This window comes from Sediminitomix flava (assembly GCF_003149185.1).
GTDB lineage: Bacteria > Bacteroidota > Bacteroidia > Cytophagales > Flammeovirgaceae > Sediminitomix > Sediminitomix flava.
The window spans coordinates 1,153,429-1,211,099 of sequence record NZ_QGDO01000001.1; the positions used below are offsets into that span (position 1 = coordinate 1,153,429).

The following is a 57,671-nucleotide window of genomic DNA, read 5'->3' on the forward strand; positions in this document are numbered from 1 at the left end:
GTCTCGGAGGGAACTCTTTAAAGGTCTCCAAGAACTTCGCTACGTTTTGTTGAGAAGGAACAAACATAAACATATGATCTGCCCACCATTTATCATAACCAATTGATTCTTCCATTGCTCTTTCAAATGGATCACGTCTTAAATTAATCACCAATGGAGCTCTCAATGTAGTCAGTGGTTTTCTCCATACATCTAGTCCATGTACTTCTTGAAGTGAGAACATAATTTTCCAATCATCTGTACGAACTGCTGACAGTGATCCTCCATCTGTAAAGTAGAAGAATTCATGACGAGGGCCACTTACTTCTTTTCCTTCAAAATAGGGTAAGAAATTATAGCCATCAAGATGAACTTTGAAGTGTGAATCTCCTGCTTGATGTCCTTCTTTCAACTTTTCTTTGATATCAGCATCACCTGCAGCAGCCATAAGTGTAGGCACCCAATCTTCCAAAGAAATGATTTCGTTTGAAACTTGTCCACCTTTGATTTTGGCAGGCCACTTCACCATCATAGGTGCTCTGAAACCACCTTCCCAAGTTGTGTTTTTCTCTCCTTTAAAAGGAATTGTTCCTCCATCAGGCCATGTACAAACTTCTGCGCCATTATCAGTTGCATAGATCACTATGGTATTTTCTTCGATTCCAAGCTCTTCCAATTGTTTCAGAAGTTGCCCGACATGACCATCATGTTCTACCATTCCATCGGCATAAACTCCCTGTCCTGTCACCCCTTCCGATTCAGGTTTTAGGTGTGTCCAAACGTGCATACGAGAGGTATTAACCCACGTGAAGAATGGTTTATCTTCTTTTACAGCCTTTTCAATAAAGTTTTGAGCATAACTCATTACTTCATCGTCAATGGTCTCCATTCTCTTTTTCGTTAATGGTCCTGTATCTTTTACTGGACCGTCGGCTGTTGCATGAATGACACCACGAGGACCAAACTGTTCTCTGAAACCTGGATCATTCGGATAGTCGGGATTTTCGGGCTCTTCCTCCGCATTCAGGTGATAAAGGTTTCCGTAGAACTCATCAAAACCATGGTTTGTAGGCAAGAATTCATCTTTATCTCCCAAATGATTTTTGCCAAATTGTCCTGTAGTATATCCTAGAGGCTTCAGCAATTCTGCCAATGTTGGGTCTTCATTTCTCAATCCCAAATCAGCTCCCGGCATTCCTACTTTAGTAAGCCCTGTTCTGATTGGACTTTGTCCTGTAATAAATGCCGAACGACCAGCTGTAGATGATTGCTGTGCATAAGCATCTGTGAAACGAATACCATCTGCCGCTATGCGATCAATGTTAGGTGTTTTGTAGCCCATCATTCCATCGTTGTAGGCACTGATGTTGAACCAACCGACATCATCTCCCATGATGACAAGAATGTTAGGTTTCTGATTTTTGTTTGCTTCAGGCTTTCCTCCATCTTCTGCTTCTGAAGGTAAAGCTGCTCCGAGTAAAGCAGTTCCCAAGCCCAATCCTTTTAGTAAGTCTTTAGAATCCATGTTAATTATTGATTGATCTATTAGGTTAATTTATATCAGTCTAAGGGAAGACTGTAAAGTCTTTTTGTTTCTGACTTCTTTGCAAAGGTGAGGATTCTTAAATGGCTTTTATTTAAAACTTACGCCATAAAATTATATATTTCTGCCAAACATAAATGATGAGACTTTTTAGTGATCATATTGCTTTAAGCTAGACATGTATTTTCGAGGAGTCTGTTTGAAGTATTTTTTAAAACTTGATGAAAAATGGCTTGTACTCGAAAAACCAAGTGTAGTCGAAATATCCATTAAAGAATATGTTCCAGCCCTCATCATCTCCACAGACTTTTCCATCCGTACCTTCTGAAAATACTCGGATGCTCCTACTCCAAAAGTTTGCTTAAAAAGACGTTGAAATTTTCGTAAACTCATGTTTGCTCGTTCAGCTAAATCCGAAACTACAGGAGGTGTTTCTGTACTTTCATGAATCATTTGCTTGATTCTAAATAAAGCTTGAAGATCATCTGAATTAATGACTTGAAAGTTTTTTTCATTAATGATTCGCTTATAAAACATCTGAATATTCAAAGACATCATCTGTAAAGCCAATCCTTTGAGCATCATATCAGCCCATGCTTCTTTCCTACCTAACAAAGATAAAACTCGCTGACTCAAGTCTTCAAGTTCAATGGTCAGAGATTCAAAAATCAAGATAAACTCATTCTCATCTATAAAGTGAAGCCATTTTTCTAAAGACTGAGTTTTCTCCATATTATTGACGATTGACTTAGAAAGGTAAAAAGTAAGCCATTGAAATTTTCCTTTTTGCAAATCGCCATAAACATGCTTTCCCCCAGACCAAAAAACTACACCTGCAGGCATTTTAACTCCATTAAAATCATATAATCCTTCTTCATTTCCTTTCAAGAAAACATTGAACTTCACTTGATCAATTTTCTCCGTATTTGTCCTCACTATTTTGAGTTTCTTCTTTACTTCAATCGAGCTAATTACCACTGAAAGCTCTCTCTGTAAATAGATCTCATAGATTGTCCCTTTACCGTAATTGGTATCAAAACTAAGCTGTCCTAATTCTTGGTTATAAACCGCGCCTGTTACTTTTTCATATTGCTCAACCTGTTCAGACAATAAGCCATCAGGCAATTCAATTATTTCGATTTCTTCCATAATCAATAAGTACACCCGTATCAATACGGATAACATACATAGCAAATAAAAGCTCTTCGAAATGAACGTATATTCTGAAAATGAAAATGCCTTTCCATTGTATACAACGAAAAGGCACAATTCATAAACCGAAAAATATATATTTTATTTATTCTTCATCTTTTCTAATTCGCTCAAATGGAATTGATGAAAATATTCTTTAGAGTTCTGAAAACTATTACCTTGTTCAAAATTATATTTCATATGATTTAAATCTGAACTCACTCTAGCATTGGAGTTCGTATTTATAAAAGCTACATACCTTTGAGAATTTCTATAGGTATATTCACCAAGTGAGATTCCGTTTTCTTCATACTTCATTACACCATAAGAACTAAACTCTGTTATATTAGATTTCAACTCCGCAAATAATGGTTCTTTTTGAAGTAAATCACCCGATAATTCAAGGTTAAAGTTAGAGAAATCATCTTCAGGTGTTATTCCTGAAATCGTAAGATTAAACCTCTTAGTATGTTTATCTGTTATTGCCTCTCTCAAATTTGATGAAAGAGACAAAACACTATAATCATCTCCAATCACATTGAGATCAATGCCCCCAAAAGGCCCTGCATTCTTCAAAATATCCACACTTCCCTTCCATAAACTTCTTTCTGTTATTGGTTTGCCATAAGTGTAAGATATAGAGGAATAACTTGGCTCTTTTGTACTGTAAGAAGAAGAACCTAAGTTCGACTCATATACTGATGCATCAGCTAGATTATGAGGGATATACCATCTATATTCTTTATTTGTAAAATCACCATTGATAAAATGCTCTTCAAGGCTAAAGAAAAGATCTGTTGGATACATACCTGTATTCTCGTACATTAATGATACTACACCTGGACTATCAAATACCATATAATTATTTTTAGTTTCGAACTCAGACAAGTCAACAGTTATCAAATCATCTTTTTGAGCTTCCAAATAAATAGATATTCTTTCTGAAGAATACCTCAAACGACTGTATAAAACAAATCTCATTGTTTCTGGGAGTGGTTCTCCTGCGTAGGCATAAACATCAGCTTTATACCCATCATAAGTGTGTCTTTCATTTTCTACCCAATAACGATAATCGCTCTCTTCTAACTTTAGTTGACTGTATTCATAACTATCATCAAAAGGAACTTCTATTTGAGCTACTAATTCTTTAGTTGGATTTAATTCATCAGGGTCCCAGACATTAAATTTCCATATTATATCATTTTTTGTATCTAAATAATTCAACCTAAGAAATAAGTTTTCATTCTTATACTCTCCCCAATCATGTTTACTATGTTCTGATGTAACAAAAAGTATTCGATCCCCTTTATAATCTTCTGGTATATAGAGGTGCTGAACTGTATTATCTTTTAAACCAATCACCTCTGATAATTGCTCTCCGTTCTCATTTGTTAACCAATACCAATATGAAGTAGATGTGTACCCCTCACCGACCTCCAATGTAAAGGCTATATTATCAATCATAAGTTCAGACTCTACAACATAACTTTCACTTGCTGTTTTAAGTGTCGCTATAAGTTTTTGTACCCCATCGTCAAATTCTTTAGAGTCAAAACTGATCATAAATGGCGCTGTTGATGAGGTTCCAATTTCTTTGCCATCAATCGAATAGCTTACTTCAGTTACAGCTGATAAATTCTCTACTTTATCAAGATCACCTAATTGAATTTCTGTATTTCCTCTAGCGAAATCGGGAAGTACCAAAGACGGTAATTGCTCTAAAGTAGTGTCTATATTAGACTCTAAATCTTCTTCACAAGAAGTGAATAAAGGGAGCAATACAATAAGACTTAAAAATAGACGTATTTTCATTTCAAAAAATATTGTTTAATCAAAAACAAATTAATAAAAAAAAGCACTGAATATAACATTATTCAGTGCCTAAATTTTAGATATTAACTCTCTTACTATTCTTCAAGCATTTGCTTCAATATCATGAAATGAACTCTGTTCGGGCCTTCCAACTCTTTTGCTATGGCTTTATCTGCTCGTTCAACCGCTTGGTATGCCGCTACCCTCAACAGCCTGTCAACATAATTCACTTTGGATGCACTACCTCTTGACAAAGCTTCTTCAGGACTAAACGCTGATTTTTGTTTTTTGTCCTTATTCAAAGTTACACCTACGGTCATGTTTTTGAGGTTATGAATATATGCTTGCTGAAGGATCATTTCCATTTCTGTCAACTTTCCTTTTTTATCATTTAAACTCCAAACCAATTCGCCCAAATCAAGGACATACTCATCTGCAGTATATTCATTTCCATTAGCTTGCATACGTTGGTATATGTAGCCGCTCATCATCTCATCCAAGATATCTGTATTAAACTTATACCAATCTTTACGCTGATCGCCTAAACGTTTTTCTACCTCTGGATTGACCAACCATTCATTTGAAGTGATTTCTGTAAACAACCAAGTTAAGGCTTCTTGTTGCTTTTTCTTCGTTACAGGAGTTCTCAAGGCTTTTTCTTCACCTTCCACACCTAAGTAAGTATAAGCTCCGCCCAAATACGAAATATTGTGGTGTAAATATCTTTTATACTGTTTTATCAGTGCTTTATTGATTCGATCCAAATACTTATAATCATGCCCTTCTTCTACTGTCCAGTCAATGATATTTGACATGATATAACGAGTATTCTTCACGCCGTACGTTCCTGCTTTCACACCGTCATCGCCAAGAGCTTCAGCTTGAGACGCTGGGTCATCAGAGATGCCCATTGCAAATTGTGGTGTAAAACGATAACGAGGGTCATTCGCTTTTTCCAAAATCCATTGATTCAAAGTGTCATACTCATCTTCTGGTGTTTGAATACCTTCAATCAATTGATATCCCCATTTTAGTGCATACATATCGTAAACACCAATTTTAGGAGGAGTGAAAGACACGCCTTTATCGCCTGGTTGTGCAATATAATTGAAACGAGCGTAATCCATGATGGATGGTGTAGTACCATACTTCTGTGTAAATTCAGCATCTCTCAAAGATTCTACAGGATAAGCGTAAGATGCTCTCATGTTGTGCTGAAATCCAAGATTATGCCCTATCTCATGTGCTGCTGCATAACGGATTAGTCGCCCAAGTAATTCGTCTTCATATACTTTCGCCCTAGCCCTTTCGTCTACAGCCGAAGTTTGTACCAAATACCAATCGTGCAATTTCTGAATTACATTGTGAAACCAAATAACCTGACTACGAATCACTTCACCTGTACGGGGATCAACCCAACGAGGCCCTGCCGCATTGATTGTATTTGTAGTCACATATCTGAACACGTTGTGTTGCAAGTCATTCGGATTGAAGGTAGGATCATCTTTTGGAAAGTCTTTCGCGATAACCGCATTTTTGAAACCAATAGCTTCAAAAGCTACTTGCCAATCTTCAATACCTTGTTTTATATGTTTTGCCCAACGATCTGGAAAACCATTATCTACATAAAAAACAATTGGCTTTTGAGGTTCTACTAATTCACCTCTGAAATATTTTTCTCTGTCCTGTGGTTTAGGCTCCACTCTAAAACGACTAATATTCTTATAACTTCCAATGACATCACCATTGTCAGCTATCGTTTTTCCGCTTGTGCTAAAATAATTCAAACGGCGGTCATAACGACGAGCCATCATTGGTTCTGGCAAAAGTAAAATCGAACGATTAATCTTAGCTCTGAAAGGAGTCGTTTTCGTAGTGTAGTTAAAGAAATGTTGAACTTCAATGTTATTCTCAAAAACTAATACTTGATCAAGACCAGAACTTTTAGCATCTAGTTTACCTGGTTTCCCTTTGCTAGCAAATGGTGTAATTAATTCAATTTCTTTGGAGAAGAAATCTGTTACATCAATAACTGCAGAAGTTTTGTTTTCGTCAAAAGCTAAAATTGGGAAGGTCTGATAAACAGGTAGCAAACTTTGACGAGCTAATGCATTCTTGATATTGCTATCATCTTGCAGTTCATAATGATTTGGGTCTACCAACAGGTATACATTTTTTTCATTTCTTCTAAAACGACATAACAAGGGGTTACGACGCATCTCTCCAGCAAAGGCTTTTGATGGGTCACTGACTTCTGCTACTCTAGCTGCCATCAGCATTTCTTTATCCAAAAGCTGATCTGGAATCTCAAAGTATAATTTATCGTCTTTTTGATGTACTGTAAACATCCCTTTCTGAGAAGTGACATTTGCATCTATAATTTCTTGGTAAGTTTTGATTGATTGGGCTTTTGCAAAGCTCAATGAAAATAGGGAAAGCAAAAGCATCCCTAAAAATTGTTTGTTAGTTATCATTAATGAAGAATTAAGAGTATGAAGAAACTACTCAAAGGATAGGTAAAAGTTCAGAGTAACTCTTTTGAGAATTACTCTGAACATCATTAATAGGTAATTTATTTATTCGGTATATATTTAAATACTTGCTTTACAGTATTACCACCATTTTTTGTGATAAATCCAGTATCCTCACAAACCATCGTAACTGTTACGATAACTTCTTTCGTATTTAAATCATATGTACCTTCACCTGTAACTTTTACTACTATTTCTTCTACATTATCAGATTTAGTAATATCTCCTTGAGTCTGCATTGAATCATCATACCAGAAGTATTTAGCGCCATTTGGGTTATTTTCTTTTGATTTCCAATCAACCCCATCTTTAGCTTTATACATGATAAAGTCTTGCTCTGCTACAATTACTTTTCCAGATGCAGCTTCTTTTTCTAACTGTACAAAACGAATAAAACCATCTGTATCTGGCCCTACATTTTGATAGCTAACTAGATCGTCAAATAGTTTATTGACTCCAAAGATATTTCCTACATGGTTTTCGTAACGATAGTTATCTTCTGTATGACCCCAGCCTTCTCCTTTAAGAAAGATATGTCTGTAACTACCCCAAAGGTTGGCATCTGCCTCATTTACTTTCACATATGGATAGATTGTACGAGTACCAAAAGAACCATCTTCTTTTTGATAGTATTGCTTTACTTGATAAACATCATCATTATCTATATAAAGTACTCTTCCATCAGCATCTTTTTCACCTGTCATGAAATAACCATATAAGTTAGCTGAAGATAACCAAGCACCTGAAAAATCTACCTTAGGGTCAATGATATTTACATCAAACGTATTTTTCTCTGTAGATACCGCATAATCTGTCACTGTTGGCTCTGCCAATTTTACATTGATAAATTTATCAATATCAAGAATGCCTGTATTTTTAATAACAACTTTAAAAGTCGCATTAAGCTCTCCTGCTGTTAATATTACTCCATTTGATACTACTCCTTCTAAAGTATAATCTGTATCTAAAACAGCATCTCCTACAAAATCAAGTGCAATGACAACATCATTGGCTAGTGCTTCTGTAATACCTAATTCAACTGTAATCTCCTCTTCCAAATAAGCATTTGAAACTCTTGACGCTTCAATAAACTGAACTACTGGAGCATCGGCTGCAGGAGCTTCATTGTCAAGAATTGTAACTGCGCAACTATTTTTCTCTGCGACTAATTCATATTCGCTTGCAGTCGCTAATGTTATTATCAATTCTTTGTTCCCTTCAATCAATCCAACATTGATAGGATTCACAAAAATAACTGCTTCATTTGAACCACCTTCAAAAATAACTGTCTTTGGCTCAATTTCTTTAAAGTTAACGCCTTCTTCAGCTGTTCCGCTTAATGTAAATGGAACTTCCAAACCTGTGCTTGGTACTTGATCTACCATTACTTTCAATGCCAAAGCCGATGTAGCGTTTTCTGCGATTTCAGAAGTTGTAAGTTCAAAACTAACTTTTGGCAATACGATTTCATCATCTTCTTTACAGCCTACAAATACCAACGCAATAGCTAGTAAGCTCAAAAAGTATTGTGTTACTTTTCTCATTTTGTTTGTTGTTTCAGTTGTTACTCTATTAATATCCTTCGTTTTGTTCCATATTGACATTAGGCTCAATGGCATAATCAGGAATTGGTAAGATTTGCTTATAGTCTCCTGCAGATACTGTCTGATTTAGAGCTCCATTAAAATCAGTCCTCATCACTTCTCTCCCTGTTCGGATGATGTCATAATAGGCATGACCTTCCAATGCCAATTCTCGCCTTCTCTCCTTATAAATTTCTTCAATCAGTGCTTGCCCCGATAGTTTGATATCTTCTGCATCTGGATTTGCTCTCTTTCTTAGAATATTCAGATCACTACGTGCAGTGACATAATCTCCCATCATCACTGCAGCTTCTGCTCTGTTGAGGTAAACTTCACTCAAACGAATCCCTCTTACGAAGTTTTCAAACATATCTTTTGAATGAAATTTCAAGCAAATTGTGTCTTCACTTGTATTAAGGGCATAAAGTTCTTTGCGAATATCACCTTCGTTGAAAAGCTCGATTAGATCTTTAGTTACCGCAAATTCATTTCCTCCATCATTACTTTTCCCAATAAGCATAGACATTTCTTCAGCTTGGGTTCCATTCATATCTACAACCCAAAGATCTTCAGTTGATAATTGATATCTCTCCGTCCATGACAATAGGTAGTTTTGATGATTGGCTAAACTAAACTCTGAGCTAGAAATCAATTCACTGGAAACATCTACTACTGAATTCCAGTCTTCTTGATATAAATAAACTCTAGACAAAAATGCTTGAGCAGCCGCTTTATTCAGCCAGGACTTTGTATAAGTACCCGATCTGTTTATCGTCATCAACGTAATTGCTTCTTCCAAATCTTTGACTATTTGATCATAGGTTTGGTATAACCTTGCCCTTTTCGGTTGCTCAAAAACATCAGGTGTTTTTTCTAAGGTTACAATACCTAAATGCTGTGCATTTGCAGAAAAAGAATAAGGCTGAGCGTACAATTTACTTATCTCCAAATGAGCAATCGCACGTATCGTTAAAGCCTCTCCTAAGATTTGATTACGTTCAGCTTCACTTCCATCTTGTACTAAATGAATATAATTGATGATATTATTGACTCTATTCATCAAGTCATAGCCTGTTCGATAACTCAAAAACATTCGGTCGTCTTGGCTATCATCTTCAATATGGTCAAATTCGTAGGCTGCTCTCCATGCATTTTTTTGAGCAGAACTAATTCTTTTGCCATATTTGATTTCTCCCCCCTTCAGTGCAGGATACAAAATTGTATTTCGTCGGTAAAAGTAACTGTCCGCCAATAACTGATAAGCACTAGTCAGAGCCATAGTAGCTCCTTCCATATCTTCAAACACATCATCTTTAGGAATCGATGTTTCCGAACTTCTATTCAAAAAGCTATCACAAGATGTCAGTAGGGTACTAAATGTTAGAAGTATGAATACTAATTTATTTTTCATGACAATCATTAAATTAGAAGCTTGCTTTTAGACCAAATGTGAAAGAACGGGCTTCGGGAAAAGCATAACGGTATTCTTTTAAGCCATTACGACCTTCTTCCGACTTTTCTTTGTACCAATACCCCAAATTGACAACCTCTCCAGTCAGTTTCAAGGCTGACATTCCAATCTTACTACAGATTTTAGAAGGGAAATTATAACCTAAACTAATACTATGAAGCTTGATATGCGTTCTGTCGTACATAAACCTCGTACTATACTTTGAGTTATAAGTAGATAGCGTAGGTTTTGGTACATTAGTTATATCTCCTGGTTCCTGCCAACGGTCTAATTGATTCACAGATTGATTACGAACATTAATTTGCTTTCCATCTGAGTTGTCATAGACATATTCATAAGGTAAAATAAGCTCTCCACCTATTTCGTAAGTAAGCTTCACTCCTAGTTGAAAGTTTTTATAGAAAAATGTGTTCATCCATCCACCATAAGCATCAGGGTTGCTCTTCCCGATAACTTGGCGGTTCTCAATATCATTTGCAGTTTTTCCATCTTCTGAAATGCTTCCATCAGCTAAAATCCACTGAGGAGCTCCCGTCTGAGGGTTTACGCCATGATACACAGAACCTAAAAAGCTGGATACATCTTTCCCTACAAAAAGACCATTTGCATAGTAAGTAGACTCCGTAAAGTAATCTTTACTATTCGCTAGTTTTGTAATTTCGTTCTTATTGGTCGCAATATTGAAATTTGAATTCCAATGGAAACCATCCGCAATTTCAATATGATTTGCACCCAAGGTAAGTTCCACCCCTTGGTTAATCATGTCTGCAGTATTTACTGACACAGAGCTAAAACCAGCCTCAGGAATAGCTGCCATGCTTGAAATTGCATCTCTGATATAGTCATGATAATATTCTACAGTGACATTGAATTTTTTGAATCCCATATCAACAGCAAGATTTGACTTATACCTGTTTTCCCATCCTAAATCGGGATTTGGAGAAGTAGAAGGAGTTAAACCGATACTTCCGTTATAACCAGATGAATTATAAGAATACAAACCTTGTGAGGCATAACTACCAATTCTAGAGTTTCCTGTTTTACCATAAGAACCTCTTAATTTCAGCAAACTAAATGGTGAGTTTGCCATAAATGCTTCATTCGAAATAACCCAAGAAGCACCAAAAGATGTAAAAATATCGGCAGAGTAATCTCCACCAAACATACTTGAAGCATCTTGTCGAACACTTACAGCAAAGTTGTATCGGCTATCATATGTATAATCCAAACGACCAAAAGTACTGATACTACCCTCTGAATGTTGTGTACCAGAAACTGAGGTATTCTCATTTGGTCCCAAACCCGGAATAGTGACTTTTTCCGTAGCTAAATTACTTTCTTGTGCTCTCAGACCCGATAATTCTCTATTCTCAATCTGGAACCCAATTGAACTAGAAATAATGTGCTTGTCTGCAAACTTCTTATCATAACTCAATTGAGATACATTAATCCACTTTACATTATTCTCTCTATAATCTGTAATGTAACCTCCCCTACTATATCCTTTTCCATTTTCTTTAGAGGCAAAAGTGTAAGACTGCTTGTGATACACATCCATCCCTAGCATATTACTTACTGTCAGTCCATCAATAATATTATAACCAACCTTCAAGCTTCCATTTGTTAAATAGTTTTTATTCCACTGACTATTCTGATGTAAACCAGCTACAGGGTTCAATTGCCTATCAAAAGGGGCTGAATTATTGAATGAGCCATCTTCGTTGTAGGGAGAAAGAAAAGGGAAAAATGGATATGCTGAATATGGAACTACTTCTTTGTTCTGGTAACTAAATCCCATATTGAAATCGACAAACGATTTTTCAGAAGGTTTTATATTTAAAGACATACGTGTTGTAAATCTTTGTGCCAGATTCCCTTGAGTAATCGTTTCGTAATCTCCATAAGTGGTAGAAATACGGTAATTTATATTTTCCACTCCTCCTGAAAGAGACAAGTTAGTTTGTGTACTTACAGCTTGTTGTAATAAAATATCACGCCAGTTTGTATCTACATATTTATCAGGATTATAACCTAGTCTGTACAATTCTTCGTAAGCTCTTGCTTCTGTATACCCAGAGTTCGTATAAGTATCAATAAAAAGTTCAACATACTGATCTGTACTCAGCATTTCTACTTGGTTAATCGCATTTGAAATACTCACTGTTTGAGAAAAGTCTACTTTCATTTTACCTTTTCTACCTTTTTTAGTGGTAATTAAAACAACACCGTTAGAAGCATTCGAACCATAAATAGCAGCTGCTGTTGCATCTTTAAGTACTGTAATACTTTCAATATCATCTGGGTTAATCATAGAAAGTACACTGATTTTAGAATCTCCAAACTGATTTGCTGAACTTGGCTCATAGATATCGTACATAGGTACTCCATCTAGAATATAAAGCGGTTCTGAAGAAGCTACAATATCACTATTTGTTACTGCAGAAAGTGAACCTTGTCCACGAATTTTTATACTTACAGGAGCACCAATATCTCCACTTTCTTTCTGAACCTGCACCCCTGCCACTACACCTTCTAGCAATTGGTCAGCACTCTGCGTTGTAATTTCCATTCGCAGGTCTTCAGCTTCTACTTTACTGACACTACCTACAATAGATTCTTTGGTCTTTTCATTGCCATAACCTACTACAATTACTTCTTCGAGCATTTCTTCATCCTGCTCCAAACTCGCGTTTACGACAGTCTGATTCCCGACCGCAATCGCTTTTGTTTTCATGCCTATGTATGAAAACAAGAGTTCGACTTGGTCTTTGCTAGAAATTGAAATTTTATAAGTGCCGTCAAAATCAGTGATTGTACCTTGCCTACTTCCTTTTACCAATACCGTAGCTCCAATCAAGGGTTCTTCGGTCTGAGCATTTGTCACCTTTCCAGAAATCGTAACTGTCTGTCCAAAACCTTCAACAGGAGATAAGATTATCAGTAAAAAAAAGGCAAAAAGGATACTGTGAGAGTTTAAAATTCGACTCTCAGAAGTTTGTTTCTCTGTAAAAATCATTCTCCTCTATGCGTCTTGTAGTGTTTTCTTCTTTTTCAGCTTTTGCTTTTTGTTTCGCTTAATCTTTAGCTTTTTTAGCCAAATGATTATCCCTGTAATCGGGAATGAAGTAGCGATCAAACAAGTGATAAAATAAATCCACTTACTAAAAGATCCGGCGAAAGAACCTAAGTGCAAAGGCTTAATTTGGTTGGCGATCTTTTCACCAAAAGTAAAGTCTTTAAAAAGTTGTTGGTTGAGTATTTCTCCAGTTTCAGAATGAATTTCATATACATTTTCTGCGTATGGCATCCACTCATAACCTTCTGCTTGTTGGGTAACACTTATCGCTCCTGATCTGGTACGAGGGTAACTAATGTATGTACCGTGCTCGTGATCTATAACTAAGCCGGCCTTTTCCATGGCTGCCTCTGGTGACAATAAGCGTTTTGATTTATCTCGTTCAATTTTTGCAGGTCTAAATGGAGCTTGTCCAAACTTTGCACCCATAATCGGCTCAACAGCATCTCTATACCAACCAAAGGACCAGAACAAACCTGTAAAAGCCATCAAAAGACAAAGTGGTAAAGTATAGAAACCAAGTGTATTATGGAGGTCATAATTCAGTCTGTAGGCACTTCCATTCCATTTTACCTTTAAGCCATGTTTTAGTTGTTTCCATCTTTTGGGCCACCATAAAATAAGTCCTGTAAGAGAAATTATAATGAAAATGACCGTAGACCAACCAACGATATGTCTTCCTAGAATAATATCTTTTTTCTCTCCGTATCGAACATCTTGCAACAATAACCAACGGTGAAGTTGTGTCATTGTACGGAAGAAATCGTCTATTTTAGGGTTCCCCTCTGACAACACTGTTCCATCATAAGGGTTTATTCGGAGTACTTTCCCGAATCTTTGCCCTTTTTCAGGTCTTAGTTCATACTCATATGGTTTATCATCTTCTGCTGGAACATAGATCGATTTAACGCCTTTCTTTTCTGCTTTCTGAACTTGCCAAGCAACTTTGTTGATAGACAAAAATTCCTTATTCGCAGGAACTTCTACATGCCATCCATCATTCAGAAAATGTCTGATTTCTAATCGGAATGTAAGTATCGTTCCTGTCAAACAGACAATAAAAAGAACTAAGCCACTCGCTACTCCTAACCAAAGATGGATTTCACCCATCATGCTTTTGAACTTACTTTTTGCCAATTTTAAATTATTTAACCCCTTATTTAGATTGATTATAAATACGAATTTATAAAGTATCGTCTAAAGTATTTAAAAGCACATGTTAATAAATGTAATGAGTTTGAATTATTAAAATTAAAAAACTCATTAAGGGTTGATTAAGAGTATTTAAGAAGTGGGAATTTATAAATGGTAAATGTATAAAAAGCATTAATTCAAAAAAGCCCTATTCAGCAGTCACTGAATAGGGCGAGGTATTATTCAACTATGATGGTGTATCCTTAGTTTCTTGGAGCATTTTGGGCTGCTTGAGTCAATATTTTCTGAAGCTTCATTGACTGATAACTAATTCCTGCAGCATTCAAACTTTGCCCTTCTTGGAAAGGATGTCCTGGAATAGTTTGGAAGAACTCTCCTATTTTTTGCTTTACAGGAACAAATAGCCACATATTATCGGCATACCAACGTAAATACATAGAAGATTCGTGAACTGCCTTCTCGTAAGGATCAGCTTTTAAGTGTACCAATTGGGGCCAGTTTGTGATTGTTCTTACTCCAGTAGCAATATTACCTTCATAAGATGCAAAATTCACTTTCCAGTCATTCCAACGTACAGCATTTAGCTCTCCTGCCTGTGTGAAGTAGTAGATTGTTTCACGAGGTCCTTCCGTAGCTTCACCTTTGAAATATGGTAAGAAGTTATGCCCATCTAAATGAACTCTCCATTCTTTTCCATTAAACTCACGTCCTTCTTTAAGGTCTTCTACAATATTATCTTCTCCAATTGCTGCCATTAAAGTAGGTATCCAGTCTTCGTGAGACATGATTTCATTGATTTTTGTACCTGGCTCAATAACACCTGGCCATCTTACCAATGCAGGTACACGGAATCCACCTTCCCAAGTTGTACCTTTTTCTCCGTGGAATGGTGTAATACCTCCATCAGGCCATGTTACGGTCTCGGCTCCGTTGTCTGTAGAGTAGATTACAATTGTATTGTCATCAATTCCAAGCTCTTCTAATTGATCTAAGATCATTCCTACATGATCATCATGCTCTACCATTCCATCAGGGTAAATACCAATACCAGTACGTCCTTTTGCTTCTTCTTTCAAGCGAGTCCAAACGTGCATACGCGTTGTATTCATCCACAAGAAAAATGGTTGTTCTGCTTTCGCATTCTTCTCTACAAAACCCATTGCTTCAGAAAGAAACTCTTCATCTGCTGTTTCCATACGCTTTCTCGTCATTGGTCCTGTATCTTTTACAGGTCCATCTGCAGATGCTCTGATTACTCCTCTTGGTCCAAATTCTTCACGGAACTCTGGGTCTTTCGGATAGTAATACGTTTCAGGCTCTTCCTCAGCATTCAAGTGGTAAAGATTACCGAAGAACTCATCAAAACCATGATTTGTAGGAAGGTGTTTATCTTGGTCACCCAAGTGGTTTTTACCCATTTGAGCTGTTGCATAATCATATTCTTTCAAAAGATCGGCTAGTGTTGGTGCCCAATCAGGAATACCATGATCAGAACCAGGCATACCGATTGTCAAAAGGCCTGTACGAAACGGGTGTTGTCCTGTGATGAAAGACGCTCGTCCAGCAGTAGACGATTGTTGTCCGTAGTAGTCTGTGAACATCGCTCCTTCTTTTGCCAAACGATCAATATTTGGAGTTTGGTAGCCCATAATACCATGATTGTAAGCAGAAATGTTATGTACACCAATGTCATCTCCCCAAATCACAAGAATGTTAGGACGTTCGTTCTTTTTAGCCTCTGGTTTACCACCGTCTTCTGCCACTGAAGGAAGGGCCGCCCCTATAAGTGCAGAGCCTAATCCTAAGCCTTTTAATAAATCTTTTGAAGTCATATTGATTGATAATAAATTAGGTTAATGTATTTAGTCCTTTTCATTTACAAGCATATCAGGATTGAATACATTACAAATGTCTATTTTTTCAATCTTGATGACTTTCAAAAAAACGACTCTGATTTATAAAAAAGCGTTTTTTACCTAAAGTCTTGAATCAGCATTTTGAAATCTTTCGGGGGAACTCCATGATACTTTTTGAAGGATGATGAAAAATGACTCAAACTAGAATAGCCCAACTGATCAGCTATTTCTGAGAAATTGAATGTAGAATTTTGGAGTAATCGCAATGCTTCTTCCTGTCTATACACATTCAAATACCCAAACACAGTCAATCCAAATACTTGTTTAAAAAGACGCTGAAGTTTTCTGATGTTCATTCCCGATTCTTTCGAAAGCGCCTCTATGGTTGGAGGATTGTCTACGGATTGTTCTAGAATCGATTTCACTTTAAAAAGAGCTTCCATCGTTTCGGAGTCTACCAATTGTATTCCTTTTTCAATTAATACTCTTTCATAAAATAGTTTACCCGCTTTTACAAAGAGATCCAAAGCAATTCCTTTTACCTCATAAAAAAACAAATACGGTCTTTCTGAAAGTAATTGTTGAATCTGTAAAACTCTTTTTTTCAAAGGCGCTCTAAGCTGTTCAAAAAATAAGACTAGTTCTTGTTCATTAAAATAACTCTGCAAAAGCTCGGCGGCTTCGCTTGGGTATGCTTCCTTCAGAATTTTTTGTGTAAACTGAAAAACCATCCAATTGGCTTTTCCTTGAGGGATAATATAAGTTTCTTTTTGCTTTCCTAAAATCAGACCTATACCCGAGTTATACGATGCCCCATTGATATTTATGTCACGATTTGATTCTAATTCAAGTAAAAAGTTAATCCGAATCGCATCTCTATTTTCATTTTCAGAACGTCTTAGAATAGCGGTTTCTTTAAATTCTGTTTCATAAAAACTGACTGAAACTTCATCTGAAATTGAGGTACTAAAAATTTTGCCTTTCAAAAGCTCATTATCAAAATGCAATTCATTCTTGCAGTATGTACCTCCAAGTACTTGTTTATATTTCTCAACATCATCTATTAATCCGTCTTCTGGTAGTTCTAATATTGGATATTGAGTCTCTTTCATCTTGTCAAAATCAAGTAAATTTCAATTTATTTATCTGCTTTCAAGTACGTGTAAAGTCCAAATAGAGAGTATCAGGCCACTTTACTTTTTGTTAATGTATCCTTTCATTCATCCGTATTCTAACCAATTTTCTATTCCTTCGCTTCACAATAACAAACAAAAATTCAGACAATCAGATTTACATGTTAATCGCATTCCTTACTTTTTGGATCAGCTCTTTGATAGCACCAAAAACATTTCCACCCATCGAATTCAAAAGTATTTCTAAGAGTTTTCAGAAAAATATAGCTGATCGAGAAAAGATACTCACCGCCGATAGTCTACTTATAGATTATGAAAATTTTTGGCTGCAGTCTACTAAAAAAAGTGATCTTCAGATTCAACAAATTATCGAATCTAACCAAGATATTTTTATCAGTGAAGAAGAGCTAGAAAAACACTTTGATCTAATTGATTCGGAATTTGAAGCAAGGAAAACAAAACGCATTGAGAATCATCTACAGCTCCTTCAAATCTTAGATGAAGACGAATGGTCTGCCATTAGCGAAGAATTATTAACTTATTCTCCAAAGGGATTAAAAAGATTAGATAAATATATTTCAGGTCAGCAAAGTACGATAGATCAAAAAACGAAAAAGCTCAATGCTACTGTTGAAAAACTAGTCGAAAATCAGTCTCATAAGGAAGAAATCCTTAAATATATTTCTCGTTTTAACCGCACGACAAAACGCTTAATTGCAATGCAAAAACTGACCGATGAGCAATTGGCTACTTATAAAAAATATGATGTAACCAAGGAAGAATTAATGTCATTGGATACAGATTATACTACGGCTTTACAACATTCGGAATATACTTTCCTAAAATTGAGATGGGTCATTTCTACAAAATGTCCTCCAGATACATGGCAAAAGATTACTCAAGAAATCTCTAAACTTCTTGAAAGTAGTCTATAAGCTATTTGAAATCTATATGAAAAGGCATCGAATATTCTAATGATAATCGATGCCTTTTTTAATTATCTAACACTCATTTTGAATCTATAAATACTAAAAATCAACAAACTACTATTTCCAAATATTAAGACTGAAGCGATAACAATAGTTAAAGTTGTACGTCTAACACCTTCCGATGATTGCGTCTTAATTTTTTCATCTTACTTTTGCCGCACCAAAATCTGAAACACACCAAAAACCACTATTTATCAGTGTTTTACGATTTTTATTTTAGTTCATTTTTAGCCCTAATTTTTGATTAAAAAAATCAATTAATAATTATAGAAATGTCAACAGGTTCAGTAAAAATACCTAAAGCTAATCTGGATAGTAAAAGTACTTTCAGAAAGCAGTTTTACCGTTTTGCTTTACCATCGGCATTAGGAATGCTGGTCAACTCTCTTTACGTAGTAGCAGATGGAATCTTCATTGCCAGAGGAATTGGTACGGAAGCAATTGCAGCTATTAATGTAGGATATCCTGTGATTAACCTTCTAGCTGCTATGGGTCTCATGTTTGGAGTAGGCGGAGCAACATTTGTAGCCCTAAATCCTGATGATCAAATCAAGAAAAATAGAATTTTCACCTATACGCTACTGCTAAACCTTGTCGTATATAGTGTTATAAGTGGTATAGTCTTTTTGTTTCCAGACCAAATTATGTATGCATTTGGTGCAACAGACCGACTACTTCCACTAGTAAAGGATTACTTGTATCCATGTTTACTTGCTGCATTTTTTCTGATGATTTCATTTTCATTAAATGCTTTCGTGAGAAATGATAATGCACCTAAAAAAGCCATGTATTCACTGATCATAGGTGCTGTTACCAACGTAATTCTGGACTATATCTTTATTTTCAAGCTACATATGGGAATTGAGGGAGGTGCTTTTGCCACTGCAATTGCTCAAGTGGTTTCAGCATTGTATTTAGCGAGTCATTTCTTCAATTCATCTTTCAAATTGGATTTGAAAATCAAGCAAATTGACTGGGACTCTATTTACAAAATCAGTAGTCTAGGTTTCTCATCTTTTATCCTAGAAGCTGCTGTAATGGTAATTACAGTTCTGGTCAATTTAGCACTCATTAAATCTGAAGGTGAAACAGGTGTTGCTGCATTTGGAATTATTGCTTACATATTTGTGATTCCTCGTATGTTTTTCATTGGGCTTGCTCAAGGAATTCAACCACTTGTGAGTAATTATTTTGGTCAAAAAGAATATAAAAGTGTTATCGAGGTATATCGTTTCGGCCAGAAAGTGGCTCTAACTCTCACACTTGTGGTTCTTCTACTGACATTCTTATATGCAGAATACATTGTAAGTGTCTTCACAGGAGAAGAGGCTATCATTCCTTACACTGCCAATGGACTGTTTTTGTACACTAGTGCAGTTGTTTTTGTAGGAGCCAATTTTATGAATATCTCATATCTACAAGCTATGAACAGAGCTAATTTGGCTAATACCATTTCAATTTGCAGAGGAATTGTATTTATGGCAATCAGTATTTCTGTACTTCCTAAGTTTTGGGGAGTAAACGGAATTTGGTTGGCACTTCCACTCGCTGATGTACTCACATTCTTACTGACCATTACCTTATTTAAAGCATTAAAAATTAATGATAAGCTCGTTCAACCAATCGTTGAAGCAGCGAGTATTCATATTCCTCAGACTGATCTTGAGCCAATCCAAATCCCGAGACCGTCTAGAGCATCATAGAATTTTCTAAGTTTCCTTTTTATATCTTTCTATCCTGATTCAATAAAAAAGAGACGTGCTTTTGCACGTCTCTCACTTTTTAAAGGCTTTTTATCTTATTGCTGAATCAAACGGAATGTTCCATCATCTTGAAACTCCAAAGGTACTTCTGGGAAATCAGTCGCTGTAAGAGCTTTGATTTCTTTAAGTGCTCTATTGCTTGGGTCAATCTTAGGAATTCCTTCTCCAATCTGACGAGTAGAAATGACTTTTCCTTCTATAAATTTTCCTTCAGGAGTTACTTCCAATTTTATGATAGGTGCTATTCCTTTGCTTCCCGATAGGTTAAACCTTCCGTAAGTACAGAAATTCCCTAAACTATAAGCTATAAATCTATCTTTATAAACGTCTACACCTCTAGTAACATGAGGTCCATGTCCAAATACAATATCTGCTCCTGCATCAATCATTCGATGAGAAAATTCGTAGACATTACCTCTATTCTCTCCTAAAAAGATTTCCCTTTTCTTCGTTACATGTTGGTATTTACTCCCTTCTGCTCCTCCATGAAAAGAGACGATAACAATATCAGCTTCTGCTGCTAATTCTTTTACAATTTGCTCCGCCCTCGCTTCTTGATTAATACTTACTGTTCCTGTATTGGGTGAAAAAGCAGCAAAACCATAACGAATTCCATCAAATTCAAAGAATGTTTTAGGATATTCCAACAAACCTGCAAAATATAAATCCTCTCCTTTCAATGCGTTTGCTGTACGTTGCTTTCCTGTACGTCCAAAATCATTCACATGATTGTTGGCTACGCTCATCACATCAAAACCACTTTCTGTCAAATACTTCACATACCTTTCAGGCATTTTGAAAGCATAACAATTCTTCGGGTTGCTACAATTCTTGATTTCACCTTCTTCATCACAGAATGTTCCTTCCAAGTTTCCAAAAGTGATATCAGCATCTTTCAAATATGGCTGAACATCTTTCATGATATCTTTTCCATCGTTTGGCGGTAGATATGACTCATCGGGATAATAAGTACCCATCATGATATCTCCAACCCCTACAATTTTTATGGTTTGCGTACTTTCTTGTGCTTTCACACCAAATGAAACCGCCATTAAAAGAATATTCCAAAGAATGATGTTCTTCATAAATAATATGCCTTGATAAACTCAGTTGATATTCGACGAAGATAAGGAAGAAGATCGTAAACTGACAAAATTGACTACAGATGTAAAAGAAAAAGCCACCATTTTCTAAGAAATAGTGGCTTTCGTCAAACTCAATTCAAAAGAGCTACTGTAAGACAATACGTTTTACTTGGCTATTTTCTGAGAGCGTTTTAAGTAGGTAAATTCCTTTTGGAAGATGCTCTAAATTTAGAGAAACTGTCTCTGAATTAGGAAGAACACTTTTTTCTAACACTAATTGTCCTTTGGTATTATAAAGAGCAAAATGGAATTCTTTCCCAATACAAATCACACTTCCACTTAAAGATACTGTTCCTGTACTTGGGTTCGGACCGATAATTAACTCTAGACTAGGTGTATAAAAATCATCTGAAGAAGTAATCGGACTTCCTGTAGCATCTATACTTATTGATGGCTTTGAATACCCAGATGTGTTTACCGCAAATACTTGATAATAATATTCTTCTGCTCTTTCTAAAAAATCTGAATCTACAAACACACCTTCTGCTCTATCCATAAAAGTAAGATACCTCACTTCTTCAGTATTAAATCTTTTTCTTACCACTAGATAACCTGTATCCTCATCTGTCTCTCCATTATTTGACCATAGAATTGTACGCTCATTTCGCTCATCCACTCGAACCTCCAATGAAATATCAGCCAATGGCACACCCTTACCTAATGTTTTACGCCTAGGACTATTTTCTAAGACGGTAAACATTCGCTCTTTTTGGTCTAGCGTAAACATACTCATACATACGTCTAAAGAATAATCCATGAAATTCATGAACATATCTGGCAAATCATCATCATCACAACGGTCTGGACCTGGAAATGCACAAGGTGAACCGATATCCAAATTTGAAGACGATTGAGAAGGCGTATCTTCACAAAAATCATCATTTTCTGGCTCACAATTTGAGTTATCACTATACCCCCAAATATGATGCAAACCTAGATAATGTCCTACTTCATGTGAAGCGGTATGACCGTATTCAAAATCTTCATACAAATCAAATCTGTCTCCGTATGAAGTGAAGTTTGAGCCCAGTGCTAGATAACTCATTACTAAGCCATCTCGAAATTGACTTCCAAAAACATGGTTTACATTATCAATATCGTCAATTGATGTACCTGTCGGGTAAAAAGCATAACCCAAATCTGAGTTGTTGAATCGAGCGACAAATACATTCAAGTACTTTTCAGTATCCCAAATTATTTGAGGAATCAAGACTTGATCTAAAGAATTAAAAGACCAACTACTCTGATCACTCAAAACCCTATTGATACCTAATTCATCTAAAGGATTACCGTTCGGGTCAAAAGCGGCAGGAACAAATTCAATCGGAATAGTCGTGGCTACGTCCTTGAAAACATCGGGTATATTTTCAGCCTCTGCAGTTCTCAAATGAAAATCTTCATTCATTGCTTCCAGCTGAGAATAAACTTGATCATCCCTTATATTCGTACCAATTCCTTCTACTTCTCCATTATGGATAATATGAAATATTACTTGTAATCGGAGTGGATTACTTGACGTAATTGATTCTGATTGTGTCCTAAAAGAACTCCTAACAGCAATTTTATTTACTGTTACCCACCTGTCAAAAAAAGACATACTTTTCATATGAAAGTCCGCTCTTTTCGCTAAATCTCTTTCATAGGTCACACAACGATGATCGGCATGTTGAGCTTCAGCTAAAAAAGAAATTGAAAAAAGAGTATAACCCCATAAAAGAGTTAGTAAAAAACTACTTGAGATTTTCATTGTAAGTTGTGATGAGTATTTAAATTTTATACGATTGTACCTTGACAACTTGAGCCTGCTCCAGCAGTACAACCAAAACAATGACGATTCACTTGAATCGTTCTTTGTGTTAATTTGTCTACAGAAAAATCTTTGATGTGCTCTGGTGCTTTTTCACTGACTTTCATTTCCAACATCTGATTGAAATCACAATCGTATAGATAGCCATCCCAACTCACCGATATCGTGTTTTTACACATCACACCATTTACGGCTGCAGGATTGAAAGCCTCAATCAATGTATTCAGATATTCTTCATACTTATTTTTCTGTATCAAGAAATCTAAGAAACGACTAATCGGAAGGTTGGTGATTGTAAATAATTGATTAAAACTGATTCCAAAGTTTTCCATCAATTCTCTTTTATAATCCCTTTCCAAGCCTTCTTGTGAACCTGGTAAAGAAGCACCTCCTGGGTTATACACCAAATGCAATTCAAAATCAGAACCTTCCTTTCCATACCCCAAAGCATTCAAGGTTTTTAAAGCATCTATTGATCTTTTGAAAACACCATCGCCACGTTGCTTATCTGTATTTGACTCTGTGTAACAAGGTAATGAGGATATAACTGTCACCCCCATTTCTTTAAAGAAGCTCGGATAAGTTTTGTACTTATTATTCGCATTTAAAATTGTCAAATTACTTCTGACAATAACTTCCTTACCCAATTTTCGGATTTCCTCTACAAACCATAAAAAGTGAGGGTTCATTTCTGGAGCACCACCAGTCAAGTCTACTGTCTGAATGGTTGAGTCCTTCAAAGCTGCCAAACAAAACTCCATCGTTTCTTTGGTCATAATTTCCTCACGATCAGGTCCTGCATCAACATGACAATGTTCGCAAACCTGATTACACATTTTTCCCAAGTTGATTTGAAGAATTTCTATTTCTCCACTTAGAAAATCTGAATGTCCATGTGTTTTTAGTGTTTCAGAAAAAAAAGGAAGTGCTTTTTCCTGAAAATTGATATCTGCTGAAAGTAATTCTTTTTGGTATTCTGTTTTTGCTAAGATATGCGCTCTTGATTGCAATGATTTGACGGTCATTTCCTCAATTGATTAGTTGGTTAGTATAAAGTTCTGTAAAAGCCAATAGCTCATAGGCATACTTCGGAAGTTCAAAATTTATGTATTGTAAATAGATAAATATGAGGACTCAAATGTTTCTTAGAAAAGTACCGAAGAATGCCGCTTTTTACAAAATACAGAAAATGGCTGAATTTCCACTCATTTTCTTGTTTCAAATCTGAAGAAATGGCATTTCTTCTTATATTTGCGAAACTTCAATAGTGAACCAGATGAAATACAAAAGAATCCTTCTAAAGTTAAGCGGAGAAGCTTTAATGGGCGAGCAGCAATTCGGTATCGACCCGAGCAGATTACAACAATATGCAACGGAGATTAAGAAAGCTGTAGATCAGGGATTGGAGATAGCAATTGTAATTGGTGGTGGTAACATTTTCAGAGGTATCCAAGCCGAAAGCTCTGGTATTGACAGAGTACAAGGAGACCACATGGGAATGTTGGCAACATTGATCAACGGGATGGCCTTGCAAAGTGCCTTAGAGAAAAACGGCATGTACACTCGTTTGATGTCAGGTATCTCAGTAGACCAAGTTTGTGAACCTTACATCCGTCGTAGAGCTGTCAGACACCTTGAAAAAGGGCGTATTGTTATTTTTGGTGCGGGTACTGGTAACCCATATTTCACTACCGACTCTGCGGCTAGTTTAAGAGCAATTGAAATTGATGCCGACGTAGTATTGAAAGGTACTCGTGTAGACGGTATTTATACTGCCGATCCAGAGAAGGATCCTACAGCAGAGAAAATTGACAAGATTAGCTTTGACGAAGTATTGGCAAAACGTTTCAAGGTTATGGACTTGACCGCCTTTACTCTTTGTCGTGAAAACAAGCTTCCAATCGTTATTTTTGACATGAACAAGCCTGACAACCTAAATAACCTTATCAAAGGTGAAGGCGTTGGTACTTTAGTTTCTTAATTCTTAGAATCATTGTACATTTGGGCGATTCAAGATCACACCAGTATATTTTAGATACTAGATTTTTATTTTCAACCTTTTAGAAATAATGGAAGAAGAAATTCAATTATATTTGTCAGACGCTGAAGAAAGCATGGAAAAAGCCATTTCACACACAAAAAGTGAATTGGTTAAAATCAGAGCAGGAAAAGCTTCTCCTGCAATGTTGGACGGTATCACAGTAGATTACTACGGTACACCTTCTCCGATTGGAAACGTTGCTTCAGTGAACACTCCAGACGCTCGTACGATTATAGTTAAGCCTTGGGAAAAGCCAATGGTAGCTATCATCGACAAAGCGATCCGTGATTCTGACCTAGGTATCAATCCTCAAAACGATGGTGAGCAAATCATCCTTAGCGTTCCTCCATTAACAGAAGAGCGTCGTAGAGACTTGATGAAAAAGGTGAAAGAAGAAACTGAAAACGGTAAAATTTCAGTAAGAAACGTACGTAAAGACGCGAACTCGAACTTGAAGAAATTGTTGAAAGAAGGTGCTTCTGAAGATGCTGTAAAAGGTGCTGAAGACGAAGTACAAGAGTTGACAAACAAGTTCGTTAAAGTTATTGACGATCTTTATGCTAAAAAAGAAGTAGAAGTAATGACTGTATAAGCAGCCTTTACTTTTCTTATACAAACCTCTTTGGTATCACTACTGAAGAGGTTTTTTTATACCCTAAAACTCTCTACTGAAAAAATATTACATTTTTTTTCAAAAAAAGCAGTACACTTTTTCACCAGTCCCCTTTACCGAATTAGATAAGCTCAAAAAACAGATTCTCAATTGCTACTCTACCTTAGTCGGAAGTAAGAATCTCAAAGAGCACAAAAGGTATAACTAGACTATTTTTGATGATGAAAAATACTATTAAGAAAACTATTGCTGTCTTTTCATTTCTGACATTAATCGGATTTACAGCTCAAGCGCAATCAACCGTAAAAAGACAGGCTAACCAAACTGCCCGAATCGCAGAAGGTGTGGCTAGTGGAGAGCTCACTAAAAAAGAAACTCGACAACTGAAAAAACAACAAAGAAATATTCAGAGAACCAAAAAAGCTGCAAAAGCTGATGGTGTTGTTACTGCAAGAGAAAAAGCAGTAATCCAAAGAAAACAAAATGCAGCTAGCAAAAACATCAACCGAAAAAAAACGAATGCTGCAGATAGAAATTAAAAGCTAAAAATAGATGAAAAATAGATGGACACTGAGCCTTCCTAACTTTTAGGAAGGTTCTTTTTTTAATCCCCCCCTTCTATTCTATTAAACTCATTTGGAGAATTAGACTTTTGCTCTCATTATTGTGAAATAATAAACTAAATAAAATTCTTCATTTACTATAAGTCCACTTATGAAAAAGTTTTTTGGCCTCTGTCTTACCCTTTTTAGTCTATTTACAATTTTAGCTTTAATCTATTCTTTTTATGTTTTTTATAAAAACTCTGCCCTTTTTACTGAGTTGAATCTGTCAACTTTTCAAATTATAGGTATCTGTTTAGTTGTAGCTTTTTTCATACTTCTATCAGTAGCAGGTATTATTCATGGTATTCGACTCTTAACAAGAAATGAATCAACTACAGTAAAAAGTGAATTTAACCACGAACTCAACATCGAGTTTAAAGGAAAACTGAATTATGCTGATTATAGAAACTTGATTTTGAGAAAGACTTTAAATAAACCAATCTTCTTAGTTACTCCTTTCGCTATGTTTTTTCTTATACTGTTAGTAAGTAGTAACACCTTGAACAATCTTTCTGAACTCGAACATTTAGTAAGTTCTCTTGTCATTACTTTATTAGCCATTGTGCTACTCTCTTCAATGACAATAAAACAGATAAGAAGAACATTTTATACGAATAAGATTTTTCAGGAAGAAATTCAATATACCCTTACTAACCAATCGATAGATATGAAAGGTGACACATTTGAATCTGTCATCAATTGGGAGAGATTTATTCAAATAAGTGAAGACAAGAATTATATTTTACTCTATCAAGATCACATAATTGCTACCTTCCTTGATAAAAAAATGTTTTCTTCAGACGAACTAATTCTTTTCCGCTCATTTCTAGATTCATTAGGGTTAAAACATAAATCATAAATTTTATAGCTTAAAAAACGAAAGAAATGAGTTTCCTAAAAGCTGAATGGCGAAAGCTCGCCTTTGCAAACTATGTCATTGACAAAGAAATACTTCAAAAGTACGTTCCTGTAGGCACTGAGATTGATACTTGGGAAGGTAAATGTTATGTGAGCCTTGTTGGTTTTATGTTTGTCAACACGAGAGTTTTAGGTTTAAAAATCCCTTTTCATGTCAACTTTGAAGAAGTAAACTTAAGATTCTATGTGAAAAGGAAAGAAGGCAATTCTTACAAAAGAGGTGTTGTATTTATCAAAGAGATTGTACCTAAACCCGCCATTACTTTCGTTGCGAATACACTCTACAAAGAAAAATATGAGACAATGCCAATGAGGCATCTTTGGGCTGAAAAAGACGAAAACAGGCAGATCGAATACCATTGGAAACATAAAACCAAATGGAACTCTTTCAAATTAAAAACAGCCCTTGAATCTGTTGAGATTTCTGAAGGAAGTGAAACCGAATTTATTACAGAACACTACTGGGGCTACGCAAAAGCATCTGAATCTTTCAGTAACGAATATGAAGTAACTCATCCAAAATGGAAATGCTATCCTATTCAAGAATATCAAATTGATGTAGACTTTGGTGCTTTATACGGAAATGAATTTAGCATTCTAAATGACTTAGAACCGACCTCAGTCATGCTCGCAGAAGGTTCTGAAATTACAGTCGAAAACAAGCGAAGAATATCTTTTTAAGCATGATTCTTCACAAAAAACTCTTAAAAAATACTATAAATCGGCCTTTGTCAATAATAACTCCTAATATATAAATCAATTTCTCTTAAAAATCAGTCTATATGTAGGTAAATGAAAAGAGTGTAACTCTTAAAAACAAAAACTAACAAATAACGAAGGGTAATAGAGTAGTATGAAAAAGCGAGTGAGGTATACCAATTTTATTATTGATTCATCATTTTTCTTTCTAATAGCAGCAGTCACGTTTTTCTTTCTGAAAGACCGTTTTGAGTTTGAGCAGATTAAATACATACTTTTTGTATTGTACTTTATCTACTTTATCACGCTAGAGTCTACAGTTGGACAAACGATCGGAAAAATGGTGACCAAAACTAAAATTGTGGATGCCAAGAGCAAATCTAAACCTAAGTTCTATCAAGTCTTGATGCGTACAGCCCTTAGGTTTATACCCATGAACTTTGTTTCATTCTTGATTTCTTCAAATGGAATTCACGATAGGGTATCTCAAACTACCCTAATCAAATTATAACCTAAGTCCATATTATCATGAAAGGTAAAAATGAATTTCAGTTTCTTATCATTGGAGTTTACCTCCCGATCTTTTTGGTTTTCCTGTTTTTCTTCTTGACAGGGTATAAATTCAAAAATGATTCAAATAGCATAAAAAAGTGCTATTCTAGCTCCTTTCATGGTACCGTAACCAAGAAGTATGAAAAAAGGGAAAAATTCAGAAAGAAGACCTATATCGAACTTTCAGATGGCAGTGTTCTTCAAGTATTCAAATACCGAAGAACGTTCAATAACAAAGGACTAAATAAACACGCTGTGGTTGGAGATTCTATTTCAAAAAATGCTGAAGATTTAAGCGCATACGTCTATCCTTCATCAGATAAAAATAACTCTCATGGAGATTCTATAGAAGTCTGTTATTGCGAAGAGAATATTCAATAATAAGTTTATAGAAGTTTCAATATTTACCATAGTATTTTCAAAAGTACCATTCTTGCAAAAGCTGATAAGCTAATTTTGATGGACATTTCTTAGCTATCTTAATCAATTGAAACTATGACATTCAAACAGCTTCTTTTCACAGATGATTCAAAAACGACCATCATCATTCGTTTAATGGTAGGACTTGTCTTTTTCTCTGAAGGAATTCAAAAGTTCTTGTACCCCTCAATTCGTGGAGCTGGAAGGTTTGAAAAAATTGGCTTACCTTCTCCTGAGTTTCTAGGTTCTTTGGTGGGTGGATTTGAAGTTTTGGCTGGCGGGTTTATTCTATTTGGTCTATTTACTAGATTCTCTAGTTTGATCACATTCACTATTATGAGTATTGCCATCATTACAACAAAGCTTCCTATTCTTGAAAATGATGGAATTTGGAAAATGCTCCATGACAGTAGAACAGATTGGGCAATGTTTACTGGAAGCCTTTTCTTGATCTTTAGAGGGGGAGGAATGTGGTCCTTTGATCGTAAACTACTTCGTAAAATGTAATCAAAGTAGTGTTCACGGTTTACTTCCGCTAGAAAATAAACCGTGAAATCAATTAGTTTTCCATCATGATATCAAGAATCGTTTTATCGGTACTTTTCATCCCTACTTGAGCCAAAGTTCCTACATTCTTGATCGTGTTTTCCACGCTGTTACTGATAATTCCATCCTCTCCTTGCAATACACTTCCCATTTGAGCTAGCATTGCCCCATCAAAAGCCGCATAAACTCCTGATGCAATTTTAGTTGCACAAGAAGCCTTTGCGCCATCACAAATTACTCCCGACACATTTCCTAAAGTATTGGTAATAGCATGCTTCACATTTTCAACGGTTCCTCCTTCCAAAAATGTCAATGCTCCACTTACAGCAGCCGAAGCCGTCATTACGCCACAGTAAGCTGAAAGTCTCCCTACATTTGTTTTAATATGTACTGTTGAAAGATGAGAAACAAACAATGCTCTATACATTGCCTCTTTTCCTAAACCTTGATCAACACAATATTTGATGATTGGCAATGAGGCTGCCATCCCTTGATTTCCACTACCACTTGTTGTCATTACGGGCATCGCACTTCCTCCCATTCTTGCATCACTTCCTGCTGCCGTAAAACTTGCCGATCGGTTTCTTTGATCATCGCCGTACAATCCTTTTTCTATATTTTTTTGAATGGCAGCACCAATATTTACTCCATATTTAGCTGTCAATCCTTCTCCTGCAATCTTTGAATTGTACTGAAATACTTTTTCGAAAATCGGAGCAATTTTCTCAATGTCTAAATTCTTTGCAAGCGAGTATATTTTGTCGATACTCAGAATACTTCGATCAATCAAAGAAGAGTTGAAATCATCGTCATTGCATGGCCTGTCAATAATCACTTCCCCGTTCTTAATGACTTTTGTGATGTTGGTATGCGTATGTTTTATCTCAACACTGACACTTTCATTTTCAGCTTTTGCCTCAATAAGAATATAGAGTGACATATTATTTTCTGCAACTTGGAGCGAAACACTTTCGGCAGAAAGGAAAGACGTAACTTCTTTCATATTCTCTGTGGTCACATTGCTGATCACCATCAAATCAGCTGCGGCATTTCCAAAAAGTGCCCCCATAGCTCCAGCCACTTTTATCCCGACTTTTCCACCACTATTCGGTACTACTACACTTTTGGCATTTTTGAGAATATTCCCAGATACTTTAATAACTAATTTTTCTGGACTCTTGCCTAAAAACTGTACCGCTTGAGCAGCTGCATACGCTATGGCAATTGGTTCTGTACATCCTTCGGCTGGAACAATCTCTTCTTCCATTATTTTGAGAATAAGCTTCTCTTCTTTCTGATTAACCATATTCATTTCTCTAAAAAAATTACTACCTCCTTTTACAATAGTTAACAGCTACAAGTTAATGATAGAATTTATGTAAGCACTTAAATAAATTTAAATACTGATCTATTTTTCCAAATATTCTCAAATAACAAAGTGTGCAGTCTGTATTTGAACGAATACTCAAATTCCAAGAGGAAACTTTAACCTTCATATTTTGGTAATCCCCCTATAAAAGTGATTACTTAACTACGAAATTCACCCTCTAAAAAATAGCATAAAATGACTGAATTAGATTTACTGATAGACCTACATAAAAATACAGACCGTCAAGGCCCTGGCAGTGAAAACGATACTTTAAAAGCCCTAGACTTTATTCCTATCTCAGGAAATAAAGACTTGGTCGTTGCCGACATCGGTTGTGGCTCAGGTGGACAAAGCATTACATTAGCACAAAATATAGATGCTCAAATAACCGCCGTAGACTTATTCCCTCAGTTTTTAGATGAGCTAAATAAAAATGCACAAAGACTGGGACTTCAAGAGAAAATTACTACACTTGAAAAATCTATGGATGACCTCCCTTTTGAGAAAGAGTCAATAGATATCATTTGGTCTGAAGGAGCTATTTATAATATGGGCTTTGAAAAGGGTATAAAAAAGTGGAAAGAATACTTAAAACCTCAAGGTTACCTTGCTGTCAGTGAGATTACATGGATCACCTCGAATAGACCTAAAGAAGTAGATGAATTTTGGAATGAGGCATACCCCGAAATTGATATAGCTTCGAATAAAATCAAAATTCTAGAAGAGAATGGTTATAACCTTGTAGGATACTTTTACTTAGAGGAAGATAGCTGGATTAAGAATTACTATAAACTCTTAGAAGATAAATTTGATAGCTTTTTAACTGAACATAAACATTCTGAAACGGCTCAGAATGTCGTAGAAAATTATAAAAGTGAGATTGAACTATACCGTAAGTTCAAAGCATATTATAGCTACGGATTCTACGTTGCTAGAAAGGAATAAATACATCTCAGTTTTGAAAAAAATCAAGCTCCAAGTCATTCATTTGATTTGGAGTTTTTCATTCGATAAACTCATAAATCTATTATTAAATCTTAACGAGCTAAATGATTTACACCACAGCTTGTTTAGAGGCTAGAACTTATATTTGCTTTTAGTGGGTATTAAACCTAATTGCCCCATACCTAATTTTACTAATTTAATTAACCTAATTTATGAACAAGTTATACAGCAAGCTCGCCTTACTGTCTGTACTATTTGTACTTTTCAGTTGTGAGGATGAAAACGAACAAAGCTCTACACCTCCAAAAGACAATGACAGAAGCTTCGATATTGAACACATTTCCGAACAAATAGCTGTAAGAGTAATTCAAAAAGTGGATAACACAATAGACGAAGATAGCCTTACTCAGAAACTTCTTCCGCTCATGGAAAGAATCGATGACTTCCCAAGTGACACCCTTGCAGATAAAACCACTGAAGTAATTCTAAATACCATTGATTCCACAAAGCTATATAATCAGTTATATCCTTTATGGATAAAATTCCAAGAGCTAGACTCAAATCAACTTCTACAAGTTACAGTTCCTGTAGTTTCTTTTATTGAAGAAAAATGGATAAATGAAGAAAACTTTACGAAGGTATTCCTACCAATTACTCAGAAAATTGATGAAACTCCTCTCAGAAATATGAGTGATTTAGCCAAAGAAGCAACAGCTAAAATCACAGTAATCGTCAACCAAGTCAATACTACATTTCCAAGTTTAGGTCTAGCTCCTAATTATGAACAGATAGAATCTATCATCAATGCATCCTTAGTGACTGCAAAACCAGTTATTAGTTCTAAAGGGGCTGAAGTTGTGGCTAATGAATTGGCAGTTATCGTTATCAATCAATTCTTTAGTCATGAACAATTGACACAAACTTTCTACACTATACTTGAAACGCTTCAACAAAAAGATGGAAATACTTTTATAGGCTTTATCGCAAATTGGGTTGATATAAATCTTGATCATTTTGAATCAGAAATATCCACGCTCCTATCAGCATTGATTGAAGCTATTGATCCCAATGCAAGCGCAGAAAAAATTGCAAGCTCAATTATCAATCTCATTGACGATAAACTCACGGAAGAATTGGTTTATCAAATCGTCTATGATTTCCTATCTGAGATCGGACAAGAATAATGACATGTTCATCTCAGACAATGTGAAAGGAATTCTATTGATAATTGTTCATATCATTTTCCTGAAATGAAGTAATACATCATAATACCATAAAAGCTCATTCTTTGCTTTAAATGGCGAATCGAATGAGCTTTTTACTATTACTTTCAGATGTAAGTTTTAGCCTTATTTCTACAATTTGAAAATCCATTACTTTTTAAATTTATTTAATGGAAAAAAGGCCAGCTGAAGATAAAGTCAACTTTTGGACTAAGCTTATTGACCCCAAGAATATTTATACCATAGAACAAAAACTCCTTATCATCATTTGTTTTGGGGCTGCTATGGGGTGCTCTTCCTATATGTTGGTTGAAATCCCATTCTTTACTTTTTCTCTTGACACTTTATACAAAATTTGGCTACCAATCAGTTATGCCTATATAACTTATCTAGCCCGATACAAAGGAAAATTTGTTGTTCCCTTTATTCTACTTCCACTTAATACCTTAAGCTTCGCAATTTATACTTGGTTTACGGAAGGTGGCCCCACGGGTATTTCTCCCATGATGTTTTTCAACTCGGTGGTAGTTTTCTCACAAGTTGTAAAACCTAAACGCTACCCAATTGTAGCAGCACTTTATATTTTAGTTACTGTATTTCTTACTTTAGACTACATTGATTATCAATCGATAAATTTCATTGCTTTAGAACTCAAAGAAAAACATCGAATTGTATTAATGATTGCAGCAACACCATTTATTGGATTTACAACTTCTGCATTTCGTTCAAGCCTAGAAGATCATCGGAAAAAAATATCTGTACAAAACCAAAGCTTAAAAGAGAGCACACAGAAATACCAAGACCTCGTAGAGTCTATTCAAGACAATGTCTTTTTAGCCACATTAGACCAAAATAGAAGGTTTACTTACCTTAGCCCTTCTGTCAAACATATTCTTGGCTACGAACAAGACGAGCTTCATTCTTTTGATGATATTTTAATTGAAAAATTCGTTTTTGGTGGATTAAATTTCAAAAGTGAAGTTGAGGTAAAAGGTAAAAATGGTCAACAACTTTTTTTAAATATTCGAATCTATAAACACATTCATGAGAATAAACTGATCGGCTATGAATGTGTCGTCCAAGATGTCACTTCTAGAGTAATTCACGAAAGGAGTTACGAGAAAACAATTAAAGAACAAAAAGAACTTAACGAGCTGAAATCTAAGTTTCTTTCAATGGTCACTCACCAATTTCGAACACCGCTTTCAGTCATTCAAACCTCTGTTGATCTTATCCGAATAAGGGTACGAAAACTGGCTATTCAAAATCTAAATATTGACAAAAATACCAATCAAATCTACCAAGCTTTAGAGCAGTTGATCAACTTGATGGATAACCTACTCACACTTAATAAAATTGAAGCAAATAAAATCAAGTTCTCGCCATCGGTCATTGACTTTCCAGAACTTGTGGAAAAAATTATTGGTCAATATAAACTTATTCAAACCAATGGACAGCAAGTAGAATTGAAAATAGAAGGTGAACCCAAACCCGTTTTGATGGATGAAAAACTCATGGAAAATGTGGTATCTAATCTCATCTCAAATGCTTTGAAATACTCAAAAGGAAAGCAAAACCCTATCTCAGAAATAATGTATGATGAGGATCAATTAGTATTCAAAGTAACAGACTATGGCATTGGTATTTCTGAGTCCGATATTCCAAACCTTTTTCAACCGTTTTTCAGAGCCAATAACACAGACCATATCAAAGGAACAGGAGTAGGTTTATCGGTGGTCAAAGAATTTGTAGATATCCACCATGGAGATATTCAAGTAGAAAGTGAAATGAATAAGCAAACGACTTTTACCCTTAAATTTCCATACTTGGAGGGGCAGAAGAATTAGATTTCTATTTATCCATAAATAAGACTATTGCTTAGAATCATTGTTAATAGTTAAATTATTATCTTGTGATAGGTATATTATTTTTTCAATTCATTATAACCTCAACACTTTTTCATATGAGATTTTTAGTTTTAGTATTTCTTCTTACTTCATTCATAAACTATGTAAAGGCTCAAGATTATATTGATTTTGATTATCATCGTGATTATCAAAATATTCTTAAAGAGTCTAAGGTTGATTCATCATCCATTAATTTCACCTCTCTTTTCAATCGATTTTTAAAAGGTGATTCAACTTTGACTAATTATGAAATGATAGCCATGCAAATTGGATACACTGATAACGAAAACTATTGGCCCTATCAAGATATTATGCCAGAAAGAGAAGTTTGGAGTTTAAATGAAGCAGGTAAATATAAAGAGGCAATTAAGACTTGTGAGCAAATTCTATTAAGTAATCCATTCAATATTCTTGCAAACCGAGAAAAAAGTTATGCATTCAAAAAATTAAACCAAGCTGATAGTGCATCCATTTACTTTGACCGTTTTGACAAAATTGTTACTAGCTACCTTTCAACAGGAAATGGAACATCATATGAAAACTCTATTTTCGTAATGTCTCCTGCTGACGGACAATGGATAATCAAACTAGCTTTCCAAAGTGGTATTTGTTATATGGGATCAGGTAGAGATGAACAAGGTTATTTTCATGATATCTTAGGTCTTAAAATGGAAGAAGATTCTGACGATTGTATAAACCTTTACTTTAATATAGCTCATGCTTCAAAAAGAATGTTTGGACCAGAGATGAGTGAAGATCTTGAATCTCTGATAGAAGAAGAGACAACTGAAGACAAAAAAATTAAAAAGAGAAAAAGAAGAAAAAACAGAAAGAAGAAAAACTCCTAGGGTTCGCTATAAAAAAAGGCAACACATTTCTGTGTTGCCTTTTTCATTTGCAATGCTCTCACATATAACTATTGTAAGAGATCTTGCTTCAATTTATCTTTCAACTCTGATTGACCTTCATATGCTTCAACCTTTTTAGCGTATAACTCTGAAGAAGATTTATCACCTGTATTCCAACAAGCCCTTGCTAAAAGATAATTAGCAAAATGCTCATTTTCACCACTAAGATTTTTAAGTTTCCCCACAGATTTTATAACTGATTTACACTGCCCTATCAGTAACTTATTGTAAATTTTTAGAAGCGCAAAATGATTCATTTTATCTTCATCTTTTGCTTTTTTTGCAATCTTCATCCCTTTCGAGAAGAACTGGTTACTTTGAGTTAAAAAAGAGCGTTGTCCCGTACTTTTTAAAGTACTTATTTTTTCAGCATATGCAGAACCTACACTCTCTATAGCTGAAAGACTTTTTTCATTATCGAAATAAGATGTTAGGGCTACGTTTATGTTCGTTACATCATTTGGGTAAGACTTCAACAAACTTTCCATCTGGCCAACAGTTCTATAACCTGTTGTATTATGAAGTTTTTCCCCCCAGGCATTTAAGATCAATATTTCTGGAATCGCCTTGACAGAATATCTTGAGGCTACAGTAGCACTTCTATCAATATCAACTTTAATTGCAATAAAATTAGCACTCACAGCTTCCACCTTTTCGTCAGACCACACCTCTCTATCCATCAATTTGCAAGGCCCACACCAATCTGCGTAGAAATCTACAATCACAAGCTTATTCTGAGCTTGCGCTAACTTTAAACCAGTCTCAAAAGAATGTACCCATTTCACAGAAGCTTGGGAAGCTAAGGATACACATAATAAAGCAGTAACAATAAGAAGTTTTCTAAACATTTTAAAAGAAAGTTATATTAAAAAATCACACAAAAAGTTACAATATAAACGTAATAAACAATTGTTAAAATACAAAATTTGAAATTAAATATTCAACTGATTTAAAGACTGTTACACCCAACCCATCACATTACCCTAGACACATAAATAAACTCTACATCTAAAAAAGGCAACACATTTCTGTGTTGCCTTATCTATTTCAATACTGAATAATTAGTTCAATAATTCATTATCCGATTGCTCTGAGAATTGCTTCAAGACTTCCTTAATTCCGCCCAAGTTTTCGGCAAACTCAGCCAAATAAAGAAGGGCTTGTGCCATTTGTTGATCTCCTCCGCCAATGCCTTTCAGCTTATTATTCTTGCGAAATGTATCACAGATTTCATCCCAACGAACAGCTTCTGTTTCAGAGATTCGATCTGTCATGGATTTGAATTTTAAAAGATTGGATTCAGCTCCTTTGGTCAAGGTCTGAGATTCTCCTTCGTAATGTGAAAGGATTAAATCTTCCAATTCTTTCTCATTCATAATCGGCATAACTTTCTCGACCATCTTGTTCATATTACGGTAAGAACCTTGCAATTTGAACGATGGCTCTGTTCGATAAGCATCTTCTTGAGCTGCCGAACGAACGTATTCTTGGTTTACTCGAAGTACGGTTTCTTGAATGCGAATCATCTTCTCCAACACCGAAAGACTTTCGTTCATTTCTTCATTGGAAATATTGCTTTCAAACTCCGCTCCTTCTCGATCTCCAGTTCGTGCAATCTTGATGAGTGTGTACAAATCTTTCTTACTTCTTGAAGTCAATTTCGACAAGACAGGATTTGAAGTTAGAGAGTTTTCGATATACGAAAGCTCAAAGGCTTCACTCGAATCACCGATAATTTCACCCAAGTTATAAGTATCTGCACGGTTGGCAAGCATATCTGGAATCTGGAATTTCGAGCCACTTTCCGTATAAGGGTTACCCGCCATTACGACACAGACTTTCTTTCCTCTGAAGTCATACGTTTTCGTTTCTCCTTTGTAAACCCCTTCAATTTTTCGTTGGGCATCACAAAGGGAAATGAATTTCTGCAAAAACTCAGGATTACAGTGCTGAATATCGTCTAGATAAATCATTACATTGTCTCCCATCTCAAAGGAAAGATTGAGTTTTTCCAACTCTTCCTTCGCTGTTGCATTTGGGGCTTCCGCAGGATCTACCGACGTCACTTGATGCCCAATGGCTGGACCATTTATTTTCATAAAAATCAATCCCAATCGGCTTGCCACATACTCCATCAAAGTTGTTTTACCATAACCCGGAGGAGAAACAAGAAGCAAAAGTCCCATACGGTCTACACGCTTTTCTTGCCCTGCCGCACCGATTTGTTTTGCCATATTATCTCCCATTAGTGGAAGATAGACCTCATCAATCAGTTTGTTTCTCACGAAAGAAGCCATCACTTTTGGCTTAAAGGATTCTAGTTTTACTTTCTTTTTGAAAGCTTCTAGAATAGATTTCTTTCGCTCTTTGAGTTCTTCAAACTGCTGAACAGTGACTTGCTGATATTTGGTCAACTTCGAGATAAACGCATGATAATCTAACAGGTATTTCCCTTCAGAAATCAAAGCGTGATCTCCAGCCATTCCTTCTAATGTAAAACGTGTAGAAGCTTGCGCTACTGATTTTACCGTAGCATTAGAAATCAGCAGATAAGCCGTTTCTGTAATAGCTGATTGGAAATTCGCTTGTTCATCTTCTGACAAAGATTTTAGAAATGCCTTCAACCATGCCTTCTGCAATTCGATTTGCTCCGCAATGCGGTCTTTTTGCATCGCTTTGGTTGTATCTGTATAAGCTTTTCTTTTCCCTATTCCATCCAACTGACGAAGGAATTGCTTTTGTAATTCCCCTGCTGCAAAAGACACAGGGAATTCTTTTCCTTCTTCAATTAGATCAAATAAGAAGCGGGCTGCCTGACGACTGTTGGCTTCATTCAATAAATGGAAAGATTGGTTAAAAGAAAGAATTAGGCTTTCCAAGTCTCGAAGTAATTCTTCATGCTCATCGGTTTTATCGAAAACTTGAAGAATCAAACCCATACCTTTGATACGGTTTGACCATGTATCTTGCTCTGCTCTACCTAAACTATTCCAGAAGATTTGTGCTAACGTACGGTCATCGGCACTGTAACGAAGTAATGCTGCTCGGTGCTGAATGTCTACCAAAGAAGCTGCGATCAGACTTGCATCGACATCGTGCACTCCTTTTACATAACCTTCTTGATATCGGCTACTCATAAACTCCTGCAACAAGGCATTTCGTTCTTTGGTCTCCATATCCATAAAGGCATTTTCAGAGATATTCAGTTTACCTGCATTCAGTTCTTCTACAAACTGATACGCCAAGTATTCTGCTCTGTACACTTCATGGTTTTCAGAAACCACAGACTGATGCCATACAGGTCTACAAGATTCTAAAGATTCGTCTTCAATTTTCTCATAGAAATTTGTACCCGACATATGATACCAAAGTGCATCGTCCTTGAAGACAATACTTGCTTCTAAGCTTTGCGTATTGACGGTAAACTGATGCTTTCCAAATTTGATCACATTGTCACCACCCACAAATAACTCTTGACGGTCTCTGAGTTGACGGACAGCATCCTCCTTGATTGTTTTTAGCTTACTTTCAAGGTCATCTGCTTTGGTCGATTCCTCAATATCGGAAAGCTGCTGTACAATATCTCTGACCTTATCCACCATCATATCTGAGGCGAAATAGGCATTGATATCATTGATCTCTTTAAAACCTTTTGCCTTTCGGTCTACGCCTTTCAAAATACGATCGGCAGCAGACATCAAAGACATCGCACGTTTATTACGAGCTTCTTGAAGCTGTGTCTTTTTTCCTTCAAAAGCATTTGCCACTTCGTCTCGTTTCTCAACCAATTCGATCAAGAACTCATCGAAGTCTGCAAATTTCCCTTCAAGCTCTTCAAGTTGAACCATGAGTTTGGTCAAGTATTCCTCACAGCGTTCGGGCGTATCACTCACGTCCAAATAATTGGAAACCGCTTGAGAAATCAACTTGAGTTGTGCTTGGAATTCCGCTTTCGCTTCAGTGCCTAAAAGGTCTTTTCGTTTCGCTTTTTGCTTGGCTTTTACATTATTTAGCTTCGCAAAAATATCTGAAACGTTATCAATAATCTGTGTAGTGTGTGTGGCATCGTCAATTTTGAGGTTAGAAACCACATCAATCAACAACTCCAAATCTGCGGAAGTCTGATCGAGAAATTCTCCAACTTCATCCACATCTACTACTTTTGTGGCTTCTTCTAACTTTTGAATGGCATCTGTCACCCTATTTTCATAAGGTGCAAGCGCATCGTCACGAAGTAAAAACTCCACACATCGCCTTGAGAGTTTTTCTACATAATCTGCAATTTGCGTCTCGAAAGCTTCGATCTGTTCCTCATCCACATAACGAATATCTTTGAGAGAAATCAATTCTCCACGCATCGCTCGCAGTTCGGTCAGATCATCAACAAACTCATCTACTCTTTCGTGTACTCTTCTGTCAATTGTTCGGAGTAATGCCGTTGCTTTTTCAGAAGATTCCTCCATGCGCTCTTTAGCATGTTTACGCATACGAGTCACCTTCTCAAATTCCTCAATCGCAGAATTTGCACTATCCTTGATGCTTTGTAGTGGTTCTTGCAAATTGAGTGCTTCTTCTTCAGCCAACCAATAATAGTTGTCCAAAGTAACAGAAGCATCACGAAGTAAATCGGAATACAAACCGTTGTAAGCATCTCCTTTTTGCGTGAGCAAAATAATCGCTCTACAATCGGACATGGCACGTACAATCTCCTTATTTCCTATTTTGAAAAGACGGCTATCTTTTTGGGCGGCATCATCGGCATTATCAGGATGAACGTAAGGTGTTTTCCAAATCTGAAGTCCGTGATTTTTCTTGGCTTCTTCATCGGTTTTGAAATACACCAATTCTCCATTTTTGAAGAAAGAATAACCATGACAAGTCACAGGTGTTTCAACCCTTCTTTCAATGACATTGTATGAAAGCAAGATATATTCACCAGTAACAGGTTCATAGAATACATACATAGTGTCTTCCCCGTTTGGAGAAACAATTCTTTTCTCAAAATGAAGATGTTCTAAGCCACTTTCAAACTCCTTGTAATCTCCTGTCTGAAGATAGTATCCATTTGAGAAAATGATTCCTTGATCTTCAGGAAGAAGTACACAGGCATCAGCAATCGCATCAATACGACGTGCTTCTTTTAGCTTATCGTTATAGACAATGTATCGCCATTTTTTCTCTTGATACGGACGAATTTTGAGAATAATCAAATTCCCCATATCTGCATAAAGGATTTCGCCATCATCCAACGATTGATCGGCTACTTCTACCTCTTCTGCATAAATTCCTTCGCCTGTTTCAGTATTATCTTCAATTTTTACGGTCAGATCACCTCCAACAGTTTCTACAAAAAGTCTGTTTTTGATGGAAACATGTGGGTGTTTTCCCATTCTATGATCTTCACGACTTACTCTACTCCAAGAGAATTCGTGCTGATCGGCTTGTTTAAGCTCACTTTCCGCATTGTTTCGAACATATTTCAGTCCTCCACCATCTACAATTTCCCATTTGAAAGCCTTGATATCTTTGATATTCTGACTCACACGGAAAATCATATACAGATTTGGTCCTTGCACCAAAAACTGCGAAAAGTAAGTATCCTTATAGTATTTGTATAATTCTTTGAAATGCTGTTCGAAAGCCTTGTCTGCTACCAATGATTGCCCATTGGCATGAAAGCTATGATCTTCCTTTCGGAAAGTGAACGTACTGAATACATCTGAAATCTGAATATCGGTACGCAAACCCAAATGTACATTGTAACCGAAGATAAAATGCTCTCCCACAGGTACCATATCTCTTGCAATACAGTTGTTTTCTGTCGTGATACGATCTGTGGCTAAGAGTTGGGTTTCAATAGCTCCAAAAACTTTCTTTCGGGTCTCATTCAATTGCTCGAGCCTCGTGCGAAGATCCTCGCCCTGAGTCTGAAGTCTTTTACGAATGATTTCGTAGGTTCCTGTTTCGAGCATTGTCGTATTTTTTGAATTGAAAAATATATATCACTATTCTTAGAGTTAGCGAAGCGATCTAAGAATCTATTCACGAGATAAAGCTTTATAAAAAAATTTCTGCGTTTTGAGTCTGAAGACTCTTGCTTTATTCATGAATTTGAAGATCACTTCGTTAACTCTTCAAATAGTCTAATCAGGTTTTACTTTTGATTAAAGAACAAAATCAGTCACACCCATTTTCTCTGCTACTTTCATAGCATTTGAAAGGATGCCTTTTGATTTGTCATCAGTACTCATGTCAGACAACTTGTTCAATGCTGCTGCAACGCTCAAGTTTTTCAAGTCTTCTGGGTTTACTCCCAACTGATCAATTACTGATTTGATATTTTCAATCACATTGCTTCCGTTACCGTTTACTGTTCCCATCAAGTCTTGAGAAAGTTGTTTTACGGTATCACTGTTATCGATGAATTTCTCAATCGAACGTCCTTTAGCAATAGAGTTCACCATCTTATCGAAGAACATTGACTCACCACCAACGATATCGATATTCGAATGCTTAAGCCCTTCGCTCATTACTGAAGCCTGTGCAGTTGCAATATCTTTTTGTGTATCGATATTTGCCAAAGCAACCTCTTTGTCTACGTTCAATTGTAGTTTGAAACGCTCCATTGATCTTGACTCTTCGTCCATTGCTTTCAGTGCATTTGCTTCTGCCTCGATACGTTGCGCTTCCACCAATGCTTTCTTCTCCATGATCGCAGCCTCTGCCATTCCTTGCTTCTCGATAGCCACAGATTTAGCTTCCATACCTTCTGCCTCAGCAATCATCTGAGATTTTGTAACCTCAGCTACTGCTTCTCCTTTCTTAATTTCAAGATCAGCATCTACTTCACCTAGTTTTCTGTTTGCTTCCGATTGAGAATCTGCTTTCAGTTTTACTGCTTCCGATTCTGCTTTCGCTTCTTCTAGAATAACTTCTGCTTTCGCCAATCCTTCTGCTTTCGTAGCTGTTGCTTTTGCTTCCAGTACTTGCGCTTCCGCCATACCTGTTGCAGCAATCTCTGCAGAAGTTGCATCTGCCAATACTTTCTTCGCTTCAGCACTTTGTGTAGCCGTTTCGAATTCTGCTTGCGCCTCAATTCTACGCTTTTCAGCAATCAACTTCGCAGACTCTTTATCTGCTTCCGCTTGCTTCAACTGACCAATCAAGCCTGATTCTGCTTTTTGCTCAGCCTCTTTGATTGCCACTGCTTTCTGACGTTCAGCCTCAGCATATGCTTGCGTATCTTTGATTTTTTCTTCTTCAGAAACTACCGCTTTTTGAACTGCTACACGCTCACGGATTACTTCTTGAATATTTCTTCTTTCTTCTTCTAGTGATTTCTCTTTTTCAATACGAGCTAACTCAACTACTCTTTCTCTTTCGTTTTCAGCTAGCTGACGCTCACGCTCAATTCTCTCGTTTTCAAGAACTTCTGTACGTTCTCTGTTTTTCTCCGCAACAAGAATCTGACGGTCTTTATTTTTCTCGACTACTTCAAGCTCTTCCTGTACTTTCAAGCGAGCTTCTTCCGATTTCTTACGCTCTTCCTGACGAGTAACTTCAGCCAAAGACTCTTCTTGTGCTCTGACAATTGCAATTTCTCTTCTTTGCTTCTCTTCCGCCTCTGCTTGCTGACGCTCCAAAGCCAAAACAACTTCTTTTGCTTCAACATCTTGTTTGGTCAATAGCTTTTTCTCCTCATTACGAATGTGGTTGGCTTGAATTTTTTGAGCAGAAGTAAGATCCGTAATCTTACGGATACCTTCAGAATCCAAGATATTATCTGGGTCAAGGTGCTCTACTTCTGTTTGCTCCAAGTAATCAATCGCACAGTCATCCAAGATATAACCATTCAAATCTGTACCGATTACGTCAATTACTTCACGCTTGAATTCTTCACGAGCGTTGTACAAATCAGCAAAATCGAATTTCTTACCTACTGTTTTCAATGCTTCAGAGAATTTAGCTTCAAAAAGAGTCATTAAAGACCCTTGATCTGAAGCACGCTCACAACCAATAGTTTGGGCTACTTGCGCAACATCTTTCACATCGTTATTTACCCTAACGAAAAAGGCTACACGGATATCTGCTCTTAGGTTGTCTTTGCAGATCAGTCCTTGCTTTGCTTCTCTTGAAATTTCAATTGTTTTCAATGAAATGTCCATGATTTCAGCCTTATGGACCACAGGCACTACAAAAATACCTTGGAAATTCACTTTCAAACCTTGCATACCTGTACGTACTAAGGCTTTTCCTTGAGGTACTTTTTTGTAGAATTGTAAGATAATTAACACTAAACCTAATAATACCGCAGAGATGATCCCTACTAGCATCAAAGAAGCTTGTAATTCCATTTGTTATAATTTTTAGACTAAGGTTATTAAAGAATGTATTTTATAAAAAAATGATATTGGTATTCAAAGATTAATACGGCTCAACGATAAAGGCCTTTTTGTTTTCGTCATAATCAATGACTAAAGCATCGGAGCCCTTTTTCAAGGTTTTTCCTTCACCCGTAACGGCATAAATTTTCTGATGATAACTTCCTGTTTGCACTTCTACCTGGCCTTTTTTATCGCCTCTAACTTCCAGAATGACCGTACATTTGTTCCCGATCACATTGGTATCTTCTTCCATTTTTAGTTGATTGAAAAATTTACTCAACGGAAAAACGATAATTTTTGTAAAGGTCAGACCAATCAAAAATACAGGCACAAAAAGTAAAGCTGCAACAGTCCATGACGTATTCTCCAAATAGTGATTCCCTAACACAGAACCTACCCACATAAAGGCAAAAAGAAAGGTCAGAATAGCCATAAGTGGCACTTGCCCGATATGGAAAAATTGCAATATCTGAACAAATGCACTTGGAGCAGATGCAGTGGTTTGAGCTTCTGCTTTCACCTCAACTTCAAGCTCTGCCTCGGCTTCAATCTCCACACCACTTACACCACCTTCCATATCAACATCTGCCTCTACATCAGCATCCATATCAACGTCAAATGCATCGATATCGAAAATACCGAGAAAAGTCAGCATCCAATAAAGAAGTGAAAAAGCCACTAAAATAGTGTACGGTAAATTAATTGGTTGTAGTGCTTCGATCAGAAATTCCATAGTGTAGTTGTTGGTTTTAATTTCTTAAAAAATCACAAAAATTATATACGATAAAAAATATTAAAAGTTGGAAAAGCAATTAAATAAATTCTCAATTGATATAAAATTAAGTGCTCAGATATCATTCTTCAAATCCTTAATATTATATCTTGAAGAATTAAAGCATTCAAATTTTTGCTTATATCAATGAATTAGAAAAACTCAAAAGAGTTCTCGTCCCATTTTTCAAAAAACAGTTAGAAACCGATACTAAAAAAGGTTTTGAATCGATGAATCAAAAGTTGAAAGAAATTTCCGAACGTTTATAAAAAAGAATAGGCTTACAAGATGATTGTAAGCCTATTTTTGTTTATCTATTTTAAGATTTATTCATTAGCCAAATCCCAAATATTAAGGTAGCTCAACTTTGTGATTTCAGCAGCTTTATCCATCATTATTTTATCTGAATGATCTGAAACTTGGTGATAGTCTTCATGTCCGCCAGTGTGATACCAGAAATACGGGATTCCTTCCTTATCAAAGTTTACATTATCTGAACCTCCTGCTTCACCCATTTTAGTTTTACCGTCAAACATCTCTAAATTAATGTTGAAATCAGCTATATTTCTCTCATTCTTATCCCAAATAGAAGCCATTTCGGCTGTATAAATAAAGCTTACTTGGTTGTCTTTACTATGCCAGTCACCTCGTCTTCCAATCATGTCAAAATTGAGATAAACATTGATATTTTCTTTTTGCTCATAAGTTCTCAGAAAATGTTTAGAACCGTGTAAACCTTTCTCTTCGGCTGTCCAAGAAGCAAAAAGAATGGTTTTCTTCGGTTTTACACCTGTTGCTTTTGCAGCTTTCGCAATTCCTAGAATAGCAGCCACACCAGAAGCATTATCATCTGCGCCATTCCAAACATAACCATCTCGTTTTCCTAAATGATCATAGTGTGCACCTACCATTACAACAGAATCAGGTTCTTCCTCACCTGTAATTTTAGCCAATACATTTCGAACTCGTTTACGTTCTACTTCAGAATTTGCTTTAAAAGCTGCTTTCTCGGCTTTCAACGTAATTTGTGAAGCTTTTCCAGATTGCAGTGCATTATGATAAGTCTCCAAATCTTTTTGATCTAAAAGCGAAGCCATCAAATACGCACCACCCATAAATACAGGTGCAATTTTGCTGACTTTATTGATCGGGCTGTAAAGTTGGGTCTCATAGAAAGAGGAAAGAGGCTCATCACCTTCGTAGTATTTTCTGTTATCTCTGAATGGAAAGTTTGAAGATTGTTTAGGCAGTGCAGAATTCGGATCAATCTCTATAACAGCCAAAGCTCCCATTTCTTCAGCTAATTTTGATTTTAACAGATGAAGTTGCTTTGCTGGCAATTCTTTAAATGATTTTCCTAATTCACCTTTCGTAGGCGCTCCTTTCAAACGAACCCAAATTTTTCCTTTGACAGATTGTTTAGCAAAGTCATCATAGTTCAATGAATCAACGGCTAAACCATAGCCTACAAAAACCAAATCTCCTTTACCTTTAATGCTTGTTGGAGCTGCTTTTACTTCAAAATCGGTATGGTAAGCAAAACTATATTCTTGTCCTGCAGAGGTGATGGATAAGGATTGTTTTTTAGCAGCCTTGTACTCCAACACATCAAAAGATTGGAAAAAGGTTGGCTTTCCGTTTATGATATCGCCAGCGGGTTCTAAACCCATAAATTCAAAAAGACTTGCAATATATTCGGCAGCTCTGTAGGCTCCTGGTCTTCCAGCTTCTCGCCCTTCCATCCAGTCAGATGCAAGGTGAGTGAGTGTAGAATTAATTGTGGCTTCATCAATTGCTGCAAGTCCTTTTTCTTTAGGTGTTTGTGCATGTGCGTTGGTAATTGTGAAGCAAGTGAAAATGAAGAGAAGTTTGTAAATAGTTTTCATTGTAATCGATTGCATTGGTTGTTTTGACAAAAATCGCCAATTCAATTGCAAGCATCTCCTAATCTGTCGTTAATAAACACTAAGCTTTTTCACCCCAAAACATTCGATAGAGTTTTATTGATAAAGCCTATATTTGTCTTCACACTAAGCCTTACTTCTCTGTTGATAAAGCAAACTTCATATTCGCCGAGTTTTCCCCTAAATCAATTTGTAGATACCATTTGGTATGCTAACGCAACTTCTTTTGAAGTTCAGTCAAAGCACTATGCACCATTATTTACAGAATTGATTTTCAATTATGGTGATCAATTTGAAGTTGAGGGGCAACATGTAGATAACTTGAAAACAGCAAATGAACATCTTATTCTTTCTGGGCTGAAAACACAACCTTTCCAAACCAAAGTAACAGGCAAATACAATAGTGTTGGTCTAATTCTAAAACCTTATTGTTACGGTATTCTTGCACATAAACTTGGGACAAACGAATTGGATGAACTATCTGATAAGCTTCAGTACGAATTTTTTGAGAAAGAATTTGTAGACTTTCAAGTCATTGAACAGCATATTATGTTGTTGTTTAAAGACGAAAGCATTGACCCCGTCCTGAATCACTTCGAGAACTATTTTTCAAATCATTTTATAGAAAAAGGAAGTTTAGCCACCTTCAACTCAAGTATTTCTCTTTCTCAAAAAAGTTTTATTCAGAAGTTTAAAAAGCATTATTTACTTACTCCTACCAATTATCTGAAGCTAAAAAGAGTCAATCATGCCATTCAACTGTTGGAAAATTCTCAATCTTCAAAACTTATTGAGGTAGGGCTAGATGCAGGCTTTTACGATCAGTCTCATTTCATCAAACTTTTTAAACAATTTAGTGGCTATACTCCTAAAGACTTTCTCAAAAATCAGAAGGTAAATTCTGTACAATTTTTATAATTTTTACTTTTCTACTTTTGTGAAAGCACTAAAAAGTAAAAGATGATGGAAAAGAGAAATGTGGTGTATATCGCCAAAAGTTTGGATGGTTATATCGCTGATAAAGACGGCGGATTAGATTGGTTACACACAATTCCGAATCCAGATAATTCAGATATGGGATTTATGGATTTCATTTCGCAAATAGATGCGCTTGTAATGGGGCGAAATACTTTTGAAGTTGTTTGTGGCTTTGGAGGAGAATGGCCTTATCCATGTCCTGTATTTGTGATTAGTAATTCTTTGCAAGAAATTCCAGAAGCTTATAAAGCTAAGGCAGAACTCGTAAAAGGAAGTGTTTCTGAAGTTTTAGCACATATTCATTCTAAAGGACATTCTAAGCTTTATATCGATGGAGGGAAAACAATACAGAGTTTTCTAAAAGAAGATTTGATTGATGATCTGATTATTTCTACCATTCCTGTTTTACTTGGAGGAGGAGCGTCATTATTTGGAGAACTGCCACAGACTTTAGCTTTTGAACACGTCGATTCAAAAGTGCTTTTGGGACAGATTACTCAAGATCATTACAAGAGAAAAAGAGATTAAATCATACACTTTTACCATTAGAGAAAGACTAGAATATTCAGTCCAATGATTGATACTTTAGTCTTTCTTACTTTTCTATTGATGACATTTTTTGAACAGAGAAGTGTTATTATGTAACATGCACGGTAAAATTAACTATGATCGGAAAGATTTTTTGATGGGACCATATGTACCCGAAGAATTGACTGGGAGTTCCTCATACCTTGATGTCGTTTCTTGGAATATCAGAGATTTTACAAAATTTGATGCAGAACGCATCGGACTTGTCGCCTCTATTATTCAAGAAATACAAGCTGATATTTTTGTCTTTCAAGAAGTTAATCCTGTTGCTTTAGATCCTGTTATCGAACTTCTTTCAAAAGCTGAAATTGGGCATTATCAAGTTGAATACGGCGATTCGGGTGAAAACCTTAGACTAGCCCTGATGTACAATATCAATAAAATCAGTCTGCTCACACCTACGGAAGAACTTTTCAAAGACGAAAATCTAACTACTGAAAATGGTATTGCTGTTTTCCCAAGATTACCTCTCAAAGGCTACTTCAAAGCTCGATTGAAAAGAAAAGATGCGATTAACTTTGAGCTTGTGGGTATCCATTTAAAGTCGCAACGAGGCAAATCAAAAGGTGTTCACCAACGTAAAATGGCAGCCGAACGCTTATCTGAATGGGCTCTGAATGAAGCTAAAGACGAAGACGTATTGATTATTGGCGATTGGAATGCGAGTTACGAGAAAAGAGAATGGGACTGTTTGAAAGAACTCGAATCTAAAGGTCGATTACGACTCGGAAGTATAAATTATCTTACAGAAAACAGTCATCTCTACAAAAAAGACGGCGACCGTTTAGATTTTGCAGTACTCACTTCTGAATTAGGAAAAGCATTGGCTTCAAAAGCTAGAGTTATCCGATGGAATGATTTGGATAATGAACTTTCAAAACAACAAGCCAAACAAAAAATCAGTGACCACTTCCCCATTCTAATTCGTTTTTTCTGGATTGATTCAGACCGCTAACCCCAACAAACATCAATAACTCCATTTCAGACGCCAAAACACTAATCCTCCAAATTCTCCACTTGGAGCAAAAACAGAACCTTCGGGGCCTCCAAATAATTGAGCGGTAAGCAGTAATTCTAAATTATCGGTTAAAGAAATTGTTTCTTGTGGCCCAATGTACCACGAACCATCAGAATTTATCAATCCACTGACTCCCGAAGTAAACAAGGGTGTGACTTGCATGGAAGCACCCAACAATTGGGAGTAATGAGTATATGTTAAGGTTTTGGCTGTAACTGGAGCGATCAAGAACCCACCATTCAATCCTTCCAAACCAGAGATATCAATTGGATTGGTATTAAAGATACTCTCTGCCATCAAATTTAAGGTATTGGGGAATGTATAATCCGCTGAAAGAACCGCTATAAAAGTTGGCGTTTCATCTCCTTTATAAGGATGAAAATAAGTCATTTCACCTTTAAAACTTGCCCCTTTAATCTCACCAGACCAACCCGCACCAACTACTAAGTCAGTAAATGATTTCCCTGCCAAAGCTTGAAAATCGTATTCCCATTTATTGAATCGGAAAAGCCCTGCCATGGTTATCTCATCAAAGTCATCGGAAATAGAAGAGGCAAATTCTATGGAAGACGTTTCGCCTAAATATTGACGGATTAAAACCGCATCTGTTCCTGCTCTTTCTTCATAATCGAAATCAAAATAAGCATAAGCATTAAAAATATCATTGGGATTCCACGCACTCGCTATTCCCCAATTGATACGCTGTCTACCTACTCGAACTTGCGTACTTCCATTTTCCCAATTCAAATACAATCGGTCAAGTGTTGTATTGATAAGATAAGAATCACCTTTTCCCCATGTCCATGACATATTGATCAACCCTTGGTCGGGAATGTACAATCGCTCATACAAATCGGGGGTAAAAGCATTGATTGTTTCCCCATAAAACATTCGATTTCGAGCACTTGCAGTAAAAGTCAATTGATTTGAAATCGTCCATTCCAGATTCATGCGGTTATGAATCAAGTTGTCTGTTAGCCACTGCCCATCTTCAAGCATAGCCCCCGATGGCAAAGGCGTATTACTCAAATCAGAAATATTAACCGTCTGAAGGTATTTCAAATAGCCCCCGAATTGAAGTTTCTTTGGTTCATCGAAGCTGTACATATCTGCATAATCATCTTCTTGTGCAAAGACAGAAGTGATATTTAGAATGCTTAGCCCGATGAAGATTAGGTATAGTTTTTTAGTCATTTGTTAGGTATAAAATATGATGCTTGAACTCCCCCCTTAATCCACTCCAAGAAGGGGGAAAAGGGGAGTGTCATTCTATTTTTCAGAACTCACTTCTCTTCTAATATCATCTTTAATCTGCCCATCTTCAAATACAATTACTCGATGCGCCTTGTCAATCACACGCTGATCATGTGTAGAAAAAATAAAGGTAGTATGCTCACCTTGATTGAGTCTTTCCATAATATCTAAAAGGTCGGCTGTAGATTTTGAATCTAGATTGGCTGTCGGTTCATCGGCTAATACAAACTTTGGTTTTGAGGCCAAAGCTCTTGCTACTGCTACTCTTTGCTGCTGCCCTCCAGAAAGTTTGGTTGGTCTTTTATGTAGTTGATCTGCTAAACCAACCGATGCAAGAAGGCTTGTCGCACGTTCTTCACATTCTTTTTTACTACGCCCTTGAAGTTGCATGATGAACTCTACATTCTCTTTGGCTGTGAGTACAGGAAGTAAGCTATAATCTTGAAAAACAAAACCAATATGATCTCTTCGGAAAGCTATCAATTCGGAAGCAGACAACTTAGATATATCTTTTCCATCAATTAAAATTTGTCCACTTGTCGGATTGTCCAAACCTCCGATCAGATTCAGCATTGTTGTTTTACCCGAACCTGAAGGCCCTACAATTGCAGTAAATTCACCTTGCTTGAATTCAATGCTTACTTCATTGACTGCTTTTACAGGAATGGTATCTGGATTATATATTTTATTGAGTTGATTTATTTTTATGATACTCATGGTTGTTCTGTTTTGAATGGTAAATGAATTAGTGTGTTCGGATAGCTTCTACAGGCTTTAGTTTTATTGCTTTAATTGCTGGATAAATAGCCGAAATCAATGCTGTAGCGATAATGGCTAGCGTAATTCCAAAAATAGTTTCTGGACTTAAAGACGGCCTTACAATCGTATCAAAACCAAAACTTGCCATTCCTTCACCAAAAATACTGAGGTCTATTCCTGTATAATGGAAATAGCTTGTACTCAATAGTCCTAAACCAAGACCAATCAGTCCGCCAATTCCTGTAAGAAAAAGCGTTTCTAAAATCACCATTTTTACGATTCTGATCTTCTTCATTCCCACAGCCATGAGCGTTCCTATTTCCCTTGTTCGTTCGAAAACGGCCATGAGCATGGTGTTCATAATTCCGAAAGTAACGCCCATCATAAAAATCATAATAATGATTGCGTTGGTGAAACCCATAGATTCTGCAAAAACGGCTAGTTCGGGCTGTGCTTCTTTCCATGTTTCTACCAAATCATCAGAAGAAACAAAATGCTCAATTTTAGCTTTCATGGCAGGAACTTGCTTCATGTCTTTCAGCATGATCGCTATTTCATGAATGCCATCCACTTTAAGTAATTCTTCCAAATCATGTTGTCTGACAAAAACATTTCCTTCATCAAACGCTTGAGATGCCGTTTGAAAAATCCCGACTACTTTGAATTGCATCCCGACAAGTTCGTTGTCTTTATCTTGCATGGTCAGAATTAACTTTGAGCGAATTTTCAGCTTTAATTTATCGGCCAATCTTTTACTAATCACTACTGGCTTTTGCCTTCTTCGCATTTTTGTATCGAAGTAGTCTCCATCAATAATATTTTCAGCTATTCCAGAAAAATTTCGTTCTGTTTCTGTATTCACGCCATTGATTTGTACACCTAAACTATTGTGTGCTGAAGCTGCTACTCCTGTTGAAATCACTCTCTCAGATATAGCAACAACTTCTTCTTGCTGTTTGAGTTTTTCGATCAACGGATCCGCATCTTTTATCTGATATTTGATTTCTTTCGACTGTAAAAAAGTCTTCTGATGAATCTGAATATGTGCAGAACTGTTTTTGATGCCATTCAGAATTGACTGTTGCATCATCCCTTCAATAAAGGCTATACCGAGTGCGGTTAAGGTTATACCAACGGCTACCGCTGTAATGATGACACTACTACGTGTTTTGTTTCGCCAAACATTTCTCCATGATAATACTGCTAACATAATTTTATCCTTTTAGGGCTTCCGCCACACGTAGTTGAACAATTTTATAGAAAGGGTAAGAAAGAGAAAGCATCACAATCGTGAAAATAATGATGACTTGAATCAGAACGACACCAAAGTCTAAGATTGTTGGAATTAAAGGATCCATTCCCATCAACTCCATTTGCTTTGCAGCTTCTCCAGTCAATTCGATTGGATTCACAAAGAAATGATGAACCAATGGAATACTTACAGCTAACGAAATACCTAAACCAAGAACAGCTAAGATCAAAGACTCTATAGTCACTAGTTCTGCCAGTTTCCATTTTGACATTCCGACACCAACCAAAACACCAAATTCTTTTCCTCTTTCCATGGTCATCATCATCAGTGTTCCATAAATTCCGAAAGCAATAATGATATACAGAATCCCGACCATGACAATTCCACCTATATCATCAAACTCTAAACTTTGTACCATATCGGGAGCTAGTTCTGCCCAATTCATCACTTCAACATCCGCTCCGAAGCTCGATTTCAGATGCTCTTGAAAAGTCAAAAGGTCTTTTGAAACCTTTAAGCCTTGTGGTTTCACATCCAAATCCAACAAATATGCAGAGACTAAACCATAGGCAGAAAATAATTCTTGTGCTTGCTCTAGGGGTAAATAAACTGCCATTCTGTTCAGTTCGGGATTGCTCAGTTTAAGAATTCCTTCAATTGGATATTTCCCTGCCGCCTGTTGTGCATGATAACCACTTCCCCAAAGTACAAGTGTATCACCTATTCCCATCTGAAGATAGTCGGCCAAACCTTGAGCAATCATTACACCTTGACTATTCGAGTCTAGAAACTTTCCTTCGACAATTCTTTCATCTAATTCTGTGAAGTTTCGTTCTTTTTCTGGTTCAATTCCTGTGACGAAGGAAGCTTGTGTCGTTTTCTCGGAAACCGAAAGGGCAAAAGCGTCCAGCCGAGGAATGATTTGCCGAACTTCTTGATATGCCTTCAGCTTCTTTTCTTGTTCTTCACTTTGAGGCATCAACTCATTGATCGATTTATCTTTCCAGTATCCTTCTTTGTGAAGCTGAATATGTCCCATTTGTTCAATCGTGACTTTTGCCATATTGTATTGCCCGCCTTTTTGAAGACTTCGCATAAATACAGACAGAATCACGGCCATACAAATTGAGGCTACACTGATAATTGTTCGACGACGGTTTCTCCATACATTCCGCCAAGCCATTTTTGCAATTAAACTCATGGTCGCTTATCTAATTTTTTTCATGTTCTGTTGAGAAAAGAAACTTTCTTTCATAGGTACATTGTATTGTGCCGTTCGGGTATAAATCTCTGTTCTGTTCTCGGGTTCATCGGCAGGTTGCATCACTAGCTTACAAGGAATTTCTCGATCATCCATTTTCTTTATATCAAAAGATGTCATTGTATTCACCAAATACTCATCTTCGTCATAATATTCTGCTTTCCGTTGGTTATACAAATCTTTACTAACCCAAAGAATTACTTTTCCCCAAACCACCGTAGCATCTTCAGTCGGGATCAGCTCTATTTTCCAACATGTTTTTCCATCTATTTCCTCTTCTCCAAGAATCTTCTTGTGATAATCATGAACAATTGAAGACTGCTTTAGTAAATCATCATTCGTAAAATCAGAACCCATCCAAGACTGCCCCATCATTGAAGCACTTATTTTTACTGTTTTTTCAATAGAAGGAATCCAGTTCCACATTTCGTTATTGCGTTTCAAAGAAGTAGTTCCTTTGTCTTTGGCTGGCGCTTCTACATACATCAAGAAAAATTCTTCTCCCAAAGACCAACTTTTCATGGTCATTTCCCTAGTCCAAGTAGGTCTGATAATTTTCATGGTCATGATAGAACGGCTAGTCTTACCTCGGTTTTTCTCATCCGATTTCTTTACTATTTCTTCAACATCTTGTGCATATGCTTGAAAGCAAAACACACTAAACAATAGGCTTATAAGGATTCTTTTCATTGCATTCACATCTTTTGGTTGAACGGTTGGTCATAAATAATTTCAAAAAAAACACAGCAAAATACTGTGCAAAAATTTCTAGGTCCTGTATCGATTTATATAATGCATCAATACTCTTTGTAATTGAAATTCCTCATTAGGAGAATACAGAAACATGGCAAAAGCACCAAACATCTGCGCTACAAAACTACTGGTTTCCAATAAAGGATCTTCAACTCCCAATTCTTCAAAGATTTGGTAGAAAGTCATCTGAACTCTGCCCAAATGTGCTACTACATGTTCTTCTTTGAAGAAAGACGCATCGGCTTGCAAAGAGAAATTGAAATAGATGCGCCACTCTCGTGTATTTTCCATCACAACCTCAGAAAACTCTTTACAAAGCTGTTCTAAACGTTCGAAAGCAGGTAAACCCATAGGTTCTACTTTGTCAAAAATTTCCTTTTCTTTGCCAATTGCATAAATCAAAAGTTCGTTTAATAATTCTTCTTTACTTTTGAAATAATGATACAAAGAGCCTTTTGCTATCCCTGCTTCTTTGGCAATGGTGCTAATTGAAGTATTCAAATATCCCTTCTCTGCAAATAGGCTAGCTGCGGTATCTAGAATGAGCTTCCTACTTTGCTCCCTTATCTCTTCAAATTGCTCTTTCGTTTTTGGCATAAAATCATTTTTGACTGAACGATTGGTCGAATATCTTTTTTTTCAAGGAAAATGTCAAGCATTTAAATATAAAAAGGCTGAAAAAACTTTTGAGATGTAAGATTTTAAGTACTAGGATATATTTTTTCGAGATAAAACTTAACTGTTCTTAGAGTTACTCTAAGAACTCATAAATGGAAACCAGAGTCTTCAGACTCGAAAAATCTGCTAAAATGTCGAGTCTGAAGACTCTAACTCTCATCAATCAAACCTTAGATAGCTTCACAAATTCTAAGGATAGTATTTCCCGTTTTCTTATGCCTAGTACTTATTCCTTTTAAATACACTGGAGTTTTAATTCCAGTGTATTCACACGCCCTACTATTAAAACACAATCTTCATTATTTCATGCCCATTATCTGTGATTAATTTCAGATAATAAATCCCTTTTGAGACATTAGCTTCTGCCAGATCGAAATCAAAGTGGTGAATTCCTGCTGAGACTTCATCATAAGAATTCTCAAAAACCAATTTACCCAGACCATCAAAAACTTGAATACTGATAGCTGTTTCTACTTTGAGATTCATTTCAATATTAAAGTAGCCATCATCTGAAGGATTTGGATAGACTACATAATTTTCTACAGTTAGATCAGTTCCTCTTTCGTCTATAAATAGTTGGTTTCTTGAATTGGAGGCAGAAAGAGAAGGATAAACCAAATTCGGAAAGTTATTGGCAAAAGATCGAGTTGCTTCATAAATCTTAGCAGATTTCCCAAAACCATCATCTTCAGTGCCATTCCTCCAAGCTGTGATACCAGCAAAACCATTTGTCTTTACCTTGTTGTAAACATCTTTAAGTTTTACATTAAAATCACAGGCTCCTCCAGGACTCGTACAAGTACAACCACAAGTATTGTTTGGTAAATCTGTTCCCGGAAATTCTCCAATTACAATTGGCTTATTTACATTCGGATACAAAGCACTTGCTTGTTCCCCAAAAGGTGCGCCCGTACTTTGCCACTGATACCAGTGCATTGAGTAAAAATCTAAATACGCTCCTCCATGATTGTATTGAGCTTTTAGGGCACTACCTGTATAATTGTCTCCGTCATGATTTACACCATAATTGTTATATCGGCTACTATTATAGATAATCCATTTTGAGCCAACTGTGGTGAGATTTTTATAGTTTGAAGCGGTATGAATTTTTGCCGCACATCTCGCGATAAATCGGATGGTATTATTTCGGTTGATTGTCCCGTCTACAAGGTTATTTTGATTCTCCCACATATGCTCTGGCTCATTGATGATATCATAGCCTAATACGTAAGGATTATTTTTATAACGTGCGACAACAGGACCTAAAAAGTTATCAACATAACTCGTTAATTTGTTGGTATCTCTGATCACATTTCGATGCAAAGTATATTTTGTACTTCCGGGCTGTCCATTTCCTGCTTTCAAAACCATGTCAAACGACCACATCGTTAAGATCACGTAGATATTTCGCTTTTGAGCCTCATTGAGTACAGCATCCAAATGACTATAAAATCGGGATGAAGGACTGAGTACATAACCATTATTATCATATTGGGGAGTGTTATTTCCTCTTCCATGTACCCAAATGCGAACACAGTTTACCTTGTTGTTCTGCATCTTCAGAAATTCATCTTGCCAAAAGCTCAAACTGAAATGATCGGTGTCCAAGAAATCAATTCTGTAATAAGGGTCATTTTGCCAAGGGCTATTAATTCCATTTAAGAAAATCTTTCGGTTATTCACCCGAAATTCATTTCCATTTACTGTGATTCTTTGTGCTAAGGTTGTATTGAGTAACAAAGTACATATGCCTAGCGTAAGCAGTACTATTTTTTTCATTGTGTTTTACTTTTGTAAAAAGTGATAAGTTTAATCTGTTTTTAAATACGCTACTCACGTCTGAGTTGTATTCAAGAACGGTTCTTGGGGTACCTTACTATTTACAAATGTAAATAACACACCTATTGAGAGCTTATATTTTTAAACGGAAAGCCAATACTAATTTGAAATTGAATTTTGTTTTCCAATACTTCTGAAATACAAAAAACGAATGCTCAATCGAACATTCGCTTTCCATTTTCAAGAATACTGAAATCAGTATTTAGATTTCTTTTGGAGAATCTATGACTTCATTATCAGACTTTTCTTTCAAGTATTTTTTATCATTCAATCGTTGAATTTTTTGAGCTGATTCACTGATGATATTTAGTGTTGTAGTATCTTGATCATACACCGAATACCATCCTTGTCTTTCATGTGGAGGATCTCCGATGTAGTCATCTCCTTCTTCCCAAAAATCGTGAATGTGTTTTGGTCTGCCTTCTCCAGCAAAAGCCCAAAAATTTGCTCC

44 protein-coding genes (2 of these 44 only partly in view) are annotated in these 57,671 nt (G+C 36.2%); 17 read left to right on the top strand and 27 right to left on the bottom strand.

Annotation, left to right across the window (positions count from 1 at the left end; genetic code table 11):
• From BC781_RS04515 to BC781_RS04560, 10 genes are all read right to left on the bottom strand, one after another.
• Positions 1 to 1,504 carry the 5' portion of an arylsulfatase gene (locus BC781_RS04515; protein WP_109616032.1) on the bottom strand. 83 nt of this gene lie to the left of the window's left edge, so only the first 1,504 of its 1,587 coding nucleotides appear in the window; its start codon is at positions 1,502 to 1,504; its stop codon lies beyond the left edge, outside the window.
• Between the two features lie 168 nt (positions 1,505 to 1,672).
• Complete coding sequence (locus tag BC781_RS04520) at positions 1,673 to 2,671, bottom strand: helix-turn-helix transcriptional regulator (protein ID WP_158281390.1); 999 nt, start codon at positions 2,669 to 2,671, stop codon at positions 1,673 to 1,675.
• A gap of 144 nt (positions 2,672 to 2,815) precedes the next feature.
• Positions 2,816 to 4,525, bottom strand: coding sequence for an Ig-like domain-containing protein (locus BC781_RS04525; RefSeq protein ID WP_109616034.1), 1,710 nt, complete (start codon positions 4,523 to 4,525; stop codon positions 2,816 to 2,818).
• Positions 4,526 to 4,620: 95 nt separating this feature from the next.
• Positions 4,621 to 6,999 (bottom strand): zinc-dependent metalloprotease, encoded by a 2,379-nt coding sequence (locus BC781_RS04530; protein WP_109616035.1) that lies wholly within the window; start codon positions 6,997 to 6,999, stop codon positions 4,621 to 4,623.
• A 98-nt stretch (positions 7,000 to 7,097) separates the two neighbouring features.
• Positions 7,098 to 8,600: a hypothetical protein gene (locus BC781_RS04535; RefSeq protein WP_146201619.1), complete on the bottom strand. Its 1,503-nt coding sequence runs from the start codon at positions 8,598 to 8,600 to the stop codon at positions 7,098 to 7,100.
• 28 nt (positions 8,601 to 8,628) lie between these two features.
• Positions 8,629 to 10,050, bottom strand: a complete 1,422-nt coding sequence (locus BC781_RS04540; protein WP_158281391.1) for a RagB/SusD family nutrient uptake outer membrane protein — start codon at positions 10,048 to 10,050, stop codon at positions 8,629 to 8,631.
• 13 nt (positions 10,051 to 10,063) lie between these two features.
• Positions 10,064 to 13,126, bottom strand: coding sequence for a SusC/RagA family TonB-linked outer membrane protein (locus BC781_RS04545; RefSeq protein ID WP_109616038.1), 3,063 nt, complete (start codon positions 13,124 to 13,126; stop codon positions 10,064 to 10,066).
• Positions 13,127 to 13,132: 6 nt separating this feature from the next.
• Positions 13,133 to 14,323 carry a PepSY-associated TM helix domain-containing protein gene (locus tag BC781_RS04550; protein ID WP_146201620.1) on the bottom strand — a complete coding sequence of 397 codons (1,191 nt, stop codon included), beginning with the start codon at positions 14,321 to 14,323 and terminating at the stop codon, positions 13,133 to 13,135.
• 260 nt (positions 14,324 to 14,583) lie between these two features.
• Positions 14,584 to 16,173: an arylsulfatase gene (locus tag BC781_RS04555; RefSeq protein WP_109616040.1), complete on the bottom strand. Its 1,590-nt coding sequence runs from the start codon at positions 16,171 to 16,173 to the stop codon at positions 14,584 to 14,586.
• 140 nt (positions 16,174 to 16,313) lie between these two features.
• Complete coding sequence (locus tag BC781_RS04560; RefSeq protein ID WP_109616041.1) at positions 16,314 to 17,309, bottom strand: helix-turn-helix transcriptional regulator; 996 nt, start codon at positions 17,307 to 17,309, stop codon at positions 16,314 to 16,316.
• Between the two features lie 182 nt (positions 17,310 to 17,491).
• Here BC781_RS04560 and BC781_RS04565 point away from each other — a divergent pair, with 182 nt between their 5' ends.
• Both BC781_RS04565 and BC781_RS04570 read left to right on the top strand, forming a co-directional pair.
• Positions 17,492 to 18,265, top strand: coding sequence for a hypothetical protein (locus BC781_RS04565; protein WP_109616042.1), 774 nt, complete (start codon positions 17,492 to 17,494; stop codon positions 18,263 to 18,265).
• A 326-nt stretch (positions 18,266 to 18,591) separates the two neighbouring features.
• Complete coding sequence (locus tag BC781_RS04570) at positions 18,592 to 20,022, top strand: MATE family efflux transporter (RefSeq protein ID WP_109616043.1); 1,431 nt, start codon at positions 18,592 to 18,594, stop codon at positions 20,020 to 20,022.
• A gap of 95 nt (positions 20,023 to 20,117) precedes the next feature.
• Here the strand turns inward: BC781_RS04570 and BC781_RS04575 are convergent, their stop codons facing one another.
• The 3 genes from BC781_RS04575 to arsS all read right to left on the bottom strand — a co-directional run bounded on the left by BC781_RS04575 (position 20,118) and on the right by arsS (position 24,059).
• Complete coding sequence (locus tag BC781_RS04575) at positions 20,118 to 21,167, bottom strand: CapA family protein (RefSeq protein ID WP_109616044.1); 1,050 nt, start codon at positions 21,165 to 21,167, stop codon at positions 20,118 to 20,120.
• A gap of 145 nt (positions 21,168 to 21,312) precedes the next feature.
• Positions 21,313 to 22,974: a zinc-dependent metalloprotease gene (locus BC781_RS04580; protein ID WP_109616045.1), complete on the bottom strand. Its 1,662-nt coding sequence runs from the start codon at positions 22,972 to 22,974 to the stop codon at positions 21,313 to 21,315.
• 26 nt (positions 22,975 to 23,000) lie between these two features.
• Positions 23,001 to 24,059, bottom strand: coding sequence for an arsenosugar biosynthesis radical SAM (seleno)protein ArsS (gene arsS, locus BC781_RS04585; protein WP_109616046.1), 1,059 nt, complete (start codon positions 24,057 to 24,059; stop codon positions 23,001 to 23,003).
• Positions 24,060 to 24,310: 251 nt separating this feature from the next.
• On the opposite strand from arsS, the gene pyrH reads away from it, so the two are divergent.
• From pyrH to BC781_RS04625, 8 genes are all read left to right on the top strand, one after another.
• Complete coding sequence (gene pyrH, locus BC781_RS04590; RefSeq protein ID WP_109616047.1) at positions 24,311 to 25,015, top strand: UMP kinase; 705 nt, start codon at positions 24,311 to 24,313, stop codon at positions 25,013 to 25,015.
• Between the two features lie 88 nt (positions 25,016 to 25,103).
• Positions 25,104 to 25,667, top strand: a complete 564-nt coding sequence (frr, locus tag BC781_RS04595; protein ID WP_109616048.1) for a ribosome recycling factor — start codon at positions 25,104 to 25,106, stop codon at positions 25,665 to 25,667.
• Positions 25,668 to 25,906: 239 nt separating this feature from the next.
• The gene (locus BC781_RS04600) at positions 25,907 to 26,227 is read left to right on the top strand and encodes a hypothetical protein (protein WP_245935576.1); all 321 of its coding nucleotides are present in this window, start codon (positions 25,907 to 25,909) and stop codon (positions 26,225 to 26,227) included.
• A gap of 175 nt (positions 26,228 to 26,402) precedes the next feature.
• Complete coding sequence (locus BC781_RS04605) at positions 26,403 to 27,152, top strand: YcxB family protein (RefSeq protein ID WP_109616049.1); 750 nt, start codon at positions 26,403 to 26,405, stop codon at positions 27,150 to 27,152.
• Between the two features lie 26 nt (positions 27,153 to 27,178).
• Positions 27,179 to 27,892 (top strand): YqjF family protein, encoded by a 714-nt coding sequence (locus BC781_RS04610; RefSeq protein WP_109616050.1) that lies wholly within the window; start codon positions 27,179 to 27,181, stop codon positions 27,890 to 27,892.
• A 172-nt stretch (positions 27,893 to 28,064) separates the two neighbouring features.
• Positions 28,065 to 28,421 (top strand): RDD family protein, encoded by a 357-nt coding sequence (locus tag BC781_RS04615; protein WP_109616051.1) that lies wholly within the window; start codon positions 28,065 to 28,067, stop codon positions 28,419 to 28,421.
• Positions 28,422 to 28,438: 17 nt separating this feature from the next.
• A complete protein-coding gene (locus BC781_RS04620) occupies positions 28,439 to 28,843 on the top strand; it encodes a hypothetical protein (RefSeq protein WP_109616052.1) in 405 nt (134 codons plus the stop codon).
• Positions 28,844 to 28,957: 114 nt separating this feature from the next.
• The gene (locus tag BC781_RS04625) at positions 28,958 to 29,389 is read left to right on the top strand and encodes a DoxX family protein (RefSeq protein WP_211323665.1); all 432 of its coding nucleotides are present in this window, start codon (positions 28,958 to 28,960) and stop codon (positions 29,387 to 29,389) included.
• A gap of 52 nt (positions 29,390 to 29,441) precedes the next feature.
• On the opposite strand, the gene BC781_RS04630 is transcribed toward BC781_RS04625, so the two are convergent.
• Positions 29,442 to 30,734 carry an L-cysteine desulfidase family protein gene (locus BC781_RS04630; protein ID WP_109616589.1) on the bottom strand — a complete coding sequence of 431 codons (1,293 nt, stop codon included), beginning with the start codon at positions 30,732 to 30,734 and terminating at the stop codon, positions 29,442 to 29,444.
• Between the two features lie 258 nt (positions 30,735 to 30,992).
• Here BC781_RS04630 and BC781_RS04635 point away from each other — a divergent pair, with 258 nt between their 5' ends.
• The 4 genes from BC781_RS04635 to BC781_RS04650 all read left to right on the top strand — a co-directional run bounded on the left by BC781_RS04635 (position 30,993) and on the right by BC781_RS04650 (position 35,720).
• Positions 30,993 to 31,742: a class I SAM-dependent methyltransferase gene (locus BC781_RS04635; RefSeq protein ID WP_109616053.1), complete on the top strand. Its 750-nt coding sequence runs from the start codon at positions 30,993 to 30,995 to the stop codon at positions 31,740 to 31,742.
• Positions 31,743 to 31,954: 212 nt separating this feature from the next.
• Positions 31,955 to 32,926 carry a hypothetical protein gene (locus BC781_RS04640; RefSeq protein ID WP_109616054.1) on the top strand — a complete coding sequence of 324 codons (972 nt, stop codon included), beginning with the start codon at positions 31,955 to 31,957 and terminating at the stop codon, positions 32,924 to 32,926.
• A gap of 209 nt (positions 32,927 to 33,135) precedes the next feature.
• The gene (locus BC781_RS04645; protein ID WP_109616055.1) at positions 33,136 to 34,812 is read left to right on the top strand and encodes a PAS domain-containing sensor histidine kinase; all 1,677 of its coding nucleotides are present in this window, start codon (positions 33,136 to 33,138) and stop codon (positions 34,810 to 34,812) included.
• 116 nt (positions 34,813 to 34,928) lie between these two features.
• Positions 34,929 to 35,720 carry a DUF4919 domain-containing protein gene (locus BC781_RS04650; protein WP_109616056.1) on the top strand — a complete coding sequence of 264 codons (792 nt, stop codon included), beginning with the start codon at positions 34,929 to 34,931 and terminating at the stop codon, positions 35,718 to 35,720.
• Between the two features lie 68 nt (positions 35,721 to 35,788).
• Here BC781_RS04650 and BC781_RS04655 read toward each other — a convergent pair whose 3' ends face one another.
• From BC781_RS04655 to BC781_RS04675, 5 genes are all read right to left on the bottom strand, one after another.
• A complete protein-coding gene (locus BC781_RS04655) occupies positions 35,789 to 36,628 on the bottom strand; it encodes a thioredoxin family protein (RefSeq protein WP_109616057.1) in 840 nt (279 codons plus the stop codon).
• A 213-nt stretch (positions 36,629 to 36,841) separates the two neighbouring features.
• Positions 36,842 to 41,752, bottom strand: a complete 4,911-nt coding sequence (locus BC781_RS04660; protein WP_109616058.1) for a DNA repair ATPase — start codon at positions 41,750 to 41,752, stop codon at positions 36,842 to 36,844.
• A 192-nt stretch (positions 41,753 to 41,944) separates the two neighbouring features.
• Complete coding sequence (locus BC781_RS04665) at positions 41,945 to 44,134, bottom strand: flotillin family protein (protein ID WP_109616059.1); 2,190 nt, start codon at positions 44,132 to 44,134, stop codon at positions 41,945 to 41,947.
• Positions 44,135 to 44,204: 70 nt separating this feature from the next.
• The gene (locus BC781_RS04670; RefSeq protein WP_109616060.1) at positions 44,205 to 44,897 is read right to left on the bottom strand and encodes an OB-fold-containig protein; all 693 of its coding nucleotides are present in this window, start codon (positions 44,895 to 44,897) and stop codon (positions 44,205 to 44,207) included.
• A 365-nt stretch (positions 44,898 to 45,262) separates the two neighbouring features.
• Positions 45,263 to 46,837, bottom strand: a complete 1,575-nt coding sequence (locus BC781_RS04675) for a M20/M25/M40 family metallo-hydrolase (RefSeq protein WP_109616061.1) — start codon at positions 46,835 to 46,837, stop codon at positions 45,263 to 45,265.
• A gap of 147 nt (positions 46,838 to 46,984) precedes the next feature.
• On the opposite strand from BC781_RS04675, the gene BC781_RS04680 reads away from it, so the two are divergent.
• The 3 genes from BC781_RS04680 to BC781_RS04690 all read left to right on the top strand — a co-directional run bounded on the left by BC781_RS04680 (position 46,985) and on the right by BC781_RS04690 (position 49,361).
• Complete coding sequence (locus tag BC781_RS04680; RefSeq protein WP_146201621.1) at positions 46,985 to 47,758, top strand: helix-turn-helix domain-containing protein; 774 nt, start codon at positions 46,985 to 46,987, stop codon at positions 47,756 to 47,758.
• 42 nt (positions 47,759 to 47,800) lie between these two features.
• Complete coding sequence (locus BC781_RS04685) at positions 47,801 to 48,346, top strand: dihydrofolate reductase family protein (protein ID WP_245935577.1); 546 nt, start codon at positions 47,801 to 47,803, stop codon at positions 48,344 to 48,346.
• Between the two features lie 118 nt (positions 48,347 to 48,464).
• Positions 48,465 to 49,361 (top strand): endonuclease/exonuclease/phosphatase family protein, encoded by an 897-nt coding sequence (locus BC781_RS04690; protein WP_109616064.1) that lies wholly within the window; start codon positions 48,465 to 48,467, stop codon positions 49,359 to 49,361.
• Positions 49,362 to 49,373: 12 nt separating this feature from the next.
• On the opposite strand, the gene BC781_RS04695 is transcribed toward BC781_RS04690, so the two are convergent.
• The 8 genes from BC781_RS04695 to BC781_RS04730 form a co-directional block, all read right to left on the bottom strand.
• The gene (locus BC781_RS04695; RefSeq protein WP_109616065.1) at positions 49,374 to 50,618 is read right to left on the bottom strand and encodes a hypothetical protein; all 1,245 of its coding nucleotides are present in this window, start codon (positions 50,616 to 50,618) and stop codon (positions 49,374 to 49,376) included.
• 75 nt (positions 50,619 to 50,693) lie between these two features.
• Positions 50,694 to 51,395: an ABC transporter ATP-binding protein gene (locus tag BC781_RS04700; RefSeq protein ID WP_109616066.1), complete on the bottom strand. Its 702-nt coding sequence runs from the start codon at positions 51,393 to 51,395 to the stop codon at positions 50,694 to 50,696.
• 28 nt (positions 51,396 to 51,423) lie between these two features.
• Positions 51,424 to 52,647, bottom strand: coding sequence for an ABC transporter permease (locus BC781_RS04705; RefSeq protein ID WP_109616067.1), 1,224 nt, complete (start codon positions 52,645 to 52,647; stop codon positions 51,424 to 51,426).
• Between the two features lie 4 nt (positions 52,648 to 52,651).
• Entirely contained in the window at positions 52,652 to 53,890 is a 1,239-nt protein-coding gene (locus BC781_RS04710; RefSeq protein ID WP_109616068.1) for an ABC transporter permease, read from the bottom strand.
• 6 nt (positions 53,891 to 53,896) lie between these two features.
• The gene (locus BC781_RS04715) at positions 53,897 to 54,640 is read right to left on the bottom strand and encodes an outer membrane lipoprotein-sorting protein (RefSeq protein WP_109616069.1); all 744 of its coding nucleotides are present in this window, start codon (positions 54,638 to 54,640) and stop codon (positions 53,897 to 53,899) included.
• 78 nt (positions 54,641 to 54,718) lie between these two features.
• Complete coding sequence (locus BC781_RS04720) at positions 54,719 to 55,300, bottom strand: TetR/AcrR family transcriptional regulator (RefSeq protein WP_109616070.1); 582 nt, start codon at positions 55,298 to 55,300, stop codon at positions 54,719 to 54,721.
• A gap of 363 nt (positions 55,301 to 55,663) precedes the next feature.
• Positions 55,664 to 57,160, bottom strand: coding sequence for a T9SS type A sorting domain-containing protein (locus BC781_RS04725; RefSeq protein WP_109616071.1), 1,497 nt, complete (start codon positions 57,158 to 57,160; stop codon positions 55,664 to 55,666).
• Between the two features lie 262 nt (positions 57,161 to 57,422).
• A protein-coding gene (locus tag BC781_RS04730) for a glycoside hydrolase 5 family protein (protein WP_109616072.1) crosses the window boundary here: on the bottom strand, positions 57,423 to 57,671 show its 3' portion. It continues 1,110 nt past the right edge of the window; only the last 249 of its 1,359 coding nucleotides appear in the window; its start codon lies beyond the right edge, outside the window; its stop codon occupies positions 57,423 to 57,425.

Coding starts and splice junctions, on each gene's coding strand:
- BC781_RS04645 (WP_109616055.1), top strand. CDS start 33,136: ATGGAAAAAAGGCCAGCTGAAGATAAAGTCAACTTTTGGACTAAGCTT.
- BC781_RS04705 (WP_109616067.1), bottom strand. CDS start 52,647: ATGTTAGCAGTATTATCATGGAGAAATGTTTGGCGAAACAAAACACGT.
- BC781_RS04675 (WP_109616061.1), bottom strand. CDS start 46,837: ATGCAATCGATTACAATGAAAACTATTTACAAACTTCTCTTCATTTTC.
- BC781_RS04540 (WP_158281391.1), bottom strand. CDS start 10,050: ATGAAAAATAAATTAGTATTCATACTTCTAACATTTAGTACCCTACTG.
- BC781_RS04715 (WP_109616069.1), bottom strand. CDS start 54,640: ATGAAAAGAATCCTTATAAGCCTATTGTTTAGTGTGTTTTGCTTTCAA.
- BC781_RS04725 (WP_109616071.1), bottom strand. CDS start 57,160: ATGAAAAAAATAGTACTGCTTACGCTAGGCATATGTACTTTGTTACTC.
- BC781_RS04630 (WP_109616589.1), bottom strand. CDS start 30,734: ATGGTTAATCAGAAAGAAGAGAAGCTTATTCTCAAAATAATGGAAGAA.
- BC781_RS04545 (WP_109616038.1), bottom strand. CDS start 13,126: ATGATTTTTACAGAGAAACAAACTTCTGAGAGTCGAATTTTAAACTCT.
- arsS (WP_109616046.1), bottom strand. CDS start 24,059: ATGACCGTCAAATCATTGCAATCAAGAGCGCATATCTTAGCAAAAACA.
- pyrH (WP_109616047.1), top strand. CDS start 24,311: ATGAAATACAAAAGAATCCTTCTAAAGTTAAGCGGAGAAGCTTTAATG.
- BC781_RS04635 (WP_109616053.1), top strand. CDS start 30,993: ATGACTGAATTAGATTTACTGATAGACCTACATAAAAATACAGACCGT.
- BC781_RS04520 (WP_158281390.1), bottom strand. CDS start 2,671: ATGGAAGAAATCGAAATAATTGAATTGCCTGATGGCTTATTGTCTGAA.
- BC781_RS04565 (WP_109616042.1), top strand. CDS start 17,492: ATGTTAATCGCATTCCTTACTTTTTGGATCAGCTCTTTGATAGCACCA.
- BC781_RS04575 (WP_109616044.1), bottom strand. CDS start 21,167: ATGAAGAACATCATTCTTTGGAATATTCTTTTAATGGCGGTTTCATTT.
- frr (WP_109616048.1), top strand. CDS start 25,104: ATGGAAGAAGAAATTCAATTATATTTGTCAGACGCTGAAGAAAGCATG.
- BC781_RS04580 (WP_109616045.1), bottom strand. CDS start 22,974: ATGAAAATCTCAAGTAGTTTTTTACTAACTCTTTTATGGGGTTATACT.
- BC781_RS04615 (WP_109616051.1), top strand. CDS start 28,065: ATGAAAAAGCGAGTGAGGTATACCAATTTTATTATTGATTCATCATTT.
- BC781_RS04625 (WP_211323665.1), top strand. CDS start 28,958: ATGACATTCAAACAGCTTCTTTTCACAGATGATTCAAAAACGACCATC.
- BC781_RS04535 (WP_146201619.1), bottom strand. CDS start 8,600: ATGAGAAAAGTAACACAATACTTTTTGAGCTTACTAGCTATTGCGTTG.
- BC781_RS04710 (WP_109616068.1), bottom strand. CDS start 53,890: ATGAGTTTAATTGCAAAAATGGCTTGGCGGAATGTATGGAGAAACCGT.
- BC781_RS04670 (WP_109616060.1), bottom strand. CDS start 44,897: ATGGAATTTCTGATCGAAGCACTACAACCAATTAATTTACCGTACACT.
- BC781_RS04525 (WP_109616034.1), bottom strand. CDS start 4,525: ATGAAAATACGTCTATTTTTAAGTCTTATTGTATTGCTCCCTTTATTC.
- BC781_RS04570 (WP_109616043.1), top strand. CDS start 18,592: ATGTCAACAGGTTCAGTAAAAATACCTAAAGCTAATCTGGATAGTAAA.
- BC781_RS04605 (WP_109616049.1), top strand. CDS start 26,403: ATGAAAAAGTTTTTTGGCCTCTGTCTTACCCTTTTTAGTCTATTTACA.
- BC781_RS04610 (WP_109616050.1), top strand. CDS start 27,179: ATGAGTTTCCTAAAAGCTGAATGGCGAAAGCTCGCCTTTGCAAACTAT.
- BC781_RS04695 (WP_109616065.1), bottom strand. CDS start 50,618: ATGACTAAAAAACTATACCTAATCTTCATCGGGCTAAGCATTCTAAAT.
- BC781_RS04700 (WP_109616066.1), bottom strand. CDS start 51,395: ATGAGTATCATAAAAATAAATCAACTCAATAAAATATATAATCCAGAT.
- BC781_RS04665 (WP_109616059.1), bottom strand. CDS start 44,134: ATGGAATTACAAGCTTCTTTGATGCTAGTAGGGATCATCTCTGCGGTA.
- BC781_RS04720 (WP_109616070.1), bottom strand. CDS start 55,300: ATGCCAAAAACGAAAGAGCAATTTGAAGAGATAAGGGAGCAAAGTAGG.
- BC781_RS04685 (WP_245935577.1), top strand. CDS start 47,801: ATGATGGAAAAGAGAAATGTGGTGTATATCGCCAAAAGTTTGGATGGT.
- BC781_RS04660 (WP_109616058.1), bottom strand. CDS start 41,752: ATGCTCGAAACAGGAACCTACGAAATCATTCGTAAAAGACTTCAGACT.
- BC781_RS04690 (WP_109616064.1), top strand. CDS start 48,465: ATGCACGGTAAAATTAACTATGATCGGAAAGATTTTTTGATGGGACCA.
- BC781_RS04560 (WP_109616041.1), bottom strand. CDS start 17,309: ATGAAAGAGACTCAATATCCAATATTAGAACTACCAGAAGACGGATTA.
- BC781_RS04640 (WP_109616054.1), top strand. CDS start 31,955: ATGAACAAGTTATACAGCAAGCTCGCCTTACTGTCTGTACTATTTGTA.
- BC781_RS04655 (WP_109616057.1), bottom strand. CDS start 36,628: ATGTTTAGAAAACTTCTTATTGTTACTGCTTTATTATGTGTATCCTTA.
- BC781_RS04620 (WP_109616052.1), top strand. CDS start 28,439: ATGAAAGGTAAAAATGAATTTCAGTTTCTTATCATTGGAGTTTACCTC.
- BC781_RS04600 (WP_245935576.1), top strand. CDS start 25,907: ATGATGAAAAATACTATTAAGAAAACTATTGCTGTCTTTTCATTTCTG.
- BC781_RS04555 (WP_109616040.1), bottom strand. CDS start 16,173: ATGACTTCAAAAGATTTATTAAAAGGCTTAGGATTAGGCTCTGCACTT.
- BC781_RS04530 (WP_109616035.1), bottom strand. CDS start 6,999: ATGATAACTAACAAACAATTTTTAGGGATGCTTTTGCTTTCCCTATTT.
- BC781_RS04650 (WP_109616056.1), top strand. CDS start 34,929: ATGAGATTTTTAGTTTTAGTATTTCTTCTTACTTCATTCATAAACTAT.